Annotated in this window: 57 protein-coding genes and 3 pseudogenes (1 of these 60 running past the window's edge); 29 read left to right on the top strand and 31 right to left on the bottom strand. The window is 66.2% G+C overall.

Annotation, left to right across the window (positions count from 1 at the left end):
- On the bottom strand, positions 1-41 hold the beginning of the coding sequence (locus ACV7NQ_RS14280; RefSeq protein WP_463360094.1) for a class I SAM-dependent methyltransferase. It extends 604 nt beyond the left edge of the window; 41 of the gene's 645 nt are visible here — the first part of the coding sequence; its start codon is at positions 39-41; the stop codon falls past the left edge of the window.
- Positions 42-296: 255 nt separating this feature from the next.
- Between ACV7NQ_RS14280 and ACV7NQ_RS14275 the strand changes: the two genes are divergently transcribed.
- Complete coding sequence (locus ACV7NQ_RS14275) at positions 297-494, top strand: hypothetical protein (protein ID WP_463360093.1); 198 nt, start codon at positions 297-299, stop codon at positions 492-494.
- A 141-nt stretch (positions 495-635) separates the two neighbouring features.
- On the opposite strand, the gene ACV7NQ_RS14270 is transcribed toward ACV7NQ_RS14275, so the two are convergent.
- Positions 636-1,589: an alpha/beta hydrolase gene (locus ACV7NQ_RS14270; RefSeq protein WP_463360092.1), complete on the bottom strand. Its 954-nt coding sequence runs from the start codon at positions 1,587-1,589 to the stop codon at positions 636-638.
- Positions 1,590-1,622: 33 nt separating this feature from the next.
- Complete coding sequence (locus tag ACV7NQ_RS14265; RefSeq protein ID WP_463360091.1) at positions 1,623-2,012, bottom strand: hypothetical protein; 390 nt, start codon at positions 2,010-2,012, stop codon at positions 1,623-1,625.
- A 472-nt stretch (positions 2,013-2,484) separates the two neighbouring features.
- Here ACV7NQ_RS14265 and ACV7NQ_RS14260 point away from each other — a divergent pair, with 472 nt between their 5' ends.
- Positions 2,485-2,619, top strand: a complete 135-nt coding sequence (locus tag ACV7NQ_RS14260) for a hypothetical protein (protein WP_463360090.1) — start codon at positions 2,485-2,487, stop codon at positions 2,617-2,619.
- Positions 2,620-2,715: 96 nt separating this feature from the next.
- Positions 2,716-3,471 carry a TetR family transcriptional regulator gene (locus tag ACV7NQ_RS14255; RefSeq protein ID WP_463360089.1) on the top strand — a complete coding sequence of 252 codons (756 nt, stop codon included), beginning with the start codon at positions 2,716-2,718 and terminating at the stop codon, positions 3,469-3,471.
- 94 nt (positions 3,472-3,565) lie between these two features.
- Here ACV7NQ_RS14255 and thiD read toward each other — a convergent pair whose 3' ends face one another.
- Complete coding sequence (thiD, locus tag ACV7NQ_RS14250; RefSeq protein WP_463360088.1) at positions 3,566-4,411, bottom strand: bifunctional hydroxymethylpyrimidine kinase/phosphomethylpyrimidine kinase; 846 nt, start codon at positions 4,409-4,411, stop codon at positions 3,566-3,568.
- Between the two features lie 63 nt (positions 4,412-4,474).
- On the opposite strand from thiD, the pseudogene ACV7NQ_RS14245 reads away from it, so the two are divergent.
- A pseudogene (locus ACV7NQ_RS14245) lies at positions 4,475-4,629 on the top strand (GTP-binding protein); the annotation flags it as partial.
- Between the two features lie 132 nt (positions 4,630-4,761).
- Here ACV7NQ_RS14245 and ACV7NQ_RS14240 read toward each other — a convergent pair.
- Entirely contained in the window at positions 4,762-5,898 is a 1,137-nt protein-coding gene (locus tag ACV7NQ_RS14240; protein ID WP_463360087.1) for an epoxide hydrolase family protein, read from the bottom strand.
- Between the two features lie 87 nt (positions 5,899-5,985).
- On the opposite strand from ACV7NQ_RS14240, the gene ACV7NQ_RS14235 reads away from it, so the two are divergent.
- Positions 5,986-6,633 carry a TetR/AcrR family transcriptional regulator gene (locus ACV7NQ_RS14235; RefSeq protein WP_463360086.1) on the top strand — a complete coding sequence of 216 codons (648 nt, stop codon included), beginning with the start codon at positions 5,986-5,988 and terminating at the stop codon, positions 6,631-6,633.
- On the opposite strand, the gene ACV7NQ_RS14230 is transcribed toward ACV7NQ_RS14235, so the two are convergent.
- Together ACV7NQ_RS14230 and ACV7NQ_RS14225 are read right to left on the bottom strand one after the other, a co-directional pair.
- Entirely contained in the window at positions 6,627-6,902 is a 276-nt protein-coding gene (locus tag ACV7NQ_RS14230; protein WP_463360085.1) for an acyl-CoA thioesterase domain-containing protein, read from the bottom strand. The two genes, ACV7NQ_RS14235 and ACV7NQ_RS14230, sit on opposite strands and share 7 nt — an antisense overlap.
- A 217-nt stretch (positions 6,903-7,119) precedes the next feature.
- Positions 7,120-7,608 carry a hypothetical protein gene (locus ACV7NQ_RS14225; RefSeq protein ID WP_463360084.1) on the bottom strand — a complete coding sequence of 163 codons (489 nt, stop codon included), beginning with the start codon at positions 7,606-7,608 and terminating at the stop codon, positions 7,120-7,122.
- A gap of 296 nt (positions 7,609-7,904) precedes the next feature.
- Between ACV7NQ_RS14225 and ACV7NQ_RS14220 the strand changes: the two are divergent.
- The 3 genes and pseudogenes from ACV7NQ_RS14220 to ACV7NQ_RS14210 form a co-directional block, all read left to right on the top strand.
- Positions 7,905-8,632, top strand: a pseudogene (locus tag ACV7NQ_RS14220) (IS982 family transposase); the annotation flags it as partial.
- Positions 8,633-8,848: 216 nt separating this feature from the next.
- Positions 8,849-10,078, top strand: a complete 1,230-nt coding sequence (locus tag ACV7NQ_RS14215; RefSeq protein ID WP_463365662.1) for an IS110 family RNA-guided transposase — start codon at positions 8,849-8,851, stop codon at positions 10,076-10,078.
- 20 nt (positions 10,079-10,098) lie between these two features.
- Positions 10,099-10,248: pseudogene (locus tag ACV7NQ_RS14210) on the top strand (IS982 family transposase); the annotation flags it as partial.
- A 15-nt stretch (positions 10,249-10,263) separates the two neighbouring features.
- Here ACV7NQ_RS14210 and ACV7NQ_RS14205 read toward each other — a convergent pair.
- Positions 10,264-11,520 carry a KasA/KasB family beta-ketoacyl-ACP synthase gene (locus ACV7NQ_RS14205; protein WP_463360083.1) on the bottom strand — a complete coding sequence of 419 codons (1,257 nt, stop codon included), beginning with the start codon at positions 11,518-11,520 and terminating at the stop codon, positions 10,264-10,266.
- A 39-nt stretch (positions 11,521-11,559) separates the two neighbouring features.
- On the opposite strand from ACV7NQ_RS14205, the gene ACV7NQ_RS14200 reads away from it, so the two are divergent.
- Positions 11,560-12,117 (top strand): TetR family transcriptional regulator, encoded by a 558-nt coding sequence (locus ACV7NQ_RS14200; protein WP_463360082.1) that lies wholly within the window; start codon positions 11,560-11,562, stop codon positions 12,115-12,117.
- A 190-nt stretch (positions 12,118-12,307) separates the two neighbouring features.
- On the opposite strand, the gene ACV7NQ_RS14195 is transcribed toward ACV7NQ_RS14200, so the two are convergent.
- On the bottom strand, positions 12,308-13,267 hold the full coding sequence (locus ACV7NQ_RS14195; protein ID WP_463360081.1) for an NAD-dependent epimerase/dehydratase family protein: 960 nt from the start codon (positions 13,265-13,267) through the stop codon (positions 12,308-12,310).
- 164 nt (positions 13,268-13,431) lie between these two features.
- On the bottom strand, positions 13,432-15,057 hold the full coding sequence (gene thiC, locus ACV7NQ_RS14190; RefSeq protein ID WP_463360080.1) for a phosphomethylpyrimidine synthase ThiC: 1,626 nt from the start codon (positions 15,055-15,057) through the stop codon (positions 13,432-13,434).
- Positions 15,058-15,282: 225 nt separating this feature from the next.
- On the opposite strand from thiC, the gene ACV7NQ_RS14185 reads away from it, so the two are divergent.
- Positions 15,283-15,474 carry a hypothetical protein gene (locus ACV7NQ_RS14185; RefSeq protein WP_463360079.1) on the top strand — a complete coding sequence of 64 codons (192 nt, stop codon included), beginning with the start codon at positions 15,283-15,285 and terminating at the stop codon, positions 15,472-15,474.
- Positions 15,475-15,686: 212 nt separating this feature from the next.
- Here ACV7NQ_RS14185 and ACV7NQ_RS14180 read toward each other — a convergent pair whose 3' ends face one another.
- The 6 genes from ACV7NQ_RS14180 to ACV7NQ_RS14155 form a co-directional block, all read right to left on the bottom strand.
- Positions 15,687-16,169 carry a VOC family protein gene (locus ACV7NQ_RS14180; RefSeq protein ID WP_463360078.1) on the bottom strand — a complete coding sequence of 161 codons (483 nt, stop codon included), beginning with the start codon at positions 16,167-16,169 and terminating at the stop codon, positions 15,687-15,689.
- Positions 16,170-16,317: 148 nt separating this feature from the next.
- Positions 16,318-17,496: a fumarylacetoacetase gene (gene fahA / locus ACV7NQ_RS14175; protein ID WP_463360077.1), complete on the bottom strand. Its 1,179-nt coding sequence runs from the start codon at positions 17,494-17,496 to the stop codon at positions 16,318-16,320.
- On the bottom strand, positions 17,493-18,689 hold the full coding sequence (locus tag ACV7NQ_RS14170; protein ID WP_463360076.1) for a homogentisate 1,2-dioxygenase domain-containing protein: 1,197 nt from the start codon (positions 18,687-18,689) through the stop codon (positions 17,493-17,495). The genes fahA and ACV7NQ_RS14170 overlap by 4 nt, the downstream gene beginning before the upstream one ends.
- 238 nt (positions 18,690-18,927) lie before the next feature.
- Positions 18,928-19,743: an exodeoxyribonuclease III gene (locus tag ACV7NQ_RS14165; protein ID WP_463360075.1), complete on the bottom strand. Its 816-nt coding sequence runs from the start codon at positions 19,741-19,743 to the stop codon at positions 18,928-18,930.
- Between the two features lie 54 nt (positions 19,744-19,797).
- The gene (locus ACV7NQ_RS14160; RefSeq protein WP_463360074.1) at positions 19,798-20,781 is read right to left on the bottom strand and encodes an N-acetylglutamate synthase, CG3035 family; all 984 of its coding nucleotides are present in this window, start codon (positions 20,779-20,781) and stop codon (positions 19,798-19,800) included.
- Positions 20,771-21,361, bottom strand: coding sequence for a peptide deformylase (locus ACV7NQ_RS14155; RefSeq protein WP_463360073.1), 591 nt, complete (start codon positions 21,359-21,361; stop codon positions 20,771-20,773). The genes ACV7NQ_RS14160 and ACV7NQ_RS14155 overlap by 11 nt, the downstream gene beginning before the upstream one ends.
- Before the next feature lie 187 nt (positions 21,362-21,548).
- Here ACV7NQ_RS14155 and ACV7NQ_RS14150 point away from each other — a divergent pair, with 187 nt between their 5' ends.
- The 5 genes from ACV7NQ_RS14150 to ACV7NQ_RS14130 all read left to right on the top strand — a co-directional run bounded on the left by ACV7NQ_RS14150 (position 21,549) and on the right by ACV7NQ_RS14130 (position 25,875).
- Positions 21,549-21,905 carry a DUF3263 domain-containing protein gene (locus tag ACV7NQ_RS14150; protein ID WP_463360072.1) on the top strand — a complete coding sequence of 119 codons (357 nt, stop codon included), beginning with the start codon at positions 21,549-21,551 and terminating at the stop codon, positions 21,903-21,905.
- 34 nt (positions 21,906-21,939) lie between these two features.
- On the top strand, positions 21,940-22,491 hold the full coding sequence (locus ACV7NQ_RS14145) for a LytR C-terminal domain-containing protein (protein ID WP_463360071.1): 552 nt from the start codon (positions 21,940-21,942) through the stop codon (positions 22,489-22,491).
- Positions 22,492-22,620: 129 nt separating this feature from the next.
- Positions 22,621-23,286 (top strand): superoxide dismutase[Cu-Zn], encoded by a 666-nt coding sequence (sodC, locus tag ACV7NQ_RS14140; RefSeq protein ID WP_463360070.1) that lies wholly within the window; start codon positions 22,621-22,623, stop codon positions 23,284-23,286.
- Positions 23,287-23,299: 13 nt separating this feature from the next.
- A complete protein-coding gene (locus ACV7NQ_RS14135; RefSeq protein WP_463360069.1) occupies positions 23,300-24,445 on the top strand; it encodes a glutamate--cysteine ligase in 1,146 nt (381 codons plus the stop codon).
- 125 nt (positions 24,446-24,570) lie between these two features.
- Positions 24,571-25,875: a DUF5933 domain-containing protein gene (locus tag ACV7NQ_RS14130; protein WP_463360068.1), complete on the top strand. Its 1,305-nt coding sequence runs from the start codon at positions 24,571-24,573 to the stop codon at positions 25,873-25,875.
- Between the two features lie 10 nt (positions 25,876-25,885).
- On the opposite strand, the gene ACV7NQ_RS14125 is transcribed toward ACV7NQ_RS14130, so the two are convergent.
- The 3 genes from ACV7NQ_RS14125 to ACV7NQ_RS14115 all read right to left on the bottom strand — a co-directional run bounded on the left by ACV7NQ_RS14125 (position 25,886) and on the right by ACV7NQ_RS14115 (position 29,950).
- A complete protein-coding gene (locus tag ACV7NQ_RS14125; protein WP_463366108.1) occupies positions 25,886-26,050 on the bottom strand; it encodes a hypothetical protein in 165 nt (54 codons plus the stop codon).
- 224 nt (positions 26,051-26,274) lie between these two features.
- Positions 26,275-27,582 (bottom strand): hypothetical protein, encoded by a 1,308-nt coding sequence (locus tag ACV7NQ_RS14120; protein WP_463360067.1) that lies wholly within the window; start codon positions 27,580-27,582, stop codon positions 26,275-26,277.
- A gap of 127 nt (positions 27,583-27,709) precedes the next feature.
- On the bottom strand, positions 27,710-29,950 hold the full coding sequence (locus tag ACV7NQ_RS14115) for an AAA family ATPase (RefSeq protein ID WP_463360066.1): 2,241 nt from the start codon (positions 29,948-29,950) through the stop codon (positions 27,710-27,712).
- Between the two features lie 353 nt (positions 29,951-30,303).
- Between ACV7NQ_RS14115 and ACV7NQ_RS14110 the strand changes: the two genes are divergently transcribed.
- A complete protein-coding gene (locus ACV7NQ_RS14110; RefSeq protein WP_463360065.1) occupies positions 30,304-30,912 on the top strand; it encodes a hypothetical protein in 609 nt (202 codons plus the stop codon).
- 75 nt (positions 30,913-30,987) lie between these two features.
- Here the strand turns inward: ACV7NQ_RS14110 and ACV7NQ_RS14105 are convergent, their stop codons facing one another.
- The 5 genes from ACV7NQ_RS14105 to ACV7NQ_RS14085 all read right to left on the bottom strand — a co-directional run bounded on the left by ACV7NQ_RS14105 (position 30,988) and on the right by ACV7NQ_RS14085 (position 35,403).
- Positions 30,988-31,479, bottom strand: coding sequence for a hypothetical protein (locus ACV7NQ_RS14105; RefSeq protein ID WP_463360064.1), 492 nt, complete (start codon positions 31,477-31,479; stop codon positions 30,988-30,990).
- A 98-nt stretch (positions 31,480-31,577) separates the two neighbouring features.
- Positions 31,578-31,931, bottom strand: coding sequence for a UBP-type zinc finger domain-containing protein (locus tag ACV7NQ_RS14100; protein ID WP_463360063.1), 354 nt, complete (start codon positions 31,929-31,931; stop codon positions 31,578-31,580).
- Positions 31,931-33,454: an ATP-binding protein gene (locus ACV7NQ_RS14095; RefSeq protein WP_463360062.1), complete on the bottom strand. Its 1,524-nt coding sequence runs from the start codon at positions 33,452-33,454 to the stop codon at positions 31,931-31,933. The genes ACV7NQ_RS14100 and ACV7NQ_RS14095 overlap by 1 nt, the downstream gene beginning before the upstream one ends.
- 13 nt (positions 33,455-33,467) lie before the next feature.
- Positions 33,468-35,135, bottom strand: a complete 1,668-nt coding sequence (locus ACV7NQ_RS14090) for an NAD(P)/FAD-dependent oxidoreductase (RefSeq protein ID WP_463360061.1) — start codon at positions 35,133-35,135, stop codon at positions 33,468-33,470.
- A gap of 52 nt (positions 35,136-35,187) precedes the next feature.
- Positions 35,188-35,403, bottom strand: coding sequence for a hypothetical protein (locus tag ACV7NQ_RS14085; RefSeq protein WP_463360060.1), 216 nt, complete (start codon positions 35,401-35,403; stop codon positions 35,188-35,190).
- A 215-nt stretch (positions 35,404-35,618) separates the two neighbouring features.
- On the opposite strand from ACV7NQ_RS14085, the gene ACV7NQ_RS14080 reads away from it, so the two are divergent.
- Positions 35,619-36,074 carry an SRPBCC family protein gene (locus ACV7NQ_RS14080; protein WP_463360059.1) on the top strand — a complete coding sequence of 152 codons (456 nt, stop codon included), beginning with the start codon at positions 35,619-35,621 and terminating at the stop codon, positions 36,072-36,074.
- Positions 36,075-36,138: 64 nt separating this feature from the next.
- Complete coding sequence (locus ACV7NQ_RS14075) at positions 36,139-36,738, top strand: SIMPL domain-containing protein (protein WP_463360058.1); 600 nt, start codon at positions 36,139-36,141, stop codon at positions 36,736-36,738.
- Here the strand turns inward: ACV7NQ_RS14075 and ACV7NQ_RS14070 are convergent.
- On the bottom strand, positions 36,716-37,744 hold the full coding sequence (locus ACV7NQ_RS14070) for a beta-ketoacyl-ACP synthase III (protein ID WP_463360057.1): 1,029 nt from the start codon (positions 37,742-37,744) through the stop codon (positions 36,716-36,718). The two genes, ACV7NQ_RS14075 and ACV7NQ_RS14070, sit on opposite strands and share 23 nt — an antisense overlap.
- 229 nt (positions 37,745-37,973) lie before the next feature.
- Here ACV7NQ_RS14070 and ACV7NQ_RS14065 point away from each other — a divergent pair, with 229 nt between their 5' ends.
- The 5 genes from ACV7NQ_RS14065 (at position 37,974) to ACV7NQ_RS14045 (ending at position 41,986) form a co-directional block, all read left to right on the top strand.
- Positions 37,974-38,246, top strand: a complete 273-nt coding sequence (locus tag ACV7NQ_RS14065) for a GlsB/YeaQ/YmgE family stress response membrane protein (RefSeq protein ID WP_463360056.1) — start codon at positions 37,974-37,976, stop codon at positions 38,244-38,246.
- Between the two features lie 102 nt (positions 38,247-38,348).
- The gene (locus ACV7NQ_RS14060) at positions 38,349-39,080 is read left to right on the top strand and encodes a phosphatidylserine decarboxylase (RefSeq protein WP_463360055.1); all 732 of its coding nucleotides are present in this window, start codon (positions 38,349-38,351) and stop codon (positions 39,078-39,080) included.
- Entirely contained in the window at positions 39,080-39,988 is a 909-nt protein-coding gene (locus tag ACV7NQ_RS14055) for a CDP-alcohol phosphatidyltransferase family protein (protein ID WP_463360054.1), read from the top strand. Before ACV7NQ_RS14060 ends, ACV7NQ_RS14055 begins: the two co-directional genes overlap by 1 nt.
- 174 nt (positions 39,989-40,162) lie before the next feature.
- Positions 40,163-41,053 (top strand): RNA polymerase sigma-70 factor, encoded by an 891-nt coding sequence (locus ACV7NQ_RS14050; protein WP_463360053.1) that lies wholly within the window; start codon positions 40,163-40,165, stop codon positions 41,051-41,053.
- A 207-nt stretch (positions 41,054-41,260) separates the two neighbouring features.
- Positions 41,261-41,986 carry a Clp protease N-terminal domain-containing protein gene (locus ACV7NQ_RS14045; RefSeq protein ID WP_463360052.1) on the top strand — a complete coding sequence of 242 codons (726 nt, stop codon included), beginning with the start codon at positions 41,261-41,263 and terminating at the stop codon, positions 41,984-41,986.
- Positions 41,987-42,289: 303 nt separating this feature from the next.
- Here the strand turns inward: ACV7NQ_RS14045 and ACV7NQ_RS14040 are convergent, their stop codons facing one another.
- Both ACV7NQ_RS14040 and ACV7NQ_RS14035 read right to left on the bottom strand, forming a co-directional pair.
- Entirely contained in the window at positions 42,290-44,353 is a 2,064-nt protein-coding gene (locus ACV7NQ_RS14040) for an NAD(+) synthase (protein WP_463360051.1), read from the bottom strand.
- Positions 44,354-44,391: 38 nt separating this feature from the next.
- Complete coding sequence (locus ACV7NQ_RS14035) at positions 44,392-45,066, bottom strand: suppressor of fused domain protein (RefSeq protein ID WP_463360050.1); 675 nt, start codon at positions 45,064-45,066, stop codon at positions 44,392-44,394.
- A 105-nt stretch (positions 45,067-45,171) separates the two neighbouring features.
- On the opposite strand from ACV7NQ_RS14035, the gene ACV7NQ_RS14030 reads away from it, so the two are divergent.
- A complete protein-coding gene (locus ACV7NQ_RS14030) occupies positions 45,172-45,465 on the top strand; it encodes a hypothetical protein (RefSeq protein WP_463360049.1) in 294 nt (97 codons plus the stop codon).
- Positions 45,466-45,686: 221 nt separating this feature from the next.
- Complete coding sequence (groL, locus tag ACV7NQ_RS14025) at positions 45,687-47,312, top strand: chaperonin GroEL (protein ID WP_463360048.1); 1,626 nt, start codon at positions 45,687-45,689, stop codon at positions 47,310-47,312.
- A gap of 161 nt (positions 47,313-47,473) precedes the next feature.
- On the opposite strand, the gene ACV7NQ_RS14020 is transcribed toward groL, so the two are convergent.
- Both ACV7NQ_RS14020 and ACV7NQ_RS14015 read right to left on the bottom strand, forming a co-directional pair.
- Positions 47,474-48,328: a DUF6585 family protein gene (locus ACV7NQ_RS14020; RefSeq protein ID WP_463360047.1), complete on the bottom strand. Its 855-nt coding sequence runs from the start codon at positions 48,326-48,328 to the stop codon at positions 47,474-47,476.
- Positions 48,329-48,609: 281 nt separating this feature from the next.
- Positions 48,610-49,647, bottom strand: a complete 1,038-nt coding sequence (locus ACV7NQ_RS14015; RefSeq protein ID WP_463360046.1) for an SMP-30/gluconolactonase/LRE family protein — start codon at positions 49,645-49,647, stop codon at positions 48,610-48,612.
- A gap of 108 nt (positions 49,648-49,755) precedes the next feature.
- Between ACV7NQ_RS14015 and ACV7NQ_RS14010 the strand changes: the two genes are divergently transcribed.
- On the top strand, positions 49,756-50,220 hold the full coding sequence (locus tag ACV7NQ_RS14010) for a MarR family winged helix-turn-helix transcriptional regulator (RefSeq protein ID WP_463360045.1): 465 nt from the start codon (positions 49,756-49,758) through the stop codon (positions 50,218-50,220).
- 205 nt (positions 50,221-50,425) lie between these two features.
- Here the strand turns inward: ACV7NQ_RS14010 and ACV7NQ_RS14005 are convergent, their stop codons facing one another.
- Positions 50,426-50,602 (bottom strand): hypothetical protein, encoded by a 177-nt coding sequence (locus ACV7NQ_RS14005; RefSeq protein ID WP_463360044.1) that lies wholly within the window; start codon positions 50,600-50,602, stop codon positions 50,426-50,428.
- A 78-nt stretch (positions 50,603-50,680) separates the two neighbouring features.
- Between ACV7NQ_RS14005 and ACV7NQ_RS14000 the strand changes: the two genes are divergently transcribed.
- The 3 genes from ACV7NQ_RS14000 (at position 50,681) to ACV7NQ_RS13990 (ending at position 52,811) form a co-directional block, all read left to right on the top strand.
- On the top strand, positions 50,681-50,926 hold the full coding sequence (locus tag ACV7NQ_RS14000) for a hypothetical protein (RefSeq protein WP_463360043.1): 246 nt from the start codon (positions 50,681-50,683) through the stop codon (positions 50,924-50,926).
- Between the two features lie 371 nt (positions 50,927-51,297).
- Positions 51,298-51,930 carry a TetR/AcrR family transcriptional regulator gene (locus tag ACV7NQ_RS13995; RefSeq protein WP_463360042.1) on the top strand — a complete coding sequence of 211 codons (633 nt, stop codon included), beginning with the start codon at positions 51,298-51,300 and terminating at the stop codon, positions 51,928-51,930.
- A 20-nt stretch (positions 51,931-51,950) separates the two neighbouring features.
- Positions 51,951-52,811, top strand: coding sequence for an alpha/beta hydrolase family protein (locus ACV7NQ_RS13990; RefSeq protein WP_463360041.1), 861 nt, complete (start codon positions 51,951-51,953; stop codon positions 52,809-52,811).
- 66 nt (positions 52,812-52,877) lie between these two features.
- On the opposite strand, the gene ACV7NQ_RS13985 is transcribed toward ACV7NQ_RS13990, so the two are convergent.
- Positions 52,878-54,941, bottom strand: a complete 2,064-nt coding sequence (locus ACV7NQ_RS13985; RefSeq protein WP_463360040.1) for a prolyl oligopeptidase family serine peptidase — start codon at positions 54,939-54,941, stop codon at positions 52,878-52,880.
- Between the last annotated feature and the right edge of the window lie 115 nt (positions 54,942-55,056).

The raw sequence follows: 55,056 nt of genomic DNA, 5'->3' as shown, positions 1-55,056 counted from the left end.
CAGAACTGCTGGGTGGCGCTGGATTCGGAGGTCTCGGTCATGTGTCGTGCTCCTGTCGCGGTCGCGGGTGGGGTCGGCCACCGTCTTCGAATAATCGCCGGGCGCGGCAAGGGCAGGCCAGTTTTCTTGCTGTTTCGGCAATGAAAGCCGCACGGTCTTCCTCGTCCATTGAGGAGCCGCAGCACCTCTGGGAGCTGCCCTTCATCGAGGCGTGCGTGGTGTCGCCGCGATCCTGCGCAACCTCGGCCGGCCGCAGCACCTCTGGGAGCTGCCCTTCATTGAGGCGGCTCGATCGCGTGGATGTGGCAGGTGACGTGGTCGTCGGCGCCGCAGTGGCCGTGGTCCACAGCGTAGAGGTTGGTGCCGGCGCGGAGCTGTTCGAGGAGCTGATGGGCCTTGTAGCGCAACGGTTCACGCGGGTGGAGACGCGGCGCACGGCGCGGGCGTTGGCGTCGGGTCTGGTGTCGGAACTGACCGCGCCCGCGTCAACCTGAACCTCGACGGACCCGATCTCGGCAAGCGCACCTGGGAAGACTTCCTGGCCGAGCAGCTCTGCTGATCGTCGATTCGTCGGCTTTCGCGCCGGTCAACGCGAACCCGACGGTCACCAGCCGGGAAGCACCCATCTAGTAGTTTCAGGCGCCGATGGCGCGGGCCAAGTGGGGCCAGGAATCGTGTAGGTCTGTTTCGAACTGACCCCAGGTGTGCGAGCCCGCGGGGCGATCGACGTGAATTGCGGACAAGCCGAGGTCGGCGAGCCTGGCTGCGAAGGCGGAGGTGCATGAGCTCGCGATCGCCTCGACGGGCGGGAAAGGTAGTCCGCCCCGGTCGATCGCGCCGGGAATGCCGGAAGCGGCCGACAGGTAGATGGTTTTCCCGGCAAGGCCGGCCGCGTTGGCGAATGCGTCGTGCGCGCGCCACATATCTGAACCAGGTGTGCCCCACATGTTCACCGGGTTCCCGCCGCCTCGCTCGACCACGGCGCTGACGAAGGCCACCCCGAGGGGATCAGAGGCCCATGGGCACCCGCTGTAGGCCGCCACCGCGTCGTAGAGATCGGGAGCCTGGATAGCAAGGTCGAGTGCTGAACCCGCGCTCATCGATACCCCGGCGATGGCGTTGCGTCCCGTCGTGCCGAGCCGCGCGTCGATGACTGCCGGGAGTTCCTGCGTGAGATAGGTCTGCCACCGATTACGGCCGAGCGCCGGGTCAGCGGCGATCCAGTCGGTGTACATGCTGTAGCCGCCGCCGACCGGCATCACCACGTTGACGTGCTTGTCGGCGAAGAACTCTCGGACGTCTGTGTCGTCCCACCACGAGATGCCGTCCTGACCACCACCCGCACCCGTCAACAGATATAGCGTGGGCGCCGGGCCACCGCCCGCAGCCCGAATAACCCTGTTCATCACCACCCGATCCATCGCGGGCGAGTAGACATCCACCTTCGACGCGGCCCCGCCGAGAAGCTCCTCGCCGACCACATCCGCGCCTGACGGGACGGCCATGGCGGGAGAGGCGGACAGGCCGGATACAGCCACCGAGACCGCAATCGTGCTCAGGAGCGCGGCCAAATGCTTTGCAGCCGTCATAATTCCGTTATACCGCCCGAATCTTTACGCCTCTCATCCAGGCGTGCCACTGCAGCTTAGATACGAAAGACCATTACCTTCAATAGATCTGGTGCAGGACGTGATGGCCTCGTATCGTCGAACCGCCACCACTTCCGCTGGCGCAGCCCTGCCGCCAGGCGCGTTCGGTGGTGATAGACGTTGCTGCTCAACAGCTTCCATTCCGAATCCGCGATGCCGTCCGCGCCGGGATGAGCCGACCGCTGCGCTGCAGATGGCGTCGCCGCCTTCCCTGCAACCGAGGTCCAGCGCGCTGCCCGGCGTCAGCTCGGCGGCTTCCCGCACCAGCAGCGGGTTGGGGTTGCCGGTCCAGACTTGGTCGCGTTCTCGATAGAACTCCTCCCAGAACTGCTGGGTGGCGCTGGATTCGGAGGTCTCGGTCATGTGTCGTGCTCCTGTCGCGGTCGCGGGTGGGGTCGGCCACCGTCTTCGAATGATCGCCGGGCGCGGCAAGGGCAGGCCAGTTTTCTTGCTGTTTCGGCAACTGGCCGCGCACCGTTGTCACACTTTGTCCGCGCGCGGCATCATCTAGCGGTACGTGGATGTCACCGGCCTCCCCGACGACGCCGATCTTCGGCGCGGGCTGGTGGAGTGGTTGAACACGGCCGCCGACGCGCTGGGAGCGATATTTCCAGCTGCTATCGGTGATCAATGGCTAGCTCTCCCCGGAAAGCCTTGCGCCGGTGCTGGATTGGACAGCCGAAGCCGTGCTCGCGCGGACACCAGAGGCTGCCGTCTGAGCATTGTGCGGCGGCAACGGTATCCGGGTGTGCGACTCGGATCGGTGCTCGAGTTGTTCGGCGTAGCGTACGGTCGGGGGAACGGGACCGTTCAGGTCTCCAATCAAAGGACCACGATGTCCGATAAATCTCCGCGCAGTGGCATGTCGAAGAAGTCCGGGAAGTCTCTCAAGGAAAAGCGAGCGGAGAAGAAGGCCAAGTCGGCGGGGGATGCGGCCACCGAGACCACCTTCCTGCCCAAGAAGCGCTGACACCCGGCGACTTCGTGGCCGCCTAGTCGAAGGTGACCGCTACCTGGTCGGTTAGCGGCACCGGTTGGCAGGCCATGGATGTCCGAGATGGAGTAAGTGGTTGGTACGGTCGATTTCGTGACGCAACGCGGCCGGGACCCAGACGAGGCGCCACCCAAGCGCGTCGATGCTCGCACCGAGCGGTGGCGCGAGCATCGCAGGAAGGTCCGCGGCGAGTTCGTCGATGCGGCGTTCCGTGCCCTGGACAAGTTCGGTCCCGAGGTCAGCATGGGCGATATCGCCAAGGAGGCGGGTGCGGCGAAACCCAAGCTGTATCGGCATTTCGAGGACAAGACCGATCTCTACAACGCCATCGTCGACCGGGTTCGCGACCTGCTCTGGGAACGAGTCATCGCCAGCTTCGACCTGACGAACGACTCGGCGCGTGAACTGATTCGCCGCGGCGCCGCCGAGTACGTGCTCGTGGTGACTGAGCATCCGAATGTCTTCCGCTTCATGCTGCACAGTCACTTCACCCAGCAGGCCCACGAGTCCGAGCGCGCGCTGCAATCCGCTCGCCAATCGGCCAAGCGGGCGGCCGATCTGATCGCCGGACTGCTGGAGGACACTTCGGTGGAGGTGGCCAGCGTCGAGCTGGTCAACTACTCGATCTTCGGCGCCGTCGCCTCGGCGACGGATTGGTGGCTCGGCGCGAATCGCGTGCAGGCGAACGCCATGCCGATCGAAAAGTTCGTGGCTTATCTGGCCGAGATCATCTCCGCACTGGCAGAGGCCAATGCCCGCCTCAACGGCATCGTCATCGACGCGGATCTACCACTGCACCGTGCTTTTTCGGCCGCCGCATCCACGTGAACCACGCTGTTCTGGTTGAGCCGCATCATCGAGGACCGACCCACCGGCCACCCCTGGATTCCAGCGTTCGCCGGTGCGGGGGCGGGCTCCTGTCCTACGAGTGGTTCAAGCGCCAGAGGGGGGAGACCGGGCCGTGGCCCGCGCCGAGGTCATACGCCGCGGCGAGGCAGCGGTAGGTCCATTCCTTGGCGAAGTCGACCGCGTCCGGGACCGAGTAGCCATTGGCGAGAGCGCAGGCGATGGCCGCGGCCAGGGTGTCGCCGCCGCCGTGGTCATTGCCAGTGCTGATGCGGGGCGCGGTGTATTCCAGGAACTGGTCGCCGTCGAAAAGTAGGTCGGTGCTGTATTCCGAGGCGCGCAGATGTCCGCCCTTGACGATCGCCCACTGCGCCCCGAGTGCGTGCAGAGCTTCGGCGGCGCGGCGCGCGGAATCGTCGTCGGTCACGGTGATACCAGTGATCAGTCGGACCTCGTCGAGGTTCGGTGTCACCACCGTCGCGAGCGGAATGAGCGTGTGCCGCACCGCATCCAGCGCCTCCTCATGCAGCAGCGGGTCGCCGTGCATGGACGCCGCCACCGGGTCGACCACCAGCGGGATCGTCCCATCGCGCCCGATGCCCACCTCGCGGCAGACCTCCGCGACGGATTCGATGATGGCGGTCGAGGCCAGCATGCCGGTCTTGGTCGCGCCGATCCCGATATCCCCGACCACCGAGCGCACCTGATCGGCCACGATCCGCGGCGGAATCTCATGGAAGTCGCTGACACCCACCGAGTTCTGGACGGTCACCGCCGTCACCGCGACGCACGCGTGTACCCCGCACAGCGCCATGGTGCGCGAGTCGGCCTGAATCCCGGCACCGCCGCCGGAGTCCGTCCCGGCGATGGTGAGTACCCGAACCGGGGTCTGTCCCTCGGTCGGCAGTGGCAACAATTTCACACCCCAGACCCTACGGCCTTCCTCCCCCGCTCGTCGGGGGCCGGTGTGCTGTCGTAAATGAAGACCATCGCGCGCCTGGACACCATGGTGACGGTGGTCGACGCGTCCACGTTCCTCACCGAGGTCGCGCGCGGCAGGCGCTAGCCGAACGGAATCTGCAAGCGGGAGAAGGGGATGCGCGCACCATCGCCGACCTGCTGGTGGATCAGGTGGAATTCGACCTGGCCGAGGTGCTCGGCACCGGCCGCTACAACCCGGTGGTGGCCGCCGAGGCCGAAGGATGGGATGATGGCCCGCGACCCACGCACCCGAAGTCGGGGCGTGGATCGCGGCCGGGCCGATCGGGATGCTCAGCTCAGCTTGGCGAAGAACTCCCGGATATCGCCGACCAGCACGTCGGTCGCCTCGTGTGCGGCATAGTGCCCCGCCGCGTCATTGGCGCCGCCCTGCCCGGTGCTGACGTCGTAGGAGTTCCAGCTGACGATATTGCTGTGATCGCGCTCGGCGAACCGGCGGATCGACTGGAAATCGCCCTTGAACATCGCCAGCGCGGTCGGCGCCGTGGTCGGATCGGTCGGCTGCTGCGTGGCGTGCGCGTCCTCGTAGTAGAACCGGATGGAGGAGCCCGCGGTGCCGGTCAGCCAGTAGATGGCCACATTGCCGATCACGAAATCCGCGTCCAGGCCCTCGCCGAACAGCTGCGCGTTCCAGCCGAGCAGGCCGACCGGCGAATCGCTCAGCGCGAAGGCCAGGGTCTGCGGCTGCTGGCTGTGCAGGGTGTTGAACGCCATCTTGTTGTCGTGGAACCACTGCAGGTGCGCCAGGCCGGCCATGTCCTGCTCGGACATGCCCTCAAACTCGGAGGGATCACCGGTCGGGAACGAAAACAGCTGGGTGACATGGACCCCCACGACATGGTCCGGATCGATGCGGCCGATTTCGGGCGAGATCATCGAGCCGCCGTCGTTGCCGATGGCGCCATAGCGCTCGTAACCCAACCGGCTCATCAGCTCCACCCACGCCTTGGCGGTGCGGTCGCGGCCCCAGCCGGTGCTGCGGGTCGGTCCGGAGAAACCGAAGCCGGGCAGAGACGGTATGACCAGATGGAAGGCTGGTGTGTCCGCCGACTCGGGCTCGGTCAGCGGCGCGATGACGTCCAGGTATTCGAGGATCGAGCCCGGCCAGCCGTGGCTGAGGACCGCCGGCATGGCATCGGCGCGCGGGGACTTGATGTGCAGGAAGTGGATGTCCTCGCCCTCGATCTCGGTGACGAACTGCGGGTAGGAGTTCAGCTTCGCCTCCAGCGCCCGCCAATCGAAATCCTCCAGCCAGTACTCGGCGAGGGCGCGCACTCGCTCGTTCGGCACGCCGTAGGCGTCGGCGACGCCGGCCAGCTCATTCGGCCAGATCGCCCGGCGCAGCCGGCTGGCCAGGTCGTCGAGCTGGGCCTGCGGGACGTCGATGCTGAAGGGGCGGATGGCAGTCATGAGCTTCTCCCTTATGAAACGGAATGCTTCGTTCTGTTCGAACAGTATCAGAACGGATCATTCCGTTTCAAGTGTTAATCTGAAGTCATGTCGAAGACATCCGATGCTCCAGCTCCCAAGGCGCTGCCCGGCCGCAAGGCCCAGGCCGCTCGCAACGACGGCCTCATCCTGGAGGCCGCCCGCGCGGTGTTCCTTGCCGATCCCAACGCCCCCATTGCCGCCGTCGCCGAGCGCGCGGGAGTCGGGATCAGCGCGCTGTACCGCCGCTACCAGAGCAAGGAAGTGCTGCTGCGTACCCTCTGCTACGAGGGCTTACGCCGCTACAACGCGGAAGCCGATGCCGCACTGGAGGATTCGGACGGGTGGCGCGCGTTCGTCGGATTCCTGGAGCGGGTGGTCGACGCCGATGTGCACTCGCTGACGGTGCATCTGGCGGGCACCTTCACTCCGGACGAGACGATCCTGCCCGAGGTCACGCACTCGGCGGAGGTGAACGAGGAGCTGATCCGCCGCGCCCACGCCTCCGGTCGGCTGCGTTCCGAGGTCAAGACACAGGACGTCGGCCTGATCCTGGAAGCGTGCGCCGCCATCACAACCCCCGACCCGCAACGCACCGCCCAACTGCGCCGCCGCATGCTGGCGCTGCTCATCGACGGCCTGACGGTAAATGGCGATCTGCCGGGCCCGCCACCCCAGCCGGGCGAATTCGCCTGGCGCTGGCAGCCACGTCAGTGACCGATCACGCAAACACCGACGCTGCGACCGGGCCGCGCGACGCGCGTTTCGACGGTCAGTGGTTGCAGCGGGATCGGGCCGAGGTTTTCCACCGCGACCCGGCCGAGCTGGAAACCCGCCCGCGGCGCGCAGCGCTCGATGGCATGGCCGAGCAGCGCGGACGGTGGACCGGCATGCTGCGCGTCCGGGGACCAGGGGCCGCGGGTGAGTTCGGTCGAGACGAACCGATTCGGGTCCGCCGGATCCGGGAGGTAGAAGGCGTCGGCCACGTTTGCGACGCTACTCCGGCGATGCGGGCGGCCGGTCTAGACGAGTAAGTCCGAAGTCCTTGGTGGTTCTATCGACCATCTGCGACGTCACTGACCGGTCGATGTTGGCGTCGGTGCCCGACCGAAGATGTTCGTATCGACGAATCTTGACGTCGCTACCTTGGTTGCGATTCGCGGAAGAGCATGCCTCGCCCGGATCTCTGTGCCGAAAAGATCATCACAACTCTGGATCTGCCAGCAACACGACGCGGTCCGCTGCGACGTCGAACCCGAGCACAGGGTGCATGCCGTCACCGCCTTCGTTGGTCATGGACACCGGCTTGCCCAGCCGGCGGCCTATCGCGGACAGGAATCCGCACAGGATGTCGACCCCCACCTGTCCTTGTAGTTCGTAAAGGTTGACGTCGAAATAGATCACCGAGTCCGACCACGGTCGGAAAATCATCCGTACCCCTGGAACAGGCCAGACACACAGGTGGACCGTCTCCGCGTCAGCGGGGCGCGACAGAACCTCCGCGGCAGATGGCAGCGCGCACACAAGGTCGCCTTCCCGGTACTCCCACTCCCAGCCACTCGATCGGACCAGGTCGAACACCGCCTGCCAGTCCTCGACCGAGGCGCCCAACACCCACACATCCGGCAAGCCGCCCATCAGGTACGGGTCGAAGAAGTTCTTGACGTCGTTCCACAGCAGGTCTGGCACCATGCCATGCTGACCGATCGCCTCTGCGAAGGCAGCACAATTTCGTCGACGAGCCCTTTAGCGAACTGTCCCACGTGGGGCTGCTGTGCGCCGCCGATCTCCGCCGTCGCCTCAGGCACGCTCGATGACGTCATTTTTCACCGTCATCTTCACCCCTCACCCACCTCGTACGACGTCAGATTCCGCCGATAAGCGACGTCGGAATTCGCTGGCACAACCATCCTTGGCGCGCATAGGGGAAGGGCCTCGTTGACCGTTGTGTGACGAACGACATCGAGACCCTTCTCGCCGCACTGTAGGTGAAGATCGACGACGAGTTGGGAGGACCGCGATGGACGGGCAGGCCGCCGGTGCTGACCGACTCCGAGCTGGTGTGTGTCGCGGTGGCCCAGTCGCTGCTCGGGTTCACCTCCGAGGCCCACTGGCTGCGCTACGCCCGCAAGCACCTGAACGGAATCCTATTTGCCGCAGCAGTCCGGCTACAACAAGCGGCTGCGCGCGGCACTCGGCCTGGTCAAGCGGGTCATCCGAATGCTGGCGAAATCGAGCGACTTCTGGCTGGACGACTGCTGGATCGTGGACTCCACCCCGGTGCCGTGCGGGATGTCGCGACCCACGGTCAAAGCCTCCGACCTGGCTGGATGGACCGGATACGGCTACTGCGCCAGCCACTCCCGGTTCTTCTGGGGGCTACGCCTGTATCTGGTGTGCACCCCGTCTGGGATGCCGATCTTGTGGGCTTTTGGCCGACCCCAAGCTGGGCGAGCGCGAGGTACTGGCCGCGATGTTGGAGGTCGAAGCGGGGGTCGTGGCCGAGCACGAGAGCATCCTGCTGATCTCCGACAAAGGTTTCGCCAGCAAGGACTTCGAAAACTTGTTGGCCGACTACGAGATCACGCTGCTGCGGCCCTCCCGCAAGCGGGAGAAGGCGCGCTACGGCGAACCACTGCTCAAGAAGGTCCGGCAACTGATCGAGTCGGTCAACGACACCCTAATGAGATGTAGCGGGTCGGTCGATCGGGCAGACTCGCTACTGGTAGCGGCTGGTAGGTGAGCACTGATTGGCCCCGGACTTCGAGTCCTGCTTTGAGATCGTGCCCCTGCCGGTCGGCCGGGAGAAATGGATCGCTGATGGGATGTCGTGCCTGCCGCATGACGGCGTGAGCACCGATTCATTAGGTCGCCGACGTTCTCCCGCACGCTGCCGGATTTGGTGTCCGACAACGATGAAGAGGGAACAGCTGTGCTGCTGGTCGGTGATGACTGGGCCGAGGACCACCACGATGTCGAGCTGATGGATGAGGCCGGGAAACGGCTGGCCAAGGCTCGATTACCGGAAGGGATCGCCGGGATCACCCGGCTGCACGCCATGATCGGTGAACACCTCGGCGACGACGCCGATGCCGCGCGGGTACGGATCGGGATCGAAACCGATCGTGGCCCGTGGGTCGCGGCGTTGATCGCGGCCGGCTACACGTTGTACGCGGTGAACCCGTTGCAGGCGGCCCGGTTCCGGGAACGCCGCAGCGTTTCGGGTGCGAAGAGCGATGCCGCCGACGCGCATACCCTTGCCGACATGGTCCGTACCGACGCGCACCAGTTGCGTCCGGTCGCCGGGGACAGTCCCGCCGCAGAAGCGGTGAAAGTTGTTGCGCGAGCACATAAAACGTTGATCTGGGAACGCACCCGCCACACGCAGCGGTTACGGTACGCGTTGCGGGAGTACTTCCCCGCCGCTTTGGAAGCGTTCGACGACCTCGACGCTCCCGACGCCCTGGAGCTGCTCGGCAAGGCACCCGACCCGGCCGCCGCGGCGCGGTTGTCGCTCAACCAGATCCGGGCCGCGCTGAAGCGGGCCGGCCGCCGCGGCGACCTCGACGCTAGAGCCGCCCGTATCCAGGCAATCCTGCGCAGCGAGCAGCTGGGCCGCAACCAGGTCATCGCGGCGGCCTACGCGGCAGGGACCCGCGCCGCGGTCGCGGTCCTGGCCACCCTCGACGAGCAGGTGAAAGTCCTGCAAGGGGAGGTCGAGGCCCATTTTGGCCGGCACCCGGCCGCTGAGATCATCTTGTCCCAGCCAGGACTGGGCAAGATCCTCGGCGCCCGGGTGCTCGCCGAGTTCGGGGACGACCCCACCCGCTACGCCAGCGCCAAGGCCCGCAAGAACTATGCCGCGACCAGCCCCATCACCCGCGCCTCGGGGAAAATGAAGGTCGTCGCGGCCCGGTTCGTGCACCAGGACCGGCTCGTCGACGCGCTGATGGCCCAAGCATTCAGTGCGCTCAACGTATCGCCGGGAGCCCGCGCCTACTACGACAAGCAACGCGCCCGCGGCCTAGCCCACCGTGCCGCCCTGCGTCAGGTCGCCAACCGGCTCGTGGGCATCCTCCACGGCTGCCTCAAATCCGGAACCCTCTACAACGAGACCACCGCCTGGACACACCACACCCAAGATCAACAAGCCGCAGCTTGACAAGCTAAGCCCTGGGATGTCTCAAAGGCCAGCTCGACCTCGAAGACCACGGCGGACGCAGCTACGCGGGCGTCGCCATCCGCGTCGCCCAACGCGTCCTCGCTATGGCGGCCGCGATCTGGCACGACCTCACCGGAGCTCCGGTCACCCGGTCCCTGATCGCCTACGACCTGGACTTACTCGTCCTAGGCCCGGCCGAAGGCAAGGGCCACATTGTGGCCGCCGAAACCGAACGAGTTGTTGAGCGCGTAGTCGATCCGTTGCTCGCGGGGCGCGCCCGCGACAATGTCGAGATCGATGTCCAGATCCCGATGGTCGAGATTCAGTGTGGGCGGGACGATCTGGTCGCGCAAGGTCAGCAGGGTCAGGATCGATTCGAGCGCGCCGACGGCTCCGATCGAATGTCCCAGTGCGGATTTCGGCGCGTAGACCGAGGCTTCCGGCACCACGGCCGCGATCGCATTGGCCTCCGAAGCATCGCCGATGGACGTCGAGGTGGCATGGGCGTTGACGTGCTGAATATCCGAAACCTGTAGTCCAGCAGTGCTTATCGCCTTGCGCATGGCCCGCGCGGCGCCGATGCCTCCCGGATCCGACGCCACGATGTGGTAGGCGTCGGAGGTGATTCCCGCGCCGAGTACCCGGCCGTGGATCTGCGCGCCGCGGGCCCTGGCATGCCGCTCGGATTCGAGCACCATCAGTGCGCCCGCCTCGCCGAAGACGAAGCCGTCGCGGTCCCGATCGAACGGCCGTGACGCCCGCTCCGGTTCGTCATTGCGCGTGCTCATCGCGCGCATCATCGCGAAACTCGCGATCGGCACCGCGTGAATGTGGCCCTCCACCCCGCCCGCGACGACCACGTCGGCCTCACCGGTGGTGATCAGTCGCCAGGCGTGCGCGATCGCCTCGGAGCCGGACGAACACGCCGACACCGGCGCGAAAATGCCTGCCTGCGCACCGATTTCGAGGCCGACGGTTGCGGCGGGTCCATTCGGCATCACCATCGGCACCGACATCGGTGACACCTTCCGGTAGCCGCCCTCGCGCATCGCGTCGACGGCATTGATCAGCGCATCGCCGCCGCCGAGGCCGGTGCCGATCGCGACGGCCAGTCGTTGCTTGTCGACCGCGGGCTCGCCCGCATTGCGCCAGACCTGGCGGCCCAGTACCAGCGCCATCTGCTCGACATAGGACAACCGTCGCTGCTCGATCCGCGTCAACTGCGCACTGGGTTGCGACTTCAGCTTGCCGCCGATCCGCACCGGCAGGTCGTACTCGGTGACGAAATCGTCCTCGAGGATCCCGATGCCGGTGTGTCCGAGTAGCAGTTCGGACCAGGTCGCGTCTATATCGTCGGCGAGCGAGGTGGTCGCGGCATAGGCGGTGACCACGACAGCGTCGCGTGCGGCACCGGAAGTTTCTGAAGCGATTGTTACAGTCACGGTGTCATGAATACCTGTACCACTCGCTACAGTCAACCCATGGCCCGCCCACTCGACCACGTCAAACGCGCCGAACTCCTGGCCAGCATCGTGCAATACATCGCCGATCACGGTCTCGCGGACCTGTCGTTGCGTCCGCTCGCCGCCGAACTCGGCACCAGCTCGCGCATGTTGATCTACTACTTCGAGACCAAGGAAGAGATGCTCGTGCAGGCGCTCACCACTCAGCGCCCGGATATCGCGGCGCTGTTCGCGGACGTCTGCGACGCGGCCGCGTTGCGGCAGCGAGTGGGCGACTTCTTCACCTCGAGCCTGTCGGGCGCCGGCGCCACCAGCGTGCGAGTTCTACTGCAGGTCTTGGGCGCCGCGTGCGCGCCGCACAGCCCGTACGCCACGTACGCGAATACGGCGATCGCGACCTTCGTCGCCGCGCTCGCCGACGCCATGCGCCGCATCGAATCGATCGATGATCCGGAAGTGGTTGCGACACTGCTGATCTCGGGATTGCGCGGGGTGATCCAGGATCGCCTGATCACCGGCGACGTCGAACGCACCAACCGCGCCGCCTGCCGACTGATCGAGCAGACCGTGCGCTAGCGGTCGTCGATCTCGATCCGTCCCGGTGCGGATGGCGCGTGGAATCCGAGCTGGTCTGTCGTTGACGCCCAGCGCTCGTCGAGCGGGCGGGTCGCGCAGCAGCACGAAACCGTGTGAGCCGCACACCTGATGTCGGGTGTGCGGCTCACACGGTTGCGTGATCGCAGCGGTGTATCAAGTTATGCGAGCGCTATGGCGGTGCACAGTCCCGCGACCGCGATGGCCTGCAGCGCAACCCGCACGTTGATGCCGACCAAGCGCTGCGGATGATGGATTCGATATCGGAATTGGTTGCAGTCCAACCCAGTTCGCGGTGCGCCAGGGTGCTGTCGCTGACCAATCGAGGCGGCTCCGGGACCGCGGCGCGGTGCTCGACCGGAACGTCGCGTCCCGTCACGCGCGTGATGGCGTCGATCAATTCCTTGACGCTCGTGCCCACGCCGCTGCCGATGTTGTAGCGCAGGCAAACACCCGGATCGGGCATTCGGGCGATTGCGGCAGCGAAAGCGCCTGCGGCATCGGCGATATGCACATAGTCGCGGACCGCGCTGCCATCGCCGTTTACGGCCAGTGCGGGGCTGTCACCGGCGACGGCCGAGAGGGCGCGGGGGAGGATACGGCTGCTGTCCAGATCGTGCCCGCCCGCAATATTGAACAGGCGCAGCACCACTGCGGCGAGTTTGCCTGCGCGAGCCTGCGATTCGATGGCCAACTCGGCGGCCTGCTTACTCGCGGCATATGGGTGGGGAGGGTCCTCGCGCAGATCTTCTGCCATCGGCTGCCGGTCAGGGGTCCCGTAAATCGAGGCGGTGGAGGCGAAAACCATTGCGCGGACCCCCGCCGATTCCATGGCCCGCAGCAACGCGACTGTTCCTCCGGTGTTGACATCGAAGTAGCGCAACGGATTCACCAAAGACTCCCGCACCCGTGTGATACCGGCGAGATGGCACACCACATCGATGTCCTGCACAGCCGCGCGCAACGAGCTCGGGTCGAGGAGATCGGCGGTGCGCGCCGGCAGGCCGGTCGGAACCTGCGAACGGTTGTTGTGGACAAGTCCGACGACGTCGTATCCGCAGCGGCGCAACGCCTCGACGACCGCGCCACCCAGATAGCCGTTGGTACCTGTGACGAGTGCTCGCACCGCCATCCCCACTCGCACAGCTCGTTTTGGAGCTTAAGTTTCCACGGACTTGTGAATCCGGATGTGGCTGAGAGTCGCCCTATCTCGGGTCAGCGACGTGCTCCCGACCGCGACTGGGGTGGGAGCACGCCGCTGCAATCGCATGCGCCGATCAGGCCGCCTGCTGTTTCCTAGGAGACGACAGGCAGGTACACCGCGTTGCCGTGGTCGGCGAACTCGGCCGACTTCTCGGCCATGCCTGCCTCCAGTGCTTCGGTCTCCGAAAGCCCTTGGCGCGCAGCGTATTCCCGAACATCGGCCGAGATGCGCATCGAGCAGAACTTCGGGCCGCACATGGAGCAGAAGTGGGCGGTCTTGGCGGGCTCGGCGGGCATGGTTTCGTCGTGGTACTCGCGGGCCGTGTCCGGATCCAGTGAGAGTGCGAATTGGTCGCGCCAGCGGAATTCGAAACGGGCCTTGGACAATTCGTTGTCGCGGTCCTGGGCGTGCGGGTGGCCCTTGGCGAGGTCGGCAGCGTGGGCGGCGATCTTGTAGGTGATCACGCCGACCTTGACGTCGTCGCGGTTGGGCAGGCCCAGGTGCTCCTTGGGGGTGACGTAGCAGAGCATGGCGGTGCCCGCTTGGGCGATGATCGCGGCGCCGATGGCCGAGGTGATGTGGTCGTAGGCGGGCGCGATATCAGTGGCGAGCGGGCCGAGGGTGTAGAACGGCGCTTCCTCGCACAGTTCCTCTTCGAGCCGCACGTTTTCCACGATCTTGTGCATCGGCACGTGGCCGGGGCCTTCGATCATCACCTGCACGCCATGGGATTTCGCGATCTTCGTCAGTTCGCCGAGGGTGCGCAGCTCGGCGAACTGCGCCTCGTCGTTGGCGTCGGCGATGGAGCCGGGACGCAGGCCGTCACCGAGGGAGAAGGTCACGTCGTACTTCGCCAGGATCTCGCAGAGTTCGGCAAAGTTGGTGTACAGGAACGATTCCCGGTGATGCGCCAGACACCACGCCGCCATGATGGAACCGCCGCGCGAGACGATTCCGGTGACCCGTTTGGCGGTCAGCGGCACGTATCGCAGCAGCACGCCTGCGTGCACGGTCATGTAGTCGACACCCTGCTCACACTGCTCGATCACGGTGTCGCGGTAGATCTCCCAGGTGAGCGCGGTCGGATCGCCGTTCACCTTTTCCAGCGCCTGGTAGATCGGCACGGTGCCGACCGGGACGGGGGAGTTGCGCAGGATCCACTCGCGGGTCTCGTGAATGTTCTTGCCGGTGGACAGATCCATGATGGTGTCCGCGCCCCAGCGGGTGGCCCACACCATCTTCTCGACTTCCTCTGCGATGGAAGAGGATACGGCCGAGTTGCCGATATTCGCGTTGATCTTCACCAGGAACTTCTTGCCGATGATGGTCGGCTCGAGTTCGGGGTGCTTGTGGTTGGCGGGGATCACCGCGCGGCCCGCCGCCACCTCGTCACGCACCAGGTCCGGTGTCACGCCCTCGCGGGCCGCGATGAAGCGCATCTCGGGGGTGATGATGCCCTGCCGCGCCCAGGAGAGCTGGGTCGGTGGCCCGTCGACCTCCGGCTTGGTCCAGCCGTCGCGCAGTTTCGGCAGACCGGACTCGACGTCTATGGTCGCGGCATCATCGGTGTACGGGCCCGAGGTGTCGTAGACGTCGAAATGCTCGCCATTTGTCAGATTGACCCGACGCACCGGAATGCGCAGGTCATCGACCTCTTGATAGTGCTTGGTGCTGCCCTCGATAGGACCCGTGGTGACGGAATCGACGGTTGTGCCCATGATGGTCTTCCTCCCTACGCCGGCATTACCCGGTCAGGTTCATACGGTCGACAGCCCTGACGCCACGAATGGCTAGCTGTCCTCTCAGCCCGCTGGTGCGAGCCCCCGTCGGTGGTATGAAATCTTCCCGGACGACCATACCCGCACACTCCAACCGCCCGATGATCGGACGAACCTCCAAGTCGGTGCAGCTGACGGCCGGTCCGCGACCGGTAGATTCACGACGTGAAATTCACCCTGGAAGTGGATCTGGAAACCCTGCCGGATGGCGTGGACAACGCCGCCCGCGCCGACGAACTCGCCCGCATCCTGCGCTACTGGGCCGGAGCCGTGAAGCACTACGAACTAACCGACGGCGACGGCTCAGCCATCTACAACTCCGCCTACCGCGAAGTGGGCGCCTGGCGAATCGGCTGAGCGCATCGACTCACGGGCGGCCGAACTCGCCCTCCATCACGCCTGTGGTGAAGGCTTCCCACTCACCGGGCGGAGCCATCAATACATCGACGGCCTACCCTCGCCTACCGTGTGAGCAGCTGTTTCTCGGTCCGTGATCGAGCGTCGGAGCAACGGGCAGCGGCGGCACCCTCTGCGCAATCGGGCGCCGCCCACTCCAGCCGAGGTCGCGATCAGGCGGTCGTGCCGTCGTAGGCGTCGCGCATCGCCGCCACGTCGATCTTCTTCATACCGAGCATGGCGGTCACCGCACGGTTCACGGCTTCGCGGTCGTCGCCGCTCAACAGCTGATCGGCCTCCGCGGGCCAGATCTGCCACGGCACGCCGTATTTGTCGTTGAGCCAACCACATTCGATTTCTTGACCGCCGTCGGCGGTCAACGCCAACCACAATCGGTCGACCTCTTCCTGGCTATCGCAATTGACCAGTAGCGACATGGCATGGGTGTAGTGATAATCGCCGCCACCGTTGATGGCGGTGAACTTCTGGCCGTTGAGCTCGAAGTCGACGAGCATGGTGGTCCCGGCCTCCCGCGGACCTGCCTCGCCGTAGGGCACGACGTTGATGATCTTCGAGTCCTCGAACAGCGAACAGTAGAATTCGGCCGCCTCTTCAGCTTGGGTGTCGTACCAGAGGTTCGTAACGATCTTCTGCATGGTGGTCCTTCCGATCGGGTGTTTATGCCTGCACCAGTGCAGACTGCCCGGAATACGGGAATTCATCGCAATAGAAGCTCGTCCCCGACCGGTCCGGTTCCGGTCGGGGACGAGGTCGTCGCGCGGCCCAATAGGCCGCTGCCCGAACTCAGGCGTTGTGGTTGGGCCAGATGCGACCACGCACCTCGCCCAGGCCGATGCGCTGCACGTCGGGGCCAGGTGCGGACGCGGTGATGATCACCTCGTCGTCGTCCTCCAGAAAAGTGTGTCTCTGTCCGTTGATTGCGATGGGTTCCGTTCCACCCCAGGATAATTCGATGAACGAGCCGCGCTGATCCGGCTCCGGTCCAGAGATGGTGCCCGACGCGTAGAGATCGCCGGTGCGAGTGGCGGCGCCGTTCGCGGTCAGATGGGCGAGCATCTGCGCCGGTGACCAATACATGCGTGCATAGGGCGGGTGCGAGACCACCTGGCCGTTCCAGCTCACCGCCAGGTTGATGTCGAGTCCCCACGGCTGCTCCCCCCGCAGATAGGGCAGCGGCTCCGGGGATTGCTCCGGTATCGGCAGCCGGGCGGCGTCCAGAGCCGCCAACGGGGTGATCCAGGCCGAGAGCGAGGTCGCGAAGGACTTGCCGAGGAACGGCCCGAGCGGCTGATACTCCCACGCCTGGATGTCGCGCGCGGACCAGTCGTTGACCAGGGCGACGCCGAAGACGTGCTCGGCGAAGTCATCGGTGCCGATCGACGTGCCTAGTTCGGAGCCGACGCCGACCACGAAGCCGAGTTCGGCCTCGATATCGAGCTGGCGGGTCGGGCCGAAATCCGGTGTGCCCGAATCGGTTCTACGCTGTCCGCAAGGCCGCACGATTTCGGTGCCGGACACCACGACGGTGCCGGACCTGCCGTGGTAGCCGACCGGCAGATGCCGCCAATTCGATAGCAGCGGTTCGGAATCCGGGCGGAACAGGCGACCCAGGTTGGTAGCGTGATCGATGCTGGCATAGAAGTCGACATAGTCCGCAACCTGCACCGGCAGTGTCAATGTCACATCCGACAGCAGATGCACTGCCTCGGTCGGGATTTCGGTGTTGGAAAGGGTGCGCAGCCGGTCGCGCACTTCGCGCCAGCGTCGCGGCCCCTGCGCCATGAAGGCATTGAGGCTGGGCTGAACGAACACCGGATCATCCAGTGCCACAGCCAGATCGATGACCGAGTTGGCAAGTCGAGCGCCGACGCGGTAGTCCGCCGATGCGGTCGCGAACACGCCGTAGGGCAGATTGTCGTGGCCGAAAAGGGAATCGGCGGGTACCTCGATGCGCCTTTTCATACCGGACCCCGGCCGGACCAGGTCCAGGCGTAGCCGGGATCCTCGCAGGCGAGCGCGCCCTCGCCGAGTTCCAGCGGCCGGAAGGTGTCCACCATGACGGCCAGTTCATCGAAGAACTCCAGGCCGATGCTGCGCTCGTAGGCGCCGGGCTGCGGGCCGTGCGCGTAGCCGCCCGGGTGCACCGATACCGAGCCCTGGCCGATCCCGGAACCCCTGCGCGCCTCGTAGTTTCCGCCGCAGTAGAACATGATCTCGTCGGAGTCGACATTGGAGTGGTAGTAGGGCACCGGGATCGAGAGGGGGTGATAGTCGACCTTGCGCGGCACGAAATTGCAGACCACGAAGTTGATGCCCTCGAATGCCTGATGCGCGGGCGGCGGTTGGTGCACACGCCCGGTGATCGGCTCGAAGTCGGCGATATTGAAGGTGAGCGGGTATAGGCAGCCATCCCAGCCGACTACATCGAACGGGTGGGTCGCGTACACCATTTTGGTGCCGACGACTCGGCTGCCCGCCCGGTGCTTCACCAGCACCTCGATATCGGTTCCCGTTGCGGTCGACAGCTCGACTGGGCCGTGTAGATCCCGCTCGCAGTACGGCGAATGTTCCAGCAGCTGACCGAATTTCGACAGATAGCGTTTCGGTGGCGTGATGTGGCTGGACGCCTCGATCACGTACGCGCGCAGCGGTTCGGGTCCGCTCGGTAGCCAGCGGTGCGTGGTCGCTCTGGGGATGAGTACCTGGTCGCCCTGCCGTGCGGGCACCGCACCGAAGACCGTTTCCACCACCGCGGCACCGGATTCCACGTAGACCAGCTCGTCGCCGATGGCATTGCGATACAGCGGCGACCCACCCTTGGCCACCACGTAGGAGATCCGGACATCGGCATTGCCGAGCAGCAACCGTCGGCCGGTGACGGGGTCGGTCTCCGCCGGGGTATCGCCGGGGAACAAATCATGCAGCCGCAGATGTCGATGTCGCAGTGGATGATTCGGCGTGGTCGATTGGTCGGGCAAGTTCCATACGGTCGAATCGACGATCGCGGGCGGTAACCCGCGGTGATAGAGCAACGAGGAATCGCCGGAGAAGCCCTCCTCGCCCATCAGCTCCTCGTAGTAGAGCTGACCCTGCTTGTCGCGATGTTGGGTGTGCCGCTTCGGCGGCACCGATCCCACCTGTCGATAGAACGCCATGCCCGTATCTCCCGCCAGTTCGCTGGTCGGATTTGTTGATCTCCATCGTAGTGATCGGCACTCCACCGCGGTGGGAAAATGCGGCCGTGCGGCGCTAATTCTGTCGGGAAAATGCGGGGTTGCATGATATTTTGTCGAGAGAAAGGCCCTTGTGGCCGAATAATTATTGGCGCGACGCCGTGATCGGGCGTTGCGCAGCGCGGGGCCGAGCCGTTGAAGGCGTGGGTGCCGCTGAATATCAGTCGGTGAATTCGACGATTACGGGGGCGTGGTCGCTGGCGCCCTTGCCTTTTCGTTCCTCGCGGTCGACCGTCGCATCCTTGGCGCGGGAGGCGAGGGTGGGGGTGGCGAGGATGAAATCGATACGCATGCCTTCTTTTCGGGGGAAGCGCAGTTGGGTGTAGTCCCAGTAGGTGTAGACGCCGGGGCCGGGGGCGAAGGGGCGCATGACGTCGGCGAAGCCGGTGTCGACGATGGCGTTGAAGGCGTCGCGTTCCGGCTGGGAGGTGTGGGTTTTGTCGGCGAAGAATTCGACGGACCAGACGTCGTCGTCGGTGGGGGCGATATTCCAGTCGCCGACGAGGGCGATCTGGGCCTCGGGGTCGTCGGCGAGCCAGCGGGCGCCGTTATCGCGCAGGGCGGCAAGCCATTCCAGTTTGTAGGCGTAGTGTGGGTCGGCCAGAGTGCGGCCGTTCGGGACATACAGGCTCCAGACGCGCATACCGCCGCAGGTCGCGCCGAGCGCGCGGGATTCCACGACCGGCGTGCTGATCAGCGACTCACCGGCGTCCTTGTCGAAACCGGGCTGGCCGGGGAACGCGAGTTCCACGTTCTCCAAGCCGACCCGAGAGGCGATCGCCACGCCGTTCCACTGGTTCAAGCCGACATGGGCGACCTCGTAACCGAGTTCGTCGAAGCGCTCGAACGGGAACTGGTCGTCGCGGCACTTGGTTTCCTGCATCGCGAGCACATCGATATCCTGGCGGTCGAGGAATTCCGCGACCCGGTCGAGGCGGGAGCGGATCGAATTGACGTTCCAGGTCGCGAGACGCACGGATGCCTTCCTCAGCAGTGGGGTATAGCTCTGTTCTACCGGAACTCGGCGGGTTCAGCGAGGGCCCACCGGCGCGGTGTACCGGTAGGTGTGGTGTTCGACGAAGCCCAACTCGCGATAGAGCGCGATGGCTCCGGTGTTGGTGGACTCCACCTGAAGGTAGGAGTGGGTCGCACCGCGATCGTGGCCCCAGCGGATCAGCTCGGCGCACAGCAGGGTACCGAGCCCGTGCCTGCGATGCGCGGCTCCCACCGCCACACAGGTGAGCCCCACCCAACGTCGGCCGTCCGGCGCGGTGGTCAACGCACCGCGCCCGATCGCTATCGGCTGCGGTAGGCCGAGGGAGGCGAAGCCCACCTCGCCGTCGTGCACGGCGGTGAGGACCTCGAGTACCGGCACCGGCGCGGAAACATCCTGTGTCGCAAAGTCTTCGCCCTCGTAGCGGTGCATCGTCAGCCAAGCGGCGTCGGGCGCCGACACGACACGTACCATCGAAGGGCCCGGTGGCAGCACGAAATTATCGATATCGATGGCCATCATTTTGGTCTGCCGCCAGGTCTGCCAGCCGGGCGGAACGGGAGCGAGCCGGTCGGGCAGCGCCACCTGTAGTGGCAGCCCGTGCGCGGTGTACCACTCGCCGATCCGACGCAGAGTGTCCGCGCCGGGAGCTGCGGGCTCATCCGAACTCCCCAGTGGTACAGCGGAATTGGCGCGTGCGGTGTATCCGAGCCCGGCGCGCACCATCCAGCCGTCGATCCACGTGTGCTCGATCCCCGGCCAGCCGTTGGCCGCCGCGGCTTCCAACGCCCGGATCTCCTTGGTGCGAATCGGCCTCGGCCCCAACGCTTTCAGCGCCACGACCCGATCCGCGGCGACCGCAACGATCCGCCCGTTCGCGGACCGCACCGTCGGCGGATCCAGCGAGAGGAGCTCGCCGATCACATCGGTCAGCGATTGTGGATAACCGGCGGGCAGCCGATACCGCAGCACGACGCGGCGGCCGAGCGGAACATCCGGCAGCGCGGCGTCAGTCGTCATGCCCGAACGGATCGGCAATCGTGCCCGGAATCCAGCTCTCGCCCGGCTTGCCCCAGCCATTATGCTTGATCGCCTTCTTCGCCGCGCGCGCATTGCGCCCGACCAGCACGTCGACGTAGAGGAACCCGTCGAGATGGCCGACCTCGTGCTGCAGCATGCGCGCGAAGAAGCCCTTGCCCTCGATATCGACCGGCTTGCCGTGCTCATCGGTGCCGGTGACTCGTGCCCACTCGGCCCGGCCGGTAGGGAACTGCTCGCCGGGCACCGACAGGCAGCCCTCTTCATCGTCGTCCGGGTCCGGCATCCCCTCGGGGATTTCCGAGGTCTCCAACACAGGATTGATCACCGCGCCCTTGCGTCGGGTCGGCTTGCCGTCCGAGCCGATGTCCGGGCAGTCGTAGATGAACAGCCGCAGCGGCACGCCCACCTGGTTGGCGGCCAACCCGACGCCGTTGGCGGCATCCAGGGTCTCGTACATGTCCGCGATCAGCTCGACGAGCTCCTCCGGTGTCTGGGTAACCCGTTCAGTCGGGTTGTGCAGAACGGGGTCGCCGACGATCACGATGGGGAGGACTGCCATAGGGCCAATTATTGCGGGCGGGCCGGATCGCGGGTCGTGAGGGTGCGTTCACCCCTATGACACGCGTTACCAGGTAGTAGCGAACACGCCGTAACGAAGATGCGGCAATCCCAGGGGCCCGTGGTTCAATAATCCGCGACGTACAAGCATCATTTTTCGTCTGGTGGTTACTCGGCGAGGGAGCAAGATGGACGGCGCAGCGGCACGGAATCTGTCCGCGATCCAGGACAGCCCTTCTGCGAGCGAAGAGGTCACGGAAGAGATTTCGACACAGACCGACAACGATGGCAGCGACGGTCTCACCCGTCGCGAGCACGACATTCTGGCCTTCGAGCGGCAGTGGTGGAAGTACGCAGGAGCCAAGGAAGAGGCCATTCGTGAACTGTTCGGCATGTCGCCGACCAGGTACTACCAGGTTCTGAACGCGGTGGTGGACCGGCAGGAGGCGCTGGCCGCCGACCCGATGCTGGTGAAGCGACTGCGCAGGCTGCGGGCGAGCAGGCAGAAGGCCAGGGCTGCGCGGCGGCTCGGCTTCCAGGTATGACCCGTTGCTGTGAATTGAGACTAGGGTCGAGCAGGTGAGCTACCCGAATCCCACCTCCGGCGGACCGCCGTTGCGAGCGCTGGCGATGGTGTTGATCGCGCTGGCGATTGTTTTCGCGGGCCTCGGTGCGATGTCGTTGTCGAACTCCGACTCCGATACCTCGGGCGCGAGCGGATCGGATACCGCCACCGCGACGCTCGTGCCGCCGGTGACCTCCGCGGTCGTGACCAGCACGGTGGCGGCCACGACGACACCGAGCAGCACGACGCCGAGCACCACCACACCGACGACCACCGCTCCCGCGGCGAATCATGCGGTGCCAGTGCGGGTTCTGAACAACAGTCTCGTCGTCGGTTTGGCGGCACGCACCGCCGGTCAACTCACCGCCGACGGCTGGACGATCTCGGAAGTCGGTAACTATCCGGGCGAGAATGTCGCGAAAACGACTGTGTTCTATGGAAGTACGCCCGGCGAGCGGGAAGCGGCCACGGCGATCGCCGAGGAACTCGGCGCCACCGCGGTGCCGCGCAGTACCGGAACCGGTGACTCGGGTTCGGGTGTGACCGTCGTCGTGACGGGTAACTGACGACTGAGGCCCGTCGCGACACGGCCCGGTCACTCCCGCGACGCGGCGGGCGTGGCATCATCTTGTCCGGTAACGAACGTGTCTACCCAGCTTTACTCGTAAACTCGGTACTAGTAAAGGAGTTCCCCGATGGCCCCGTCCACAACTCGTCGCCCGTCCTGGCGGACTGTGACCCCGGTGCTTGCGGTCGCGGTCTTCGGCCTCGCTGCCTGCTCCAACAGCCAGAAGTCGAGTGAAGTCAAGGGAACCACACCCCCGGTGTGGACCGGTTCGGCCGCTCCTGGCGGCGGATCCGGTACCGCTAATTCCGGCGTGAAGGTCGAGCTGAAGGACGCCTCGGGCGCCGTCATCGGCTCCGCGAACTTCGTGAAGGATGGCAACCACCTGCAGCTCACCGTCGAGGCCAACGGCCTGCGGCCCGGCTTCCACGGTCTGCACATCCACCAGGCCGGCAAGTGCGAGGCCAACTCGGTCGCGCCCGCCGGCGGCCCGGCCGGCAACTTCCTCTCGGCCGGCGGCCACCTGCAGCTGGGCAGCGCGAACACCCACCCGGCCAGCGGTGACCTGACCTCGCTGGAGGTGCGCGGCGACGGTTCGGCCAAGCTCGTCACCACCACCGACGCGGTGACCCTGGACGACATCAAGGGCAAGGCCCTGATTATCCACTCCGACGCCGACAACTTCGCCAATATCCCCAACCGTTATGTCCGCGCCGACGGCGTTGCCGGCCCGGACGAGATGACGATGGCAACCGGCGACGCGGGCAGCCGCGTCGCCTGCGGCGTCATCCAGTAGGAACAGTGCCAATATGGCCGGGGCAGGAATCGAGCGGGTTCGCTTCGACGGTTCGCCCCGGCCGACCATCGGTGTCGAATGGGAGATTGCACTAGTCGACAAGGTGACCCGCGATTTGTCGAATACGGCTGCGGCCGTGTTCGATTCGGTCGGTGATCTGCGTGCCCACGATGGCACCCCGCAGGTGACCAAGGAATTGCTGCGCAACACCGTCGAGTTGGTGACCGGCGTGCACAACACCGTCGGCGAGGCGGTCGACGATTTGAGCGGCACCATGGGTGCCGTGCGCCGTGCCGCCGATCCGCTCGGCGTCGATCTGTTCTGTGCGGGCACGCACCCCTTCGCGCAATGGTCGGCCCAGCAACTCACCCGTTCGCCGCACTACGACGAGTTGATCGAACGCACGCAGTGGTGGGGCCGCCAGATGATGATCTGGGGCGTGCACGTGCACGTCGGAGTTTCGCACCGGGACAAAGTCTTTCCGATCCTGAACTCGATGCTGCTGACGTATCCGCATCTGCTCGCGCTCTCCTCTTCCTCGCCGATGTGGGCGGGCTCCGATACCGGCTACGCCAGCAATCGGACGCTGATGTTCCAGCAGCTGCCGACCGCGGGTCTGCCGTTCCAGTTCGAAAGCTGGACGCAGTTCGAGCATTTCGTGCACGACCAGATGAAGACCGGGGTGTTCGAACAACTCGGCGGCATGCACTGGGACATCCGGCCCGCACCGAAGTGGGGCACCATCGAGGTACGGATCTGCGACGGCGTCTCGACTCGCACGGAGCTGGCGGCGATGGCGGCGTTCATCCACTGCCTGATCGTCGATCTCGATCAGCGGATCGAAAACGGCGAGCTGCTGCCGACCCTGCCACCGTGGCATGTGCAGGAGAACAAGTGGCGGGCCGCCCGCTACGGGCTGGACGCGATCGTCATCGTGGACGCCGACAGTAATGAGCGATTGGTCACCGACGATCTGACGGATCTGCTGAATCGGTTGGAGCCGACGGCCAAACGATTGGGATGCGCGGACGAGCTGAGACTGGTCGCCGAGATCCCGGAGCGTGGTGCGTCCTATCAGCGGCAACGAAAAGTCGCCGCGGGCGCGCAGGGCGATCTGATCGCGGTGGTGGACTCGCTGGTCAAAGAGTTGGACCAGTAACGCATTACACCGTTTCGGTCGACTGCCGTTCAGTTGGCAAGCGGGTTGGCGTTCACCCCCCGTTTACTATGGTCGACGTGCTTGTCGAAGACCCGGGTTCCAGAGTCGGAATTGTGTCAATGCGGATGCGCGTACCGCATGCTCGGGTGGGGGTGACGGCTGCTGTCGCTGCTGTGCCGATCTTGCTGATCGCCCTACAGATCGTGGCCGCCGGACAGGGTTTCGAGGGCCCGCTGGAGAGCCTCCTGGACGACTATGTCGGCGCCCCCAAATCCATGTCGGTGCCATGGGCGGGGCTGGTGCTGGCACTGGTCGGCATTTCGATGCGCCGGCGAATCATCGCGATCGGCGCGGCCGTCGCCATCGACGCAGTGTGTGCGGGCGCGCGGCTGCTGGCCGGAGATTCGGTGACAGTGGGCACCGGCCCGGTGATTGCGCTCACCGGGCTGGCGTTGCTGGCATGGCTGCGCTGGAGCGGCACCGAGCGGCGCAACGCGCTGCATGCCGCCGCGCTGGGTGCGTTGCTCATCCTCGCCACCAAGTTCGGTGATGTCTGGCTGCATATCACCGTGGTCGCGAGGCCGACGTCGTACGACGAGTACGTCATGCTCGCCGACCATGCCCTCGGTGACCCGTCCTGGGTGATGGGGCGCGTCGTCGACGCGCTCGGACCCGCGGTTTACGCAGTGCTGCACTGGGTTTACATCGAGTTGCCGGTTGCCGCGATCGTGGTCGCGGTGTGGCAGCTGCGCCGGGTGGTCACGACCGGGCAGTGGCCGGCGCACTTCCTGGTGCGGACCTTTCTGGCGCTCGGGCTGCTCGGCCCGATCGTCTATGTGATCTTCCCGGTGGTGGGTCCGATGTTCGCCTTCGGCCAAGACGGCAACGGGTTGCAGGTCGGAAGTTTCTGGCCGGCTGCGCTGCCGCCGATCGACCGCAATCCGGCGCTGCTGCCGTTCGACGCCTTCACCCCGCGCAACTGCATGCCATCGATGCACACGGCCTGGGCGCTGTCGGTGTTCCTGCACACCCGTCGCGATACCGACGGCAGTCCCGCACCGGGCTGGCTGCGCTGGGGCGGCACGTTCTGGCTCCTCGCCACACTGACCGCGACCCTCGGCTTCGGCTACCACTACGGCGCCGATCTGGTCGCGGGCGCGGTGCTCTGCCTGACCGTCGAGTCCACGCTGCGCGAACCCGAGCGCGGCTGGGGACTTTTCCGCGTCCGGCTGGTCGCCCTCGGCGTCGCCATCCTCGCCACACTGCTGCTCGCCTACCGCTGCCTGGCCGTCTCGATGGCCGAATACCCGGTTCTGGCAGGCACAGTGGTGCTCGCGCTACTGGCCGCCATAGCGGCGGCCTTCCACGCCACCTGGTTCGCCATGCGTCCCGAATTCGTTGTCACGCAACTGGAGACGGCCGATCGCTGACCCAGGCCACTCAGTCGATGTCGTCGCCGAGTTCGTTGACCCGGAATAGGCTGTCGCGGTTGCGCTGCTCGCGGTAGGCGGTGCAGCCGATCAGGTGCGCCATGACCGGGGCGGTGAGCAGAGTGAACAGGCCGACCAGGACAAGCAGCCAGGACATTGCTCGGTGGGCTGCCATTCGGCCGGACGCTCGAAGGAGGCGATCAGCAGTCGCTCCAGCCGCCGGGTGGTCCGATAGAATGCCTTGCTCCACACGCGCGCAACGACATACAGCGTGAGCAGGCTGGTGATCACCGACCCGGCCATCAGCACCCAGGCTGGGCGATGCGGGTAAATGATACGCGGAGCCTGGGTTTCGGTCGCCCGGACGAGTATGGCGCCGGCCATATCGTTGCGGATCGGCTATAGGTCCGCAAATTTGTCGTCTTCGGTGCGGTCGTCCGGCTGCGGACGGCTGCGCGGCCGGAAGCGGTGCAGCGCGGCCAACCCGACGGCCGAGCAGATCGTGATCGCGAGCGCGGTTTCACCAGGTATCGAGGTGCTGGCGGCACCGACGGGGGGCGGCCAGCCGTTGTGCTGGCGTGGCACCGCGGTAATGATCGAGGGCAGGTAGAGCGCCGCGATCGCGAGCACGCCGCTCGGCGCGTAGCGGGGACGGGCCGTGCCGCAACAATAACCGGCCGTCAGTGCGAGGGCACCGCTGCCGATCGCGAGCATGCTGCGGCTGTCGTTCGTGGCGGTGACGATGGCGTACACCGAGAGCCCGGCGATCAGCATGATCGCGAACCACAGCGCGGGCAGCCGGACGCCGATGAACAGCCCGATGGCGGTCAGCGCGATCACCGCGAGCACACTCCAGCCGGGTCGCGGGGCGTAGCCGAGCGCATCGGCGACGGGCACCAGGCTCGCCGCGAGATACACGCCGGCACCGTCCCGGCCGGGCAGCAGCATGGCCGCGGCCGTGGCGGCGAGCGCCGTCGCCGCCACCGCGAGTCCGATATCCACCGCGTGACTGACATCGGGCGCGTCCTGGTATTGGCGGGCCAGCCATTCGGTGACGACGAGAACCACCAGGGCGAGCACCGTGGCCGCGAGGATCGGCGTCACGGGCAGTTCGATGGCCATCCGCGGCGCGCGCCGCTGCGTGGGCCGCGACCGGTTGCCGCAGGTGCTGATGAGCAGGAAACAGAACGCCGCGGCGATGAGCCATCGCGGCGGTGTCGCCAGCACGGCGTACGGGTCTTGATCGGCGATGTCCAGTAGCTCGGCGAGGTCGCCGAAGACGAAGAAGGCCGCGCCGCCCAGTGCGAATCCGGCCGCGGGGCCAGGCCTGCGCAGCACGGCGGCGCCCAGTGCGCCAAGCAGGACGCCAGCGCAGACCGAGTCCAGATAGTTCTGCGTGGTGAGCATGTCGGGCGAGGAAACATGGCGTCCGGCAAAGTGATTGACGAACATGCCGAGCGCACCGCCCATGGCCGTCGCCCAGCCCGCCACCGGCCGGGTGAACGTGGTCACGAGCACCGCCACCGCGACCGCGACGATCACGCCGATCGCCGCGCCGCGCGGCACGCTGTCGACGAGGCTGGCCACCTGATACGGCGTGCTCTGGCCGGTCCAGGCGAAGGTGATCGGCAATACCAGCGCCACACCAGCGACCGCGGCCCCCAGAAGGGCCGAGACCGCGTCGAACGCATCGCCAATCCTCCGCACGTTGCGAACATACCTGCGCGGACCGGCCGAACCTGTGATTGGCATCACTTCGCCGTGCATGTCGAAGCCATTGGAAGGCCAGGAAAACGCCAATTACAGTGAGTTTGTTTTGCTATAGATCGATGCGTCAACCGCGGCTGTCGGCGTACCGGCGCAGCGACTCGACCTGGTCGGGATTTAGCGACGGCCGCACCGCTGCCCTGGCCGCCGCGACATCCGCCGCGGTGACATCGGCGGCGTCCATATCCCGGCGCATCGCGGCGAGCGCGGCCTCGCGCAACATGGCGGCGCAGTCGGCCGCGGAGTACCCGTCCAGGTCGGCGGCGAGCGCGGTGAGGTCGACATCATCGGCCAGCGGCACCGATCGGCCCGCGGTGCGCAGGATGGCCAACCGGGCAGCGGCGTCCGGCGGCGGCACGAACACCAGCCGCTCCAGCCGCCCGGGGCGCAAGAGCGCGGGATCGACGAGCTCCGGCCGGTTCGTCGCGCCGAGCACCACCACATCACGCAGCGGCTCCACCCCGTCGAGTTCGGTGAGCAGCGCAGCGACCACCCGATCCCCGACACCGGAATCGCTGCCCTGGCCGCGCCGCGGCGCCAGCGCGTCCACCTCATCCAGGAAGATCAGCGAAGGCGCGGAATCGCGTGCGCGCTGGAACAATTCGCGCACCGCGCGCTCGGATGCGCCGACCCACTTGTCCATCAGCTCGGCGCCCTTCACCGCGTGCACGCTGAGCTGGCCGGTGCCCGCCAGCGCGCGTACCAGGAAGGTCTTGCCGCAGCCGGGCGGACCGTACAGCAGCACACCGCGCGGCGGATCAACGCCCAAGCGGGCGAACGAATCCGGATGACGCAGCGGCCAGAGCACGGTCTCGGTCAGTGCCTGTTTGGTCTCGACCATGTCGCCGACGTCGTCCAGGCCCAGGCTGCCGATGGCGAGTTCCTCCATCCCGGAACGCGACAGCGGGCGGATCACCTCGAGTGCGCCGAGCAGATCCGCCTGGGTGAGCTCGGGATCCGAATGTTGTTTGCTGGCACGCGATGCCGCGCGCAGCGCCGCCTCCCGGCACAGTGCCGCCAGGTCGGACACCACGAAACCCGGTGTCCTTGCCGCGATTTCGTCCAGCTCGAGTTCCTGGGTCGGGACCTTGCGCAGTAGCTGCTCTAGCAGTGCCTTGCGCACCGCGGCGGTCGGCAGCGCCAGGGTGAGTTCGCGATCACACAGATCGGGCGCGCGCACCCGCGTGTCGATTCCGGCAGGATGGGCCGTGGTCGCGAGGAATGCCACACAGGTCTCGGCCACCGCCGCGCGTAGCTGGTCCAGGATGAGCGTGGCCACCGGTTCGGCCTGTGCGGGCAGCAGTGCGTCGATATCGGTGATGAGCAGGATCCCGCCCTGTCCGGAACCGACCTCGGCCACCGCCGCGGCGACCTCGCGCAGTCGGGTGCCGCTCTCGGCTGCCCCGATGGTCGGACCGTCCAGCTCGACAAGGCGGCGCGGCGCCGTCACCGCGCGCGCGAGCGTGGCCTTGCCCACCCCGGCGGGGCCGGTGATGAGCACGCCGAGACGTGGTGTGGCGCCGAGGGTTTTCAGCAGCTCCGGCTCGTCGAGCGCGAGGCTGAGCCATTCGGTGAGTTTCGCGGCCTGCCCGTGCGCACCTGCCAGATCCTCCACCGCGATCACGGTCGCCTCGGCCGTGGCGGTGCGCCGGCCGGATCCGGCGCCGTTGGTCGCGAGCAGGGCCTCCACCGGCTCGGCGGACTGCGGCGCCCCGGCTGCCGCGCGATCGGCGGCATCGCGCGCGGCCACCACTCCCGCACCCCAGTCGACGGCGGTGTTCGGCTGGACGCTCACCGGGCCAGGACCGGGGTCGGTGGCGGTCACGGTGAGCAGTTCGGTGGTCCAGGCGATGCCGAAAGTGCGTGAAAGTGCTTGGGTGGCAGCGGAAGAGCTGATATCGGGGCCGAGGTCGCGTGGCAGCAGCGAGACCGCGTCACCGACCGTGACGACCTTGCCGAGCAGCGCTTGGCGCAGTGTCGCCGCCGGGATGGTCCGGGTGGCGTGCACCGATCCGGTCACCGAGATCCGCTTCGCGCCGTACACGGTCGCTGGCGCCACCACCACGGTGGCGTCCTCGCGCAGGCCCGCGTTGGAGAGCGTGACGTCATCCAGCAGCGCCACCCCGGCGGGTGTGTCCGCGGGCGCGACGCCGACGACCGCCGCGGTGCGCCGTGACCCGATCAACGCGATCCCGTCCCACTCGCGCAGCCCGAGTGCGGTCAGCGCCTCCGGATGCAGCCGGACCACGCCACGGCGCGCATCGGCCGCGGAAGGGTTCAGTCGGGCGGTGAGAGCCAGTTCTGCCACCGTGCCATTCTGCCCGCGCCCGGGCGTGGTTGGCCGGTAGACCGTCGGATAGGTCCGAGATGCGCGGAAAATCAGCGCCGACCGCGTGCTCGGGCCCGCTATTCGCGTCTGGCGCGCAGAATTGTGAATGTTTTCACGGAACCGAAAAGGACCGCACATCGTCGCCGGTATCGACATTGTGGCGCATGCGCGGTGCGAGATGGCACCGACCAGTCATTTCGCGTTCGAAATGGGTCCGCACCGCCACCGCGATCGCGCTAAACCCTTGTGTCCCAGTCACTTGCGGCCTGGAGTAACGTCGCCCACGGCCAGTCCAAACGGGGGCGGCCGTTTTTTGGGAGGGGATTCAAAGAATGAAGTTCGGAAAGTTCAGCGCGATCGCATTCATGGCCATCGCGGCGGTGGGAATTACCGCGGGCACCGCAGACGCGCAGCCGGCGGCAATCGACCAGGCCGTGTCCACCTCGGGTGTCGAGCAGGGCATCGGCTACAACACAGCGCTTTCCCGAGATGCCAAGATCGTGACCACCACCCTCGATGCCGGAAAGTTCGCGCTCAGCGGGAACGGCGCCGCGGTGATCGTGCAGGCCGAGGGTGGGGCTGTCGTCGCCGAGGTACCGCTGTCCTTCGAGGTCGCCGGGCACGCCATCCCGGTGGCATACAAGATCGACGACAGCGGTCGAAGCCTCACGTTGACACCGGAAGTGAGCACGAAGGACATCGCCGAATTGAAGGACATCAGCTCCTTCGACAACTTCGTGCAGCAGGCCAACCAGAACATCCTCGGCATGATCGTGGGCGGCCTGCTCGGAGGATTCATCGGTGGTCTGCTCGGGTTCGGCATCTTCAGCCTGATCACCGGCCCGACCGGAATTGTTCTCGGTGCGCTCGCGGGCGGTGCGGCCACGGGCGGTCAGCCGTTCATCGACGCGTTGACCGCGCTGGCCACCGGTCAGCCCTGAGTAGTGACAGCATGACGAACGCGCGTGTGCGGCTTGGCGCCGCGCACGCGCGTTCTGCTTTAGCGAGAGGCGTTTCTACTTGGCCTTTTCGACGATCCCGGCGGCGACGACCACTGTGGTGTCGGCATAGCTCGGGGCCAGGCAGACCAGTTTCGCGGTGCCGAGGGCGACATTCGGGCTGCCCGCGAAGGGGCTGTCCGGATTCTCGGCGAGCATCTGCTCGATCGCCGACTTCTCCGCGGTACTGTCGAGCGCCTTGAACTGCCCGCAGGTGGTCTGCGATGCCGGACCACCCGAGCCGCCGCCCGCCAGGGCCGGCGTGGTCGGCGCGCCACCGCCGGTGGTCGGCGCGGCGCTGGTATTGGTGCCGGTCGTGCCCTTGCGCAGGCCGTTCGCGTCGGTGGATTCGTTCGATCCACTGCAGCCTGCCAGCAGCAGAGCCACCGCCCCGATGGCCAGGGCGACGGCGGAAGTTCGCTTCATCACGTGCTTTTCCCGGTGACTCTTGGCGCCGGAGCCTCCGGCGCGTTCGGTGCAGCGTACCGGGTGCGGTCGGGTCGTGGTCATGGGAGGCTCCGCACGGTTCGGGGTGCCGGTCCGGCCGACCGGCGCTGTCGCTCCACTCTGCGATGGGCGCCTTGCGATCTCCCAATCGATCGCTGAAGTCAGTGAATATGGGCCTGCCAATCGGCGGGCACACGACCGCGCGGGCCCGGCACCTGCTGGTCGACCGGGTGGCTGGTCGGTGGGGCCAAATCCGGTCCGCCGCTGTACATTTCCGCCGAGCGGAAGTCATAGAACCAGTCTTCGCCCGGCTCGAAGCTCTGAATGAACGGGTGCTCGGTGTATTTGGCGTGCTTGGAGGCGTGCTGCGCGGGTGAGGTGTCGCAGCAGCCGATATGCCCGCACTGCGCGCACCGGCGCAGGTGCACCCACCAACCCTGTGCCGCTTCACATTCCAGACAGCCGGGTCCGCTCGGTGCGACGGTGGGGTCGATCCCCTCCAGCTCTTGTGCCATCAGTGACCTCCTGCGGTGGATTCCGATTCGCCCTGATTGTTGTCGACAATGCTGCCATCGGCCGAGTTTTCCTCGGCACTGTGCAGCGGCAGCAAAACGGTGAATCGCGTGTTGCCCGGCTCGGAGTCGAGCTGGATATCGCCGCCGTGCTTGTTCACAACGATCCGGAAGGAGATGTCCAGGCCGAGGCCGGTGCCCTCGCCGACCGGCTTGGTGGTGAAGAACGGTTCGAAGATGCGGCTGCGCAACTCGGCTGGGACGCCCGGCCCGGTGTCACCGATTTCGACGACGGCACAGTCGTTTTCGATCCTGGTGCGAATCGTCAGGGTGCCCCGGCCATTCATCGCGTACACAGCGTTGTCGATCAGGTTCGTCCAGACCTGATTCAATTCCGCCGCGTAGCAGGGCACTTGCGGCAGGGTGCGGTCGTACTCCTTGACCACCTGCACCCCGTCGCCGATCTTGCGGCTGAGCATCACCAGCGTGCTGTCGAGCAATTCGTGGATGTCGATCACCTGAAACGGCGCCCGGTCCATCTGCGAATACTGTTTGGCCGCACCGACCAGCGAGGAGATGCGGGTGGTCGAGTCGGCGATCTCGTTCATCAGCAGCTCGGTCTCGATGGTGTAATTCAGCCATCGGATCGCGCCCTGGAACACCTGATCCTGGCACCCGTCGAGGGTAGCGGCCACCCGCTCCAGCCAGTCGACATCGAAACCGGCCTGCACGAAATTCGGCGCCAGATTCCAGGCGTCGCCGATGCCGTGCTCCTCCAGCCATTCGCTGAGCATGTCCTCGCGATCGGCCGCCTCCATCGGTGTCAGTTCGGGTGCCTTCGCGACCTGCGCCGCCGCCTCCTCCTGCAACCGCACCAGCGGGGCGAGGGATTCGGTGTCGAACTTGCCCTCCGCCATCATCGCCAGCTTGTGCCGCATCCCGGCGACCCGCTCGCGCAAACCCGAGGTGGCACGGACCGCCGCGGCCGCCGGATTGTTCAGCTCGTGGGTCAGGCCCGCCGACAGCGACCCCAACGCGAGCAGCCGCTCCCGCTGGGCGATGCGTTCGTTGGAGTTGCGGTTGCCGAAGAACGCGCCCTCCAGCAGGTGCACCGCCATCGGGAACCACTCGTGCATCATCCTGGCGAAGATGTCGCCGTCCACCACGAAGAACCGCGACGGTCGCGTCACCGACATCGACCCGTTGTAGGTCTGGTCGACCTTGTCGCCCATGTAGGACATCCAGGCGCCCGCGTAGGCGCCCCTGTGCTCGGTGCGGACCATTTCGATCTCGGTGCCGCCCGACAGCTTGGTCAACACCACTTCGCCGTCCATCAGCACGTAGAAGCAGGTCGCCGGTTCGCCCTCGCGGTAAACCAGGCCGGGCTCGATGGTTTCGACCCGCCCGTCGGTGCACAGCCATTCGAGCTGCTCGTCGGTGAGCTTCTCGAACAGGAACAGGGTCCGCAATTCCGCGGGTTCGCAGACGAGCCGGCTGCTGCGCGCGGCTGTTTCTTTGGTGGTCATTCCAGCCTCCTGATTACGCGAGATACCGGTGCACGAGCATGACAGCCATAGCACCCTCACCGACTGCGGATGCCACGCGCTTGGCGGAGTCGGCGTGTACGTCCCCGGCTACGAAGACGCCGGGCACATTAGTTTCCAAGTGATGTGGTGGCCGTGGTAATTCCCAACCCGCCGGTCTGTTGCCGTCGACGAGCAGATCGGGTCCGGCCAGCACATATCCTGCCTCGTCGCGTTTGACGATCCCGTCGAGCCATTCGGTCTGGGGTGCGGCGCCGATGAACAGGAACAGCCGCTCGGCCTCGACCTTCTCCTCGGCGCCGGTTTCGTTATTACGCAACACGATCTGTTGCAGATGGCCGTCACCGTCGGCGGCGATAACCTCGGTGCGGGTGTGCACATGAATGTTCGATATCTGCGCGATCTGCTGGATCAGATAGTGCGACATCGATTTGTCCAGCGATTCCCCGCGGACCACCAGGTGCACGGTGCGTGCGTTGCGGGAGAGGAATACCGCGGCCTGCCCCGCCGAATTCGCGCCGCCAACGATGTAGACGTCATGGTCGGAGCACTCGGATGCCTCGGTCATGGCCGAGCCGTAATAGACGCCGCGCCCGGTGAAGTCGTCGACTCCGGCGGCGGGGTGGCGGCGGTAGTCGACGCCGGTCGCGATGATGATGGTGTGTGCGCAGAGTCGTCCGCCGTCGGCGAACCGCACCGTGCGCGCGGACCCGTTCACCTCCAGGCCGACCACCTCGCGCGTCGTGATCACCTCCGCGCCGAACTTGGCCGCTTGCCGCCGCGCCCGGTCCGCCAGCTGCGATCCGGACACGCCATCCGGGAAGCCGAGGTAGTTCTCGATGCGCGAACTCTGCCCGGCTTGACCACCGGTGGCCGTGCGCTCGACGAGCACCGTGCGCAAACCCTCGGACGCGCCGTACACAGCGGCGCCGAGCCCGGCCGGGCCGCCACCGACCACGATGAGGTCGTAGAAGTCGCCGGTCGGGATCGTGCTGAGGCCGACACCCTGGGCCAGCTCGCCATCCGACGGCTGCACCAGCGCCTGTCCGTCCTCGGTGATCACCACCGGGCAGCGTTCCGGATTGGCGCCCGCCGCCTCGAGCAGTCGCGCACCCTCGGGTTCGTCGGCGACATACCAGCGGTAGGGCAGCTGATTGCGGGCGAGGAACTCGCGCACCTCCGACGACCGCGGCGACCAGCGGTTGCCGACCACCTTGGTCTCGGTCACCGGGCGATGCTCGCTGCTGCGCCAGGTATCCAGCAGACCGTCGAGCACCGGATACAGCTTCTCCTCCGGCGGATCCCACGGCTTGAGCAGATAGTGATCCAGGTCGACCACATTGATGGCGTTGATCGCGGCGCTGGTGTCGGCGTAGGCGGTCAACAGCACGCGGCGCGCGTAGGGGTGCAGGTCCATGGCCTGCTCCAGAAATTCGATGCCGTCCATACCCGGCATCCGGTAATCGGCGATCAGGACCGCGACCGGCTGGCCGCGCAGTTTCATCTCACGAAGCGCGTCGAGGGCCGTAGCACCCGATTCCGCGCGCAAAATCCGGTAGTCGGCGCCGTATCGGCGACGCAGGTCACGCACAACGGCGCGGGAGACCCCTGGATCGTCGTCGACGCTGAGTATGGCCGGCTTCGTAGCAGCGGGGGAAGTCACCTAACGAGTATGGAGCCTAGGCCCGAGGTCTGTCGTCGGCGTTGGTTCGCGCTCACACTCGATGGTCGCGCACCAAGTCCAGTTCACTCGGCGTGAGCAGGCGCTCGAGGAGTTCTTCCTGAGCGATCACATATGTGGTGTATGGAGTGGGCGTACCACGAGCGAGCGGCCCGTCGGTAAGTCCGATGGCAGTGTCGGTGGATTCGATAGCCGGAAGCAACGGAACCTGATCCGCTTGTCGGCGATGTAGCAGAGCGCGCAGTTTCACGGCCGATCACCTCACGCTGGACAGGAAAGCTGTTGGCTGTGGCTGATGCTTCGTCTATCTGTCATTGTGCGCTGGTTATTACACGAGCTGGTAAACAAATCGCGAAAATGTGACGCGTTTGTCTTCCAACTGCCGCCGACTAGGATGTGGGGTAATCGTCTATTCGTGCCGGCCGGACGAAAGTTGCCTGGCTGCCGCAGTTCTCCGGAGGCAGTGTGCCGAAAAATCTCGAAGTCACCATCGACATCTCCGCGCCCCCTGAACAGGTCTGGGCGGTGATCGCCGATCTGAAGCGGATGCCCGAGTTCAGCCCGCAGTGCGTCCGGATGCTGCTGCTCGGCGCGCCGAAGGCGGGCACCTGGACGATCAACGTGAACACCGACGGCCAGAAGTACTGGCCGACCACTGCACGCATCGTGCGCTACGAGCCCAATCAGGCGTTCGCGTTCCGTATCAACGAAAATCGCAGCGTGTGGAGCTACACGCTAGAGCCGACCGCGACCGGCACCCGGCTGATCGAGCGCCGCGATGTGCCCAACGGCACCACCTGGTTCTCCCGCAGGGCCATCGATGCCGCACTCGGCGGCGAGCAGCTGTTCGAGGAGAAACTTGTGCGCGGCATGAACGAAACGCTCGGCAAGATCAAGACGGCGGTCGAGGCGCGCGCATAACCGCCGAAATAGTCCTGCGTGTTTCTGCCCGGACGGGGTCGCGCGGTGCATAAGTTGCGTCGGTATGCGACGAATTGCGCGCTGGACGGCGGCAATTGCCGCCGTCGCCGGAACAGCTCTGCTGCTTATCGGATGTGGTAAATCGGATTCGGCACCCGCCCGTGATGTCACCGTTCTCGGCACCGGCCAGGTGCGCGGCGCCCCCGATATCCTGAACGCGGATCTCGGCGTTGAGGTGAACGCCGACAACGTGTCCACGGCGATCTCCGGCGACTATCAGGCCACCAACACTGTGCACGCCGTGGTGCGCGACCTGTCCAAGGCCTCGGCCATCCTGGCCAGCGCTGTCAAGGCGGGCGGCAACGAAACCCGGCTGCGCGGCGTCCTTTTCGCGTTCGACGACGATTCGCGACTGCTCGCCGACGCCCGCTCCCGCGCCTTCGCCGACGCCAAATCTCGGGCCGAGCAGTATGCGGTGCTGGCCGGGCTGAAGTTGACCGATGTCGTCACCATCAACGAGGTCAGCAGCCGCGACGAGAATCCGAAGACCCCGGCGCGCACCGGGGCGGCGGATTCCTTCGCGTTCGAACCAGGCACCCAGACGGTGACTTTCACCGAAAGTCACCTGGGGCCTGGGCTGATTACTGCCAGTTCGGCAGCGTGACAACCTGTGCCGCATAGGACAGGCCCGCGCCGAAGGCGATGAGCAGCGCGGTGTCACCCGGCTTCGACTCGCCACTGCGTAGCAGCGCCTCCATGGCCAGCGGGATCGAGGCGGCCGAGGTATTGCCGGTCTCCTCGATGTCGTTGGCCAGCGCGCAGTTCTCCGGCAGCTTCAGCACCCTGGCCATGATCTCGATGATCCGGCCATTGGCCTGGTGCGGAATCATCGCGTCCAGATCGTCGGTGGACAGGCCGGCCCGATCGATGGCGTCGCGGCAGACCTTCTCCAACGAGTGCGCCGCCCAGCGGAATACCGCGGTGCCCTCCATCGCCAGGTAGGGCCGGACCGCGTCCAGACCCTTCTCCTCGATCTCGGTGAAGAACTCGACCCAGTCCTTGTCCTGCCGGATGGCGTGATGCTGGGTGCCGTCCGAGCCCCATACCGTCGGACCGATGCCAACCTCGTCCGACGGTCCGACCACCACGGCGCCTGCGCCGTCGGCGAACAGGAAGGCGGTCGAGCGGTCGGCAGGGTTGACGGTGGTGGTCAGCTTCTCCACGCCGATCACCAGCACATGCGTCGCCGTTCCGCCGCGCACCAGATCCGATGCCAGCGCCAGCGCGTGGCAGAAGCCCGCGCAACCGGCGGAAACGTCGAAGGCCGCCGTGCCGTTCATGCCGAGCTCGGTGGCGATGCGCGGCGCGGCCGCTGGTGTGAGCAGCAGGTGGGTCGAGGTGGCCACGATGACACAGTCCACCTGATCGACCGCGACCCCCGCGGATGCCAGCGCCCCACGTGCGGCGGCCACGCTCATGCTCTGGATTGTCTCCGTATCCGAGGCGAAGCGTCGGGACTTGATCCCTGATCTGGTCCTGATCCACTCGTCACTCGAGTTGATCGGCCCCGCCACTTCGTCGTTGGTGACGACCCGAGCGGGGCGGTATACGCCGAGCCCGAGGATCGCCGTGTGCTCTGCCCCTGTGGTCTGGGCGATTCGAGCAGCCATTATGCGTCTCCTATGTACCTGCGGCGGCGCCGCCGGGTTGTACCCCGAAGCATCTAAATGAGTCCCTCATCGGCCCACTATCTACGTTTCGGTAGACATGAGGACCCCTCATATTAGCCCCAGTGTGGACATGTGCGCGTGCGTATTCTCACTTTCGCCGGGTATACCCCTCGTAACACGCCGGATGGTACGTGCGGCGTGTACCCCAACTAGTAATGCGAGGGACACCATGCTCGGTCTCGGGATTATCGGGTGGATCATCATCGGCGGACTTGCCGGCTGGATCGCCAGCAAGTTCATGAAGACGGATGCCCAACAGGGCATCATCCTCAACATCGTGGTGGGCATCGTCGGCGGTCTACTCGGCGGATTCCTACTGAAGTTGCTCGGTGTCGACGTCCAGGGCGGTGGCCTCTGGTTCAGCTTCTTCACCTGCCTCGGCGGCGCGGTAATTCTGCTGTTCCTGGTGAAGCTGTTCACCGGACGCCGAGTCACTCACTGATAACACGTGCCACAGACTCCATTCCCGTAAGGTGTGAACGCTTGCGCTGGACCTATTGTTGAGGGGCGCAATCCATCTGCACCAAGCACGAAAGAGGAGCCTGTGGCACGCCGTCCCACCTCGCCCGGCACGCCCGAAACCACCGGAGTAGGCCATGTCGTCGATCTGGTTCGGGCCGCGATTCCCCCGCTGCACCCCGCAGGCCTGCCGTTTGTCGCGGCGCCGCTCGCGGTTGCGGTAGTCGGCGGGCGTCGCAAATGGGTGCGCCGGACCGGGCTGCTGGCCGCCGCGGCCTGCGCGACGTTCTTCCGGCACCCGAACCGGGTGCCGCCGAACCGGCCCGGCGTCGTGGTCGCCCCCGCCGACGGTGAGGTCGCTCTCGTCGACACCGCTTCTCCGCCACCGGAATTGGGCCTCGGCGACGAGCCGCTGCCGCGGGTGAGCATCTTCCTCTCGGTACTCGACGTGCACGTGCAGCGCATGCCTGTCTCCGGCATCGTGCGGGCCGTCTCGCACCAGCCGGGCCAGTTCCGCTCGGCCGATCTACCCGAGGCCAGCGCGGTGAACGAACGCAACAGCATGGTCTTGGAGACCCCGAGCGGGCAGCAACTGGTCGTCGTCCAGATCGCTGGCCTGCTCGCCCGCCGCATCGTCTGCGACGCGCAGGTCGGTGACGTGCTGACCATCGGCGATACCTACGGGCTGATCCGCTTCGGCTCCCGCGTCGACACCTACTTCCCGGCGGGCACCGAGCTGCTTGTCGAGCCGGGGCAGCGCACCATCGGGGCCGAAACCGTCCTGGCGGTGTTGGGCTCATCATCCGCCGAGTCATGATGGAGCACGCTGTGACCACACAGCAGCGGCGCGGCCGGACGATCCGGTTGCTGCCGAGCATCGTGACGATCCTGGCGCTGTGCGCCGGACTGTCCGCGGTGAAGTTCGCACTGGACGGCAAGCTCGACATCTCGCTCGCGATGGTCGGCGCCGCGGCCGTGCTGGACACCCTCGACGGCCGTCTGGCCCGGATGCTGGACGCCACCAGCAAGATGGGCGCCGAGCTCGACTCGCTGTCGGATGCCATCTCGTTCGGCGTCGCGCCCGCGCTCGTGCTCTACATCGCGCTGCTGGACAGCAGCAGCGCGGGCTGGATCATCGCGCTGATATACGCGGTGAGCATCGTGCTGCGGCTGGCCAGGTTCAACACCCTGATGGACGACGACACCCGCCCGGATTGGTCGCGCGAGTACTTCGTCGGCGTGCCCGCCCCCGCGGGCGCTCTCATCGCGCTGGTGCCGATCGCGCTTTACGTACAGTTCGGTGATGGCTGGTGGGACGGCTTCTACGTGGTCGCGCTGTGGACACTGTTCGCCGCCGCGCTGTCGGTGAGCACCATCCCGACGCTGGCCATGAAGTCGGTTTCGGTGGCCCCGCAGGCCGCCGCCGGTCTGCTGGTGCTTGTGGCGGTCGCCGCGGCTGCGTTGGTCACCTACCCGATCGTGCTGCTGCTGGTCTTGGTCGCGCTGTACCTTGGTCACATCCCGTTCGCCTGGTACTCGCAGCGCTGGGTCGCCGCGCGCCCGGAAACCTGGGAGCACAAGCCCGCTGAACGCCGTGCCCAGCGCCGTGCCCAACGCCGCCGCCCCGCCATCCGCCGTCCGGCGGTTCGCGGCTCCGCCCGCCTGCGGCTGCGCAGGCCGGGCGCCAAAGGGCGTCAACCCGACGACATCCGCGCCGATCGGTAGCGATTCCGGCCCTGGTTTCTGTTAAGGAATCGCCAAGCCGGGGCGGCCAGGCTGCTGAGGTATGAGCACTCTGGCAGCGCTCGGGGTTTTCCGTCGGTGGGATGCATCCGTCGGGTCTCATCGATCACGAGCGGTACGGTCGTGTCCGGCGGCCGAGGGCGGAAGAAGGTGACGGTGGAACCGGATGGACTGCGCGTATTCCAAGCGCATCGCCCACGGTTGTTCGCGCTGGCCTATCGCATGCTCGGATCGGCGAGCGAGGCCGAGGACGCGGTGCAGGAGACCTACCTGCGCTGGGACGGCGCCGACCGCAACGGAATTCGGTCCGCGGAAGCCTGGTTGACCACCGCGATCGTGAATCTCTGTCGCACCTGGCTGGTTTCGGCCCGCGTGCGTCGGGAGAGCTATGTCGGGCCGTGGCTGCCGGAGCCGGTGCCGACGGCCCGCGGTGAACTCGGACCGCTGGAGTCGGTGGAGGAGCGCGAGCTGGTTTCGCTGGCGCTGCTGACCGCGCTGGAGCGCTCGAGCCCCGTCGAGCGAGCGGTTTTCGTGCTGCGCGAGGCATTCGGATACGCCCATCGCGAGATCGCCGACATGCTCGCGCTGACCGAGGCCAATTCGCAGCAGATCTTCCGTCGCGCCAGGCTGCGGGTGCGCGAAGGGCGGCCGCGCTTCGAGGTGCCCTCCGATCACGCGCGTGAGTTGATCGAACGATTCTTGAAGGCGGCCCGCACCGGCGATATCGAGTCGTTGGAGCGGATGCTTGCCGCCGATGTCACTGCGATGGCGGACGGCGGCGGGCTGGTCGATGCGGCCAGGCGGCCGATTCTGGGTGCGAACAATGTCGCGCGCTACCTGGCCGGTCTGTTCCACTGGGAGGTGCCTGGCATGGAGGTCGTGGTGCGGGAGATCAACGGTGCGCCCGCGGCGGTCGCCAAGGTGGCGGGGGATGTTCTGCTGGTGGTGGGGGCGGAGACGACAGGCGATGCGGTGACGTCGCTGCGCTTGATCGTCAATCCCGAGAAGCTGGCCTACCTCGGCCGGGCTGTCCCGTCGGCCGAATAGCCTGCGGTGCCTCAGCCTCGGCCGGCGCGACGCGGTCATCCAGTTTCTGCACGCCGACGATTCCCCGGGCCGCATAGTGCTGACCGGACGCATGGCGGCCTGGGTCAAGGAGCAGGTCGTGCGGGGTGCGGGCCGGGTGGCGCGGCCCTGAATCGCGATCGTCAACTCGGGGTTGACGACTCGCGTTCGTCAACTTATGGTTGACGCATGACCTCTTCATACCGGCTCGACGATCTGATCGTCGCTATCAAAAAGGCTCGACCCGACGACGTGCTCGACCAACTGTCCGACGCGGTGGTGGCCGCGGGTCACCTCGGCGAAGTGGCCGATCATCTGATCGGCCACTTCGTGGACCAGGCCCGCCGCTCCGGCGCATCGTGGACCGATATAGGCGCCAGCATGGGCGTCACCAAGCAGGCCGCGCAGAAGCGGTTCGTGCCGAAGGGACCCGGCGAACCGGCCGAGGCTGCCATGGACGCCAACGCGGGGTTTGCGAAATTCACCCCCCGGGCGCGCGCGGTCGTTATGGCCTCGCAGGAGTCCGCGCGGTCGACGGGGAATACGCAGATCGGGATCGGACACCTGGTGCTCGGCTTGCTTTCGGAGCCGGAAGGTCTCGCGGCGCAGGAACTCATCGCCCAGGGCGTCGATCTCGACACCGTGCGTGCGGCAGCGATGGCGACGATCACGGTGGGGGACGGCGAGGTACCCGCGCTGGTGCCGTTCGGCCCGGACGCGAAGAAGGTGCTCGAGCTGACCTTCCGTGAAGCACTTCGCCTGGTCCACAACTACATCGGCACCGAACACGTTCTGCTCGCCCTGCTCGAACAGGAGAACGGCGTCGGCCTCTTCGCCGACCTCGGCGTCTACAAACCGCAGACCGAAGCCCATCTGGTCGAACTGATTTCGTCGATCGCAGCCGGGCAGTCATGACTCGGGGGTGGGCGCCGACGTCGAAGGCGGCCGCCACATGAAGCTGGGCGCGCCCGCTCGTGATCGCGTCTACCCTGCGCGGGTTCGCGGACGTAGCAGAATCGGACAGGCGCTGAACGGGTTTCGTGCCTTTTACGCGGCTAGGGCTCGACAGGCGCGGGTTCGGCGCAGGTCGGCGGCGCCACGGCAACGGACAGTCGCGCCCGGCGAGTTATGGGCAGCCGGACCTGTCGAACTCGGTGCCGAGCATCGACGGCAGGCATTTGCGGGCGGGCTGAGCGCGAAAGGTGTTCGACTGCTTGCTCATTCGTCGGGCACGTTGCGGGCGAGTTCGTCGAGCCAGGCCGCGGCCGACGCATCGCTGGGCGCCCGCCAGTCGCCGCGCGGCGAAAGCGAGCCGCCCGAACCGACTTTGGGGGCGTTCGGCAGCGTCGAGCGTTTGAACTGGCTGGTCTGGATGAAGCGGCGCAGGAATTCCGCGAGCCAGTGTTTGATCGTCGGCAGGTCGTAAGCATTGCGCTGGTCGACCGGGACGAGGTCGGGCCAGCTGCCTCGACTCGGATCCGACCAGGCGTGCCGAGCCAGGTAAGCGACGCGGCTCGGGCGGTAGCCGAAGCGCAGCAGGTAGTAGAGGTGCAGGTCTTGGAGTTCGTAGGGGCCGACGGTGGCCTCGGAACTCTGATCCGGTCCGGTGGCCGAGTGGTCGGTGTTGGGGATCAGTTCCGGTGAGATCTCCGTCTGCAGGATCGACCCCAGCACCTCGCCCGCCGCGGCGCCGAATTGATCGGTGTCGACCGCCCACGCGATCAGATATTTGATCAGGGTCTTCGGCACCGAGGCGTTCACGCTGTAGTGCGCCATGTGATCGCCGACGCCGAAAGTGCACCAGCCCAAAGCGAGTTCGCTGAGATCGCCGGTGCCGACCACCAGCGCGTTGTGCTGGTTGGCTAGCCGGAACAGGTGCGAGGTCCGCTCACCGGCCTGCACATTCTCGTAGGTGATGTCGTACTGTGGAATGCCTTCGACGGCAGGGTGGTTCAGGTCGCGCAGCATCTGTGTCGCAGACGGGCGGATGTCGATTTCCTGCGCGCTCACCCCGAGTGCCCGCATCAGCCGGTGCGCGTCGGTGCGGGTGCGGTCGCCGGTCGCGAAGCCGGGCATGGTGTAGGCCAGCACATTCCTCCGCGGCAGCCCGAGTCGGTCCATGGTCTTGGCCGCGATGATAAGCGCCTGGGTGGAGTCCAACCCGCCGGAGACGCCGATGACCAGGCGCTCGATTCCGGTCGCCCGCAATCGCGTGCTCAGGCCCTCTACCTGGATGTGGTGCACCTCGGCGCAGCGCTGGTTGCGGGCCGCGGGATCAGTGGGAACGTAAGGGAAGCGTGGGATTTCGCGCTGCAACTCGACCGCGATGCTCGGCACCGGCAGCTCCACCGCGATGCGCCGCAGTCGGACGAGCCGATCGCGGTGGTCGTGCACATTGTCGGCGAAGCTGGTGGTGCGCAGGCGATCCGCGGCCAGTCGCTGCAGGTCGAGATCGGCGGTGACCAACTGCGGGTGATCGGCGAACCGCTCGCCCTCGGCAAGCAGATCACCGTTCTCGCAGACCAGCGCCTGACCGTCCCACGCCAAATCGGTCGTCGATTCGCCGTGTCCCGCAGCCGAATACAGATACGCGGCCAGATAGCGCGCCGAATGCGAGGTGCACAGGGCACGTCGATAGTCGGCCTTGCCGATCACGATATTGCTCGCGGACAGATTGACCAGCACGGTCGCTCCGGCCAGCGCGGCATATCCACTGGGCGGCAACGGAACCCAGCCGTCCTCGCAGATCTCCAAATGGAAGACGAACCCGTCGAGGTTGGTCGCGGCGAACAGTAGGTCGGCCCCGAACGGCGCCCGCTGCCCGGCGACCGTGATGTGGTCGTCGAGGTTCTCCCGCGCCGCCGCGAACTGCCGCTTCTCGTAGAACTCGCGATAGCTCGGCAGATAGCTTTTCGGTGCGGCGCCGAGCACCACACCCCGGCTCACCGCGATCGCGCAGTTGAACAGCCTGCCCTGCGTACGCACCGGCGCCCCGACCACAAGCACGGTGTCGATATCCACACTCGCCGCCACCAGGCGTTCGAGTGCCACGTCCACCGCGTCAGCCAGTGCATCCTGGTGGAACAGGTCGTCGGCGGTATAGGACGACAGCCCGAGCTCGGGGAAAACCGTCAGCACCACGCCCGCCTCGGCGGCCTGCTGCGCCAGCAGCAGCGTTTCCTCGACGTTGTAGGCGGGGTCCACGACCCGGACCCGTGGCACTGCCACTGCCACCCGCGCGAACCCGTGCCGATAGAGCGAGTCGAACGCCAAATCGGGCATCTCCGTCCCCCTTCCGGATCGAGTCGAACGTGATCATGCTATTCCCGGCCGCGCAGCCCGCCGCCCCAGCGTGGCCAGTCGGCCTTCGGCGGCGGCTCGGCAATCAGCGGTGCGCGCTCGATATCGGTCACGAACAGCGGCAGCCGTGGTGCCAGCTCGCTCAGCATTGCGAGCAGGTTTCCGCCCTGCGCAACCCGGTACTCGGGCATGGTCAGGCCGACGATCTGCAGGAACTGCAGGCTGCCGTTCGGTGTGTCGACGGTGCCGAGTTCGGGGTCGATAACGAATCCCACGGCGTTGATGGTGGAGTCCGGGCGTTCGGCGGCGCTCGGCCCGTTCGCCTTGATGGTGTGGCCCGGCTCGAACCACTTACCGGATTGGAAGACATAGCGGGCCAGGTTCTGCATGAAACCGGCAGGCCAGACCGGCGGCTCAGTATCGGTGGGCTGGCATACCAGCCGGAAGGTGAACTCGAATCCCCAGCCCGATTCGTCCGGGGTGTCCCATTCCTTCTCGTATAGCTCGCTCATGCCGTAGGTGACGTAGTGCCAATGCGGTACCGGGTCGGTCCGCGGATACGCGCTGATTCCATCGAGTGGATCGGGCCCGCCGAGTGACCAGGGCTGCTTGGTCGCCCAGTGGGTAGGCTCGATGCCGTCGTACAGCTGTGCCAGGACGCCGTTGATCGCGTCCCAGCCTGGTGCTTCACTCACCTCGCCACTGTAAGTCCGTGCGTCGGACCTGGCGCGGGGCGCGAAGGCATGCCGTCGGTACCGAGCTGGACGGCGGTCAAGATCGCCGAACGGTAAGCTATAGCAATGGCGGATGAGACTTGTTCCGACCTAGTGGCAGGGGAGCGACGCGCCGACCTGATGCATGCGCTGTCATATGTGTCTACCGAGGCGGGACCGGACGGCGAGTACATCGTCAACGGGGACCTTCCCCCGGAGGTGGCACCACCTTTCATCCGGGCAGTCATGCGGGTCGAGGCAGAGCTATTGCTGCACGACGCTGAACTTGTCACGGTCGAGAACGGAGAGCCCCGCACGCCGGAAGAGCGTCGCACCGACGCCTTCGTGGCATTGGTGCTGCGTGTCGACGACCGGCACTGAGCGTCGCGCGGTATCGGCGGACCTTGCACTCGGCACCCCTGAGTGCTAAAAAGGGCTTTGGCACTCTCTACCTGTGAGTGCCAGGTCGGGACGGTGAGACCGGGTTCCATCGACACCCCCGGTCGTCCGTCGCGGGCACCGAACCTGGCCAGCGTAAATGGGGCGATCCGACAAGCGGTCGTCCTGCGTGTCAGCCTCATTACTTGGAGGATCACTTCGCAATGGCCAAGATGATTGCGTTCGACGAAGAGGCCCGCCGCGGTCTCGAGCGGGGCCTCAACGCCCTCGCCGACGCGGTAAAGGTGACGTTGGGCCCCAAGGGTCGCAACGTCGTTCTGGAGAAGAAGTGGGGCGCCCCCACGATCACCAACGATGGTGTTTCCATCGCCAAGGAGATCGAGCTGGAGGACCCGTACGAGAAGATCGGCGCCGAGCTGGTCAAGGAAGTCGCCAAGAAGACCGATGACGTCGCCGGCGACGGCACCACAACCGCCACCGTGCTTGCCCAGGCGCTGGTGCGCGAGGGCCTGCGCAACGTCGCGGCCGGCGCGAACCCGCTCGGTCTGAAGCGCGGCATCGAGAAGGCTGTCGAGGCCGTCACGGCTCGCTTGCTCGACTCGGCCAAGGAGATCGACACCAAGGAGCAGATCGCTGCTACCGCGGGCATCTCGGCCGGCGACTCGTCCATCGGTGAGCTGATCGCCGAGGCCATGGACAAGGTCGGCAAGGAAGGCGTCATCACCGTCGAGGAGAGCAACACCTTCGGACTCCAACTGGAGCTCACCGAGGGCATGCGCTTCGACAAGGGCTACATCTCGGGCTACTTCGTCACCGACCCGGAGCGTCAGGAAGCGGTCCTCGAGGACCCGTACATCCTGCTGGTCGGCTCGAAGATCTCGACCGTCAAGGACCTGCTGCCGCTGCTGGAGAAGGTCATCCAGGCCGGCAAGCCGCTGCTGATCATCGCCGAGGATGTCGAGGGCGAGGCCCTGTCGACCCTGGTCGTCAACAAGATCCGTGGCACCTTCAAGTCTGTTGCTGTCAAGGCGCCGGGCTTCGGTGACCGCCGCAAGGCTCAGCTCGCCGATATCGCCATCCTCACCGGTGGCGAGGTCATCAGCGAAGAGGTCGGCCTCTCCCTGGAGACCGCCGGTCTCGAGCTGCTCGGCCAGGCCCGCAAGGTCGTCATCACCAAGGACGAGACCACCATCGTCGAGGGCGCGGGCGACCCGGAGGCCATCAAGGGCCGCGTTGCACAGATCCGGACCGAGATCGAGAACTCGGACTCGGATTACGACCGTGAGAAGCTGCAGGAGCGTCTGGCCAAGCTGGCCGGCGGTGTTGCGGTGATCAAGGCCGGCGCCGCGACCGAGGTCGAGCTCAAGGAGCGCAAGCACCGCATCGAAGATGCCGTGCGCAACGCCAAGGCCGCCGTCGAAGAGGGCATCGTCGCCGGTGGCGGCGTGGCTCTGCTGCAGTCGGCTCCGGCTCTGGACGACCTGAAGCTCGAGGGTGACGAGGCGACCGGCGCGAACATCGTGCGTGTCGCGCTGTCGGCTCCGCTGAAGCAGATCGCCTTCAACGCGGGCCTCGAGCCCGGCGTTGTCGCCGAGAAGGTTTCCAACCTGCCCGCCGGCCACGGCCTCAACGCTGATTCGGGCGTGTACGAGGACCTGCTGGCCGCCGGTGTCGCCGACCCGGTGAAGGTCACCCGCTCCGCGCTGCAGAACGCGGCGTCCATCGCGGCCCTGTTCCTCACCACCGAGGCCGTCGTCGCAGACAAGCCGGAGAAGGCCGCCGCCCCCGCCGGCGACCCGACCGGTGGCATGGGCGGCATGGACTTCTGAGTCCAGGTCCCCCGGCAACACTGCTCAACCGAAGGCCGGTCCACCATCAGGTGGACCGGCCTTCGGCCTACGAAGCGCTGCCTGTGGAAACGCAGAAACTGACTTCCGGGCGTTGCGTTGGGTGCGGTGTTCGAAGAGCCAGGTGGATAGGCCGGTTGCGGCTAGGGCCGCGGGGGTGAGGCCGAGGATGCGCCACCACCTGTTGACCAGCCAGCAGCGGCCAGGCGTAGCCGTTCGGCGAGTTCGTTGAAGATATAGAAGTTCGGGATTGTGCCCACCGGGGTGAGTGACACCCAGCGGCCGTCGACCTTGATGCGGACCAATCCGGCGCGGGCGTCGATCAATTGGATCTGCTCCCAGAGATATTTCGAGCCGCCGAAGGTGAGTGCGTCCAAGTCGAGGGCGACGTCGCCGAACTGCGCGGTGTCACCGTTGTCGATGGCGGCGACCGCGCGGGGCAATTGGCTTGCGGTGATCGCCGACTGGATCGCCTTGCCCCATTCGCGCGCGTTGGTGAACAGGCTGTCGTCGAATGCGGTGGCCGCGCCGCAGGGACCGGTCATCTCGAGCGAGTAGTCGGTGGGAGCGGAGTTTCGGAACGGGATGACCTGTTGGCGCACTTCGGCGCTGTCCCAGCGGAATCCGGCGACCTGCTCGCCCGAGCGGTACACGGTCATGCCGAATTCGAATAGGTCGAGTCGTGCGGCGCGGTTGTGCTGGTTGCGCCGCCCGCGATAGAACGCCAATGTCGCCGGGACCAAGGCAAGCGCACCGGCCGCAATGCCGCCCGCGAACGCGCCGACGACCACGCAGATGACACCGATCGCCGCGAATCCGCCCGCGACGATCCCACAACCGCGCACGAAAGTGTCGCTCACCGACGCAGACAGGAATGTCTGGCGGTGGGTGCCGAGCTTTTCGTATTCGGCCATCAAGTGGATCAGCTGCGACAGTGGAACCGTTTGCGGGCCGCCGGTTCCGGCTTCGCCGTGCTTCACCGTGCTCGGAGTGGTCAATTGTCCCTCCATGAGGCGGTTTTCATCCGGGCCGAAGCGTATGCCACCGGACCGGGGGTCGCCACCGCGGCCCCGTGTCGACTCAGGTAGCTGACTGCCGCGATGGGTAACGGCGCATTGCCTGGTCCGGCTACCTGTCGAAACCCGCTCGCAATGCGTCAAGGGAACTATCACGGAAAGAAACGTCGACGAACCAGCGGAGATCAACCGAGTTCCGCGGCGGGGACCGAGTGTAGGTCCACCGGTTTGCTGGACCGACACTCGATTTCATTGTGCGGGGATCAGATTCCATCGACCGCGAGGACCGCGAACGGTGTCGTCGGGGTCCCCGGACCCATGGGGCCACCCTTGTCGAATTGGGAGGAGACGACCAGCGTTCGGTCCTTCATGCGAATCAATGTGGTTGGGATGCGCAGGGATTCGTCGGTGATGTGGGTTTCCACGGTGACGGCGGCGCCGTCGTCGGCGATCTTCCAGCGGGTGATGGTGTTGCTGGTGTTCTGCGCGGCCCACAGGGTGTCGCCGTGCAGTTCCAGGCCATCGCCGTGTTTCAGGTCGGCGCCGTGCATGGCGACCTTGCGGATCGGATCGGGCGAATTCGACGCCGTGGCAACGCGGTACAGGTCGCCCGCGTCCATATCGACGATCAACAGATAGCGGCCGGAGTCGTCGGCCACGATGCCGTTCAGGGTGAAGGTGCTGGCGTCGTGCGGTGCGACGGTGGTGCTCAGGTCGAATTGCGTTGTCAGATCGGCGCGTCCGCCGTGCGTTGCGGCGTCGGCGACCTGGTCCTTGGTGACGCGGTAGACAACGCCGCGCAGGCTGTCGGTCAGGTAGGCGGTTCCGTCCTGCGTGATCGCCAGGTCGTTGACCAGGCGCGGGTCTGCACCGGAGACGTCGAAGCGCGCGATCAGGGCGCGGCTGGCGGTGTCGTAGACAGCGACGCCCATGGTCGAGTCGATCACCCACAGTCGCCCGGCCTGATCGACTTTCAGGCCGTTGGCGGTCTTGCGGCCGTCGGTACCCTCGGCCAGGAAGACCTCGGCCTTCGGCGCGCCCGGCGTGGCGCGATAGATGGCGCCGTTGGCGTAGGAACCGACATAGGTGTCGCCTGTTCGCGGATCGACGGCGATGCCCTCCGGATAGACGCGGTCGCCGGGCAGTTCGTATGCGGTGCTGATCCGGGAGGCGGCCGGACTGTCGGTGGTGGACTTCGCGTCGGTGGTGGCTGCGCAGGCCGCAGTGGTCAGGGCGGCGGCGATGGCGATGGTCGAGAAGTGGCGGCGTCGGATCGTGCGGGACATGGTCGTGCCTCTCATCGGTCTATCAATCGGATGTAGGCACATCCGAGAATGAGCACGAACATATATTAGAGCTCTAATGATCGTCAAGATACGAACTACTAGATGGGCGGATACGATGCACTCATGACGTCTATGCCTGTTTCGGAGCGCATTGGATCCCCGATCAAGCGTGCTGAGCAGGCACTCAATGCCGCCAAGAACGCGGCGTTGAAGCCGGTGGGCGTGACCGTCGCGCAGTATGCAGCGCTGCTGTTCCTGACGGAGAACCCCGGGATTTCGGCCGCCGCCCTGGCCAGGCTCTGCGGCGTCACGCCGCCGACCATGAACACGGTCCTCACCAACCTGCAGGACCGCGGACTCGTGGAGCGAACCCCGCATGAATGGCACAAGAACGTTCTGGAGACCCGCCTCACCGAACAGGGCGCGGCGATCATGAAGGACGCGGACGCCCGTGCGGTGCGGGTCGAGCGCGCGCTGGCCGCGGGCTTCACGGATCAGGAACGCGCGACCCTGATGGAGTTGCTGGACCGCTGCGTGGACCTGCTCGACGCCATCCGGCCCGAATCACCTGCGCCGCCCAAGAAGTAAATCGACTCGGAACCAACAGGTTTCGGCTTCGACCCATTGAGGCCGAGAGCAACCGTCGGAGTGTCGTGTGCGATGCCGAAGAGGCGATGTTGCTGGTGGATCAGCGTGGTGGAGCCGAACAGGCCGACGCAGGCCAGCGCCGCGAAAACGGCCCAGGACCGCTGCTCATCGTCACCATCCCGGTGCTCGGCGGCACCGGGTCGCCCTACAGTACGGTGCTCGGATCGGTGGTGCTGATCGGCATTCCGGAGGCACTGCGGTTGGCGCCGGAAGCGTGGATCCTGCTGTACGGCGTGGCGTTGTTGCTGTCGCCTGGGTCGCGCAGCACCATGTCGATCCGGCCGAGGGCGGATTGCCCTCGCCCTTCGTATTTCTCGCGCAAGCCGCCGCACGATCCACCCGCATCCGGCTCGGCACCCCGTCAGACAGCCCAGGCCCGCCGTCATCGCGCATACCCAGAGTGTGCACGACGCACTCTTCGACGGTCCGGCAGGCGTCGCCTTCGGCCGGCGATGCCATGCTCGCGGCGTCGCTGCCGCGCGGCGCCGGATTCGCCGGGAGCCTCGGTGTTTTCGCGATCATCGCCGTCATCCTGGTGGGGGTGCTGATCGCCGCGCTGGCGCTGCCGAACTACGGAAGCGGGGATTGCCGCAGCCGGGGCGCATGGAGTGCGGGCGACAGCGGGGTGAAGCGGCGGCGGCTGTAGTGGTGGATGCGGCGGGAGCAGCTGACGAACCGCGATAGACAATCCGATTGGTCTGAGAGTCGCCGTAAAATACTCTAAAAATTTCCTGTAAAACTCTTCCGGTGCGTCCGTTCGCTCGGTATCGTTCGTTTCGGCAAACAGCCAGTGACGGCGCGGTCACATCGTTAGAGCGGAGCAGTATCCTTGAGCGACTTCCTTTCCGGTGCCCCGGCGGGCGCGAGTACAAAGGCGATCGCGACCGGACTCGCGAGCTTATCGGTGCATTGACAACCGAGCAGCCAACTTTCGGCTAACGCACGGTTGGCCGAAGGTTTCACCGAAGAGCCCGATCCATGACGAGGGGATCGGGCCCTTCGGTATTGTCTGCCTCAATGTCACAGGATGCGAATACGGGACGAATGTATGCCGGGCAACCCGTAGAGGACCGGCAACGTCAGCGGCGTGCGCGTTTTCTGGAATCGGGCCTTACGGTCTTCGCGCGCGACGGCTACGCCAATAGTTCGGTCGGCGCTATCTGTAAGGACGCAGGGCTCTCCTCGCGGCAGTTCTACGAGGAGTTCACTGGCCGCGAGTCTCTCCTACTCGAGCTATACGAGCAGATCGATCGGGAGTCGCGTGCGGCGGTCACCGCCGCCCTGGACAAGAAGTCCGACGCCAGCGCGCTGGAGATCATCAACGCGGCGGTGCGCTCCTATGTCGAGGCCATCGGGTCCGATCCGCGCAAGGCGCGCGTGGCGCTGGTCGAGGTCGTCGGCGCCGGGCCGAAGGTGGAGAAGTTCCGGCTGGAGTTGCGCAAGGTCTGGGGTTCACTGCTGGCGAGCGCCGCGGAAGACGCGGCCATGCTCGGCGAAATCCCCACGGGCGACTACGAGATGCGCGTGCTGGCGATCATCGGCGCCGTCAACTACGTGGTGGACTCCTGGAGCGGTGCGGATCCGCGTCCGCCGCTGGACGACGTGATCAGGGTGCTGAGTCGGGTGATCATGGGAGCCGTCGGCGCGTAAAGCGCGGTAGCGTGCGCTGCATGGAGACCGTTCCGATCCAGATGCCGGATGGCAGTGTTGTTCCGGTGCGGCTGATTCCGGCCAGCGGTGCGCATAGCCGTCCGGTGACCCCTGACGCGCCCCGCCCGGTCGTGGTGATGGTGCCGGGTCTCGGCGTGCCTGCCGGATATTACGAACTGTTCGCCGGGGGACTCGCGGCGCGCGGATTCGATGTGGCGATAGGCGAGCTGCGCGGCCAGGGCGATAGCAGGCCCCGGCCGAGCACCTCGAGCACCTACGGCTACCACGAGCTGGCGTCGGTCGACTTCCCGGCGATCTTCCAGGTGGTGCGCGACCGGTTCCCGGACAGCACTCCGTACCTGCTCGGCCACAGCGTGGGCGGCCAGCTCGCGGTGCTGTACGCCGCCCGGATCCGCGGCAGGCTCGGCGGCCTGATCCTGGTCGCCTCCGGAACCCCGTATTATCGTGGCTTCCGGGGGCTTTCGGGGCCTGGCATGCTGATGGGCGCCACCGCGATCTCACTCACCGCCAACCTCGCGGGCTTCTGGCCCGGCGACCGGATCTCGGTTGCCGGGTTCGGGCGGCAATCGAAGGTGCTGATCTCCGACTGGGCACGATTGTCACGCACCGGCCGATTCGTGCCGTTCGGTGCGGACATCGACTACGAGGAGCGGATCTCGCGGCTGAAGCTGCCGGTCCTGTCCATCACCATGACCGACGATGACATCGCACCGTCCAGCTCGGCAGGCCACCTACTGGAGAAGATGCCGAAGGCCGACGTGATGACCTGGACGCAGCCGGAACCGTTGGGGCACAACGGCTGGATCCGCCGCTATTGCAGCACCGTCGACCAGATCGAGAAGTGGTTGCGTGATCGTTAGTCCGCGGTGGCAGACCGCCACCTGCGGCCGACTCGAATCGACCGGAGGTGGCTGCGTTTGGGGCTGCTAGGAGGTTTCGCCCCGCTCCATCAGCATCTGAGTGAAGAACTCGTAGATGAGCCCGGCCTGGAAGGCCGACTGCTTGTTGTCGGCGGCGCCGCCGTGGCCGCCCTCGATGTTCTCGTGGTACCAGAACGTGTGGCCCTGCTGCTCCAGCAGCGCGGCCATTTTCCGGGCGTGGCCCGGATGCACGCGGTCGTCGCGGGTGGAGGTGGTCAGCAGGATCGGCGGGTAGGCGACCTCGGCGCGGGCGTTCTGGTACGGCGAGTACTTGCTGATGTACTCCCATTCCTCGGGCTTGTCCGGGTCACCGTATTCGGCGACCCACGACGCGCCTGCCAGCAGCAGGTGGTAGCGCTTCATGTCCAGCAGCGGGACCTGGCAGACGATGGCGCCGAACAGTTCCGGGTAGCGGGTCAGCATCACGCCCATGAGCAGGCCACCGTTGCTGCCGCCCACCGCGCCGAGCTGATCGGCGGTGGTGATGCCGCGGGCCACCAGGTCTTCGGCGATGGCGGCGAAGTCCTCGTACACCTTGTGCCGGTTGGCCTTCTGTACGGAGGTGTGCCACTCGGGGCCGTACTCGCCGCCACCACGGATATTGGTCATCACCCAGGTGCCGCCGTGTTCCAGCCAGCCCATGCCGGAGGCGCCGCTGTAGGCGGGTGTGCGCGAGACCTCGAAGCCGCCGTAGCCGGACATCACCGTTGGCCCAGGGGTGCCCTTGCGGTCGCGATGGCGGATCACGAAGTACGGCACCATGGTTCCGTCCTTCGATTTCGCGAAGAACTGCTCGGTCTCGATGCCCGCGGTGTCGAAGAAGCCGGGTTCCTGCTTGAGCTGTTCGGTCTGCCCGCCGACGGCGCTCGTCAGCAGCGTGGCGGGGTTGGTGAATCCGCTTGTGGTCAGCATGAATTCGTCGCCGCCCTCGAGCGGATCCAGGTTCATCACGCTGGTGGTGGCCATGGGCGGGGTATCGGCCAGTGGTTCCCTGTGCCAGCTGTCGGTCCCGGGGGTCAGGACGTGCAGCTTGGTCTGCACGTCCTCCAGCGTGATCAGCAGCAGGTGGTTCTCGGTCCAGCCGTAGCCGTGCAGCGAAGTGTGTGCGTCCGGGGTGAAGATCACCTTGAATTCCCTTGCACCGGAAAGGAATTTCTCGAAGTCGATGGTCAAGAGTGCGCCCGCGGGATAGCTGGCGCCGCCCACCTCCCACGGCGACTTCAGCCGGATGAGCAGCCAATCCTTGTACCAGGATTCGCTGGCATCGGTGGGCACGTCGAGATGCCGCAGGCTGCCGTCGTCTTCGAGCAGGTACACCTCTTCATTGAAGAAGTCGGTGGCGCGGCCGACGAAATGCCGTTCGTAGCCGGGCGTCCGGTCGTAACCCGCCGACACCGCGACATCGCCCGCTTCGCCCTCGAACACCGTTTCCGCCTCGGCGAGCGGGGTCCCGCGCCGCCAGCGCTTGGCAATTCGCGGATAGCCGGAATTGGTCAGCGAATCCGGGCCGAAATCGGTTCCCACATACACCGAATCGATATCGATCCAGTGGATCTCCGATTTGGCCTCGGGCAGATGGAAACCACCATCCTCGGAAGCGATGAATTCCCGTCGCTCCATATCGAATTCGCGCACGACTTTCGCGTCGGCGCCGCCGCGCGAGAGGCTGATGAGCGCGCGTGACTGCTCGGGACGCAGCACGCCCGCGCCACCCCAAACCCAGTTCTCGTCCTCGGCGGTCGCCAGTGCGTCCAGGTCGATCAGCACATCCCAGTCCGGGGATTCCTTTGCGTATTCGGTGAAGGTGGTGCGGCGCCACAGCCCGCGCGGATGCTCGGCGTCGCGCCAGAAGTTGTAGAGCCAGCGGCCGCGACGCCCCGGGTAGGCGATCTTGGTGTCGGTGTCGAGCATGTCCAGGATGCGACGCTCGAGTTCAGTGAATCGGTCGGAGGACGCAAAACGCGCCACGACCACGTCGTTGTGCGCGCGGGCAAAGTCGAGGGCCCGCTCGCCGGTCACTTCTTCGAGCCAGAGGTAGGGATCGGTCACGTTCTGCTCAACGCCGCTCATGTCCACATTGTTGCCGACCGGCGCCGCGGCGGGTGGCGCGGTTACCGGAAGTGTGCGACATCGAGGGCTACTCACGACCCGATACCTGGGCTTTCGAGGGTGAACACCCCCGGAC

Source organism: Nocardia sp. Tas62D01 (genome assembly GCF_055232035.1).
Note: the sequence above shows the minus strand (reverse complement) of the source record. Positions and strands in the feature narration are given on the sequence as shown.

What these genes read in the sequence shown, in the direction of transcription:
- ACV7NQ_RS14270 (WP_463360092.1), bottom strand. Translation starts at nt 1,589, where the DNA reads ATGACGGCTGCAAAGCATTTGGCCGCGCTCCTGAGCACGATTGCGGTC.
- ACV7NQ_RS14265 (WP_463360091.1), bottom strand. Translation starts at nt 2,012, where the DNA reads ATGACCGAGACCTCCGAATCCAGCGCCACCCAGCAGTTCTGGGAGGAG.
- ACV7NQ_RS14260 (WP_463360090.1), top strand. Translation starts at nt 2,485, where the DNA reads ATGTCCGATAAATCTCCGCGCAGTGGCATGTCGAAGAAGTCCGGGAAG.
- ACV7NQ_RS14240 (WP_463360087.1), bottom strand. Translation starts at nt 5,898, where the DNA reads ATGACTGCCATCCGCCCCTTCAGCATCGACGTCCCGCAGGCCCAGCTC.
- ACV7NQ_RS14235 (WP_463360086.1), top strand. Translation starts at nt 5,986, where the DNA reads ATGTCGAAGACATCCGATGCTCCAGCTCCCAAGGCGCTGCCCGGCCGC.
- ACV7NQ_RS14225 (WP_463360084.1), bottom strand. Translation starts at nt 7,608, where the DNA reads ATGGTGCCAGACCTGCTGTGGAACGACGTCAAGAACTTCTTCGACCCG.
- ACV7NQ_RS14200 (WP_463360082.1), top strand. Translation starts at nt 11,560, where the DNA reads ATGGCCCGCCCACTCGACCACGTCAAACGCGCCGAACTCCTGGCCAGC.
- ACV7NQ_RS14195 (WP_463360081.1), bottom strand. Translation starts at nt 13,267, where the DNA reads ATGGCGGTGCGAGCACTCGTCACAGGTACCAACGGCTATCTGGGTGGC.
- thiC (WP_463360080.1), bottom strand. Translation starts at nt 15,057, where the DNA reads ATGGGCACAACCGTCGATTCCGTCACCACGGGTCCTATCGAGGGCAGC.
- ACV7NQ_RS14180 (WP_463360078.1), bottom strand. Translation starts at nt 16,169, where the DNA reads ATGCAGAAGATCGTTACGAACCTCTGGTACGACACCCAAGCTGAAGAG.
- fahA (WP_463360077.1), bottom strand. Translation starts at nt 17,496, where the DNA reads ATGAAAAGGCGCATCGAGGTACCCGCCGATTCCCTTTTCGGCCACGAC.
- ACV7NQ_RS14170 (WP_463360076.1), bottom strand. Translation starts at nt 18,689, where the DNA reads ATGGCGTTCTATCGACAGGTGGGATCGGTGCCGCCGAAGCGGCACACC.
- ACV7NQ_RS14160 (WP_463360074.1), bottom strand. Translation starts at nt 20,781, where the DNA reads ATGACGACTGACGCCGCGCTGCCGGATGTTCCGCTCGGCCGCCGCGTC.
- ACV7NQ_RS14155 (WP_463360073.1), bottom strand. Translation starts at nt 21,361, where the DNA reads ATGGCAGTCCTCCCCATCGTGATCGTCGGCGACCCCGTTCTGCACAAC.
- ACV7NQ_RS14150 (WP_463360072.1), top strand. Translation starts at nt 21,549, where the DNA reads ATGGACGGCGCAGCGGCACGGAATCTGTCCGCGATCCAGGACAGCCCT.
- sodC (WP_463360070.1), top strand. Translation starts at nt 22,621, where the DNA reads ATGGCCCCGTCCACAACTCGTCGCCCGTCCTGGCGGACTGTGACCCCG.
- ACV7NQ_RS14135 (WP_463360069.1), top strand. Translation starts at nt 23,300, where the DNA reads ATGGCCGGGGCAGGAATCGAGCGGGTTCGCTTCGACGGTTCGCCCCGG.
- ACV7NQ_RS14130 (WP_463360068.1), top strand. Translation starts at nt 24,571, where the DNA reads ATGCGCGTACCGCATGCTCGGGTGGGGGTGACGGCTGCTGTCGCTGCT.
- ACV7NQ_RS14125 (WP_463366108.1), bottom strand. Translation starts at nt 26,050, where the DNA reads ATGGCAGCCCACCGAGCAATGTCCTGGCTGCTTGTCCTGGTCGGCCTG.
- ACV7NQ_RS14110 (WP_463360065.1), top strand. Translation starts at nt 30,304, where the DNA reads ATGAAGTTCGGAAAGTTCAGCGCGATCGCATTCATGGCCATCGCGGCG.
- ACV7NQ_RS14105 (WP_463360064.1), bottom strand. Translation starts at nt 31,479, where the DNA reads ATGACCACGACCCGACCGCACCCGGTACGCTGCACCGAACGCGCCGGA.
- ACV7NQ_RS14100 (WP_463360063.1), bottom strand. Translation starts at nt 31,931, where the DNA reads ATGGCACAAGAGCTGGAGGGGATCGACCCCACCGTCGCACCGAGCGGA.
- ACV7NQ_RS14095 (WP_463360062.1), bottom strand. Translation starts at nt 33,454, where the DNA reads ATGACCACCAAAGAAACAGCCGCGCGCAGCAGCCGGCTCGTCTGCGAA.
- ACV7NQ_RS14075 (WP_463360058.1), top strand. Translation starts at nt 36,139, where the DNA reads ATGCGACGAATTGCGCGCTGGACGGCGGCAATTGCCGCCGTCGCCGGA.
- ACV7NQ_RS14070 (WP_463360057.1), bottom strand. Translation starts at nt 37,744, where the DNA reads ATGGCTGCTCGAATCGCCCAGACCACAGGGGCAGAGCACACGGCGATC.
- ACV7NQ_RS14065 (WP_463360056.1), top strand. Translation starts at nt 37,974, where the DNA reads ATGCTCGGTCTCGGGATTATCGGGTGGATCATCATCGGCGGACTTGCC.
- ACV7NQ_RS14055 (WP_463360054.1), top strand. Translation starts at nt 39,080, where the DNA reads ATGGAGCACGCTGTGACCACACAGCAGCGGCGCGGCCGGACGATCCGG.
- ACV7NQ_RS14045 (WP_463360052.1), top strand. Translation starts at nt 41,261, where the DNA reads ATGACCTCTTCATACCGGCTCGACGATCTGATCGTCGCTATCAAAAAG.
- ACV7NQ_RS14040 (WP_463360051.1), bottom strand. Translation starts at nt 44,353, where the DNA reads ATGCCCGATTTGGCGTTCGACTCGCTCTATCGGCACGGGTTCGCGCGG.
- ACV7NQ_RS14030 (WP_463360049.1), top strand. Translation starts at nt 45,172, where the DNA reads ATGGCGGATGAGACTTGTTCCGACCTAGTGGCAGGGGAGCGACGCGCC.
- groL (WP_463360048.1), top strand. Translation starts at nt 45,687, where the DNA reads ATGGCCAAGATGATTGCGTTCGACGAAGAGGCCCGCCGCGGTCTCGAG.
- ACV7NQ_RS14015 (WP_463360046.1), bottom strand. Translation starts at nt 49,647, where the DNA reads ATGAGAGGCACGACCATGTCCCGCACGATCCGACGCCGCCACTTCTCG.
- ACV7NQ_RS14010 (WP_463360045.1), top strand. Translation starts at nt 49,756, where the DNA reads ATGACGTCTATGCCTGTTTCGGAGCGCATTGGATCCCCGATCAAGCGT.
- ACV7NQ_RS13995 (WP_463360042.1), top strand. Translation starts at nt 51,298, where the DNA reads ATGTCACAGGATGCGAATACGGGACGAATGTATGCCGGGCAACCCGTA.
- ACV7NQ_RS13990 (WP_463360041.1), top strand. Translation starts at nt 51,951, where the DNA reads ATGGAGACCGTTCCGATCCAGATGCCGGATGGCAGTGTTGTTCCGGTG.
- ACV7NQ_RS13985 (WP_463360040.1), bottom strand. Translation starts at nt 54,941, where the DNA reads ATGAGCGGCGTTGAGCAGAACGTGACCGATCCCTACCTCTGGCTCGAA.